The sequence below is a fragment of the Achromobacter sp. Bel genome (genome assembly GCF_012928505.1).
Taxonomy (GTDB): domain Bacteria; phylum Pseudomonadota; class Gammaproteobacteria; order Burkholderiales; family Burkholderiaceae_B; genus Achromobacter.
The window spans coordinates 1-57,350 of the sequence record NZ_JABBJN010000023.1; the positions used below are offsets into that span (position 1 = coordinate 1).

Annotated in this window: 53 protein-coding genes (1 of these 53 running past the window's edge); 37 read left to right on the forward strand and 16 right to left on the reverse strand. The window is 65.3% G+C overall.

Features of this window, described 5'->3' with window-relative positions:
• The coding region (locus tag HG262_RS15675; protein ID WP_169271886.1) for a bifunctional (p)ppGpp synthetase/guanosine-3',5'-bis(diphosphate) 3'-pyrophosphohydrolase at positions 1-1,988 on the forward strand (1,988 nt) is incomplete at its 5' end.
• A gap of 42 nt (positions 1,989-2,030) precedes the next feature.
• Here HG262_RS15675 and HG262_RS15680 read toward each other — a convergent pair.
• Positions 2,031-3,344 (reverse strand): MFS transporter, encoded by a 1,314-nt coding sequence (locus tag HG262_RS15680; protein WP_006223807.1) that lies wholly within the window; start codon positions 3,342-3,344, stop codon positions 2,031-2,033.
• Positions 3,345-3,477: 133 nt separating this feature from the next.
• Between HG262_RS15680 and argE the strand changes: the two genes are divergently transcribed.
• The 5 genes from argE to HG262_RS15705 all read left to right on the forward strand — a co-directional run bounded on the left by argE (position 3,478) and on the right by HG262_RS15705 (position 8,544).
• Positions 3,478-4,629, forward strand: coding sequence for an acetylornithine deacetylase (gene argE, locus HG262_RS15685; RefSeq protein WP_169271887.1), 1,152 nt, complete (start codon positions 3,478-3,480; stop codon positions 4,627-4,629).
• Between the two features lie 130 nt (positions 4,630-4,759).
• The gene (gene trpB, locus HG262_RS15690) at positions 4,760-5,959 is read left to right on the forward strand and encodes a tryptophan synthase subunit beta (RefSeq protein ID WP_169271888.1); all 1,200 of its coding nucleotides are present in this window, start codon (positions 4,760-4,762) and stop codon (positions 5,957-5,959) included.
• A gap of 3 nt (positions 5,960-5,962) precedes the next feature.
• Positions 5,963-6,826, forward strand: a complete 864-nt coding sequence (trpA, locus tag HG262_RS15695; RefSeq protein ID WP_169271889.1) for a tryptophan synthase subunit alpha — start codon at positions 5,963-5,965, stop codon at positions 6,824-6,826.
• A gap of 35 nt (positions 6,827-6,861) precedes the next feature.
• A complete protein-coding gene (accD, locus tag HG262_RS15700; protein WP_169271890.1) occupies positions 6,862-7,737 on the forward strand; it encodes an acetyl-CoA carboxylase, carboxyltransferase subunit beta in 876 nt (291 codons plus the stop codon).
• A gap of 258 nt (positions 7,738-7,995) precedes the next feature.
• Positions 7,996-8,544 (forward strand): acyloxyacyl hydrolase, encoded by a 549-nt coding sequence (locus HG262_RS15705; protein ID WP_169271891.1) that lies wholly within the window; start codon positions 7,996-7,998, stop codon positions 8,542-8,544.
• A 197-nt stretch (positions 8,545-8,741) separates the two neighbouring features.
• Here the strand turns inward: HG262_RS15705 and HG262_RS15710 are convergent, their stop codons facing one another.
• Positions 8,742-11,852: an Rne/Rng family ribonuclease gene (locus tag HG262_RS15710; RefSeq protein ID WP_169271892.1), complete on the reverse strand. Its 3,111-nt coding sequence runs from the start codon at positions 11,850-11,852 to the stop codon at positions 8,742-8,744.
• Positions 11,853-12,377: 525 nt separating this feature from the next.
• On the opposite strand from HG262_RS15710, the gene HG262_RS15715 reads away from it, so the two are divergent.
• From HG262_RS15715 to msrQ, 4 genes are all read left to right on the forward strand, one after another.
• Positions 12,378-13,340, forward strand: a complete 963-nt coding sequence (locus HG262_RS15715; RefSeq protein WP_211187380.1) for an RluA family pseudouridine synthase — start codon at positions 12,378-12,380, stop codon at positions 13,338-13,340.
• Between the two features lie 2 nt (positions 13,341-13,342).
• Positions 13,343-14,008 carry an HAD family hydrolase gene (locus tag HG262_RS15720; protein WP_169271894.1) on the forward strand — a complete coding sequence of 222 codons (666 nt, stop codon included), beginning with the start codon at positions 13,343-13,345 and terminating at the stop codon, positions 14,006-14,008.
• Positions 14,009-14,164: 156 nt separating this feature from the next.
• Positions 14,165-15,127: a protein-methionine-sulfoxide reductase catalytic subunit MsrP gene (gene msrP / locus HG262_RS15725; protein ID WP_169271895.1), complete on the forward strand. Its 963-nt coding sequence runs from the start codon at positions 14,165-14,167 to the stop codon at positions 15,125-15,127.
• A gap of 9 nt (positions 15,128-15,136) precedes the next feature.
• Positions 15,137-15,787, forward strand: a complete 651-nt coding sequence (msrQ, locus tag HG262_RS15730) for a protein-methionine-sulfoxide reductase heme-binding subunit MsrQ (RefSeq protein ID WP_169271896.1) — start codon at positions 15,137-15,139, stop codon at positions 15,785-15,787.
• 58 nt (positions 15,788-15,845) lie between these two features.
• On the opposite strand, the gene HG262_RS15735 is transcribed toward msrQ, so the two are convergent.
• The 3 genes from HG262_RS15735 to HG262_RS15745 are packed head-to-tail and all read right to left on the reverse strand — an operon-like array spanning position 15,846 to position 17,946.
• Positions 15,846-16,631 carry an N-acetylmuramoyl-L-alanine amidase gene (locus HG262_RS15735; protein WP_169271897.1) on the reverse strand — a complete coding sequence of 262 codons (786 nt, stop codon included), beginning with the start codon at positions 16,629-16,631 and terminating at the stop codon, positions 15,846-15,848.
• A gap of 5 nt (positions 16,632-16,636) precedes the next feature.
• On the reverse strand, positions 16,637-17,347 hold the full coding sequence (locus HG262_RS15740; protein ID WP_169271898.1) for an SAM-dependent methyltransferase: 711 nt from the start codon (positions 17,345-17,347) through the stop codon (positions 16,637-16,639).
• Complete coding sequence (locus tag HG262_RS15745; protein WP_169271899.1) at positions 17,344-17,946, reverse strand: Maf-like protein; 603 nt, start codon at positions 17,944-17,946, stop codon at positions 17,344-17,346. Before HG262_RS15745 ends, HG262_RS15740 begins: the two co-directional genes overlap by 4 nt.
• Positions 17,947-18,156: 210 nt before the next feature.
• Here HG262_RS15745 and HG262_RS15750 point away from each other — a divergent pair, with 210 nt between their 5' ends.
• The 18 genes from HG262_RS15750 to HG262_RS15835 all read left to right on the forward strand — a co-directional run bounded on the left by HG262_RS15750 (position 18,157) and on the right by HG262_RS15835 (position 35,067).
• Positions 18,157-18,753, forward strand: coding sequence for a DUF177 domain-containing protein (locus HG262_RS15750; RefSeq protein WP_169271900.1), 597 nt, complete (start codon positions 18,157-18,159; stop codon positions 18,751-18,753).
• A gap of 52 nt (positions 18,754-18,805) precedes the next feature.
• Complete coding sequence (gene rpmF, locus HG262_RS15755; protein WP_006218037.1) at positions 18,806-18,988, forward strand: 50S ribosomal protein L32; 183 nt, start codon at positions 18,806-18,808, stop codon at positions 18,986-18,988.
• Between the two features lie 59 nt (positions 18,989-19,047).
• On the forward strand, positions 19,048-20,115 hold the full coding sequence (plsX, locus tag HG262_RS15760; RefSeq protein ID WP_169271901.1) for a phosphate acyltransferase PlsX: 1,068 nt from the start codon (positions 19,048-19,050) through the stop codon (positions 20,113-20,115).
• The gene (locus tag HG262_RS15765; RefSeq protein WP_169271902.1) at positions 20,115-21,101 is read left to right on the forward strand and encodes a beta-ketoacyl-ACP synthase III; all 987 of its coding nucleotides are present in this window, start codon (positions 20,115-20,117) and stop codon (positions 21,099-21,101) included. The genes plsX and HG262_RS15765 overlap by 1 nt, the downstream gene beginning before the upstream one ends.
• A gap of 93 nt (positions 21,102-21,194) precedes the next feature.
• Entirely contained in the window at positions 21,195-22,130 is a 936-nt protein-coding gene (gene fabD, locus HG262_RS15770; RefSeq protein WP_169271903.1) for an ACP S-malonyltransferase, read from the forward strand.
• Between the two features lie 4 nt (positions 22,131-22,134).
• A complete protein-coding gene (fabG, locus tag HG262_RS15775) occupies positions 22,135-22,884 on the forward strand; it encodes a 3-oxoacyl-ACP reductase FabG (RefSeq protein WP_169271904.1) in 750 nt (249 codons plus the stop codon).
• A 214-nt stretch (positions 22,885-23,098) separates the two neighbouring features.
• Positions 23,099-23,338 (forward strand): acyl carrier protein, encoded by a 240-nt coding sequence (gene acpP, locus HG262_RS15780; protein WP_003813816.1) that lies wholly within the window; start codon positions 23,099-23,101, stop codon positions 23,336-23,338.
• Positions 23,339-23,523: 185 nt separating this feature from the next.
• Positions 23,524-24,753, forward strand: a complete 1,230-nt coding sequence (gene fabF, locus HG262_RS15785; protein WP_169271905.1) for a beta-ketoacyl-ACP synthase II — start codon at positions 23,524-23,526, stop codon at positions 24,751-24,753.
• Positions 24,754-25,245: 492 nt separating this feature from the next.
• Complete coding sequence (rpoE, locus tag HG262_RS15790) at positions 25,246-25,845, forward strand: RNA polymerase sigma factor RpoE (protein ID WP_006218045.1); 600 nt, start codon at positions 25,246-25,248, stop codon at positions 25,843-25,845.
• Positions 25,846-25,857: 12 nt separating this feature from the next.
• Positions 25,858-26,364, forward strand: coding sequence for a sigma-E factor negative regulatory protein (locus HG262_RS15795; RefSeq protein WP_169271906.1), 507 nt, complete (start codon positions 25,858-25,860; stop codon positions 26,362-26,364).
• Positions 26,364-27,443 (forward strand): MucB/RseB C-terminal domain-containing protein, encoded by a 1,080-nt coding sequence (locus HG262_RS15800; protein ID WP_169271907.1) that lies wholly within the window; start codon positions 26,364-26,366, stop codon positions 27,441-27,443. The genes HG262_RS15795 and HG262_RS15800 overlap by 1 nt, the downstream gene beginning before the upstream one ends.
• Positions 27,444-27,484: 41 nt before the next feature.
• Positions 27,485-28,966: a DegQ family serine endoprotease gene (locus HG262_RS15805; RefSeq protein WP_169271908.1), complete on the forward strand. Its 1,482-nt coding sequence runs from the start codon at positions 27,485-27,487 to the stop codon at positions 28,964-28,966.
• 241 nt (positions 28,967-29,207) lie between these two features.
• Positions 29,208-31,001 (forward strand): translation elongation factor 4, encoded by a 1,794-nt coding sequence (gene lepA, locus HG262_RS15810; RefSeq protein ID WP_057284786.1) that lies wholly within the window; start codon positions 29,208-29,210, stop codon positions 30,999-31,001.
• A gap of 23 nt (positions 31,002-31,024) precedes the next feature.
• Complete coding sequence (lepB, locus tag HG262_RS15815; RefSeq protein WP_169271909.1) at positions 31,025-31,909, forward strand: signal peptidase I; 885 nt, start codon at positions 31,025-31,027, stop codon at positions 31,907-31,909.
• Positions 31,910-31,911: 2 nt separating this feature from the next.
• Positions 31,912-32,673, forward strand: a complete 762-nt coding sequence (rnc, locus tag HG262_RS15820; protein ID WP_169271910.1) for a ribonuclease III — start codon at positions 31,912-31,914, stop codon at positions 32,671-32,673.
• A complete protein-coding gene (era, locus tag HG262_RS15825) occupies positions 32,670-33,560 on the forward strand; it encodes a GTPase Era (RefSeq protein ID WP_169271911.1) in 891 nt (296 codons plus the stop codon). Before rnc ends, era begins: the two co-directional genes overlap by 4 nt.
• On the forward strand, positions 33,553-34,140 hold the full coding sequence (gene recO / locus HG262_RS15830; protein WP_169271912.1) for a DNA repair protein RecO: 588 nt from the start codon (positions 33,553-33,555) through the stop codon (positions 34,138-34,140). Before era ends, recO begins: the two co-directional genes overlap by 8 nt.
• A gap of 18 nt (positions 34,141-34,158) precedes the next feature.
• Positions 34,159-35,067, forward strand: coding sequence for a LysR substrate-binding domain-containing protein (locus tag HG262_RS15835; protein WP_169271913.1), 909 nt, complete (start codon positions 34,159-34,161; stop codon positions 35,065-35,067).
• A gap of 18 nt (positions 35,068-35,085) precedes the next feature.
• On the opposite strand, the gene HG262_RS15840 is transcribed toward HG262_RS15835, so the two are convergent.
• From HG262_RS15840 to HG262_RS15880, 9 genes are all read right to left on the reverse strand, one after another.
• On the reverse strand, positions 35,086-36,192 hold the full coding sequence (locus tag HG262_RS15840; protein ID WP_169271914.1) for a pyridoxal-phosphate dependent enzyme: 1,107 nt from the start codon (positions 36,190-36,192) through the stop codon (positions 35,086-35,088).
• A gap of 3 nt (positions 36,193-36,195) precedes the next feature.
• On the reverse strand, positions 36,196-37,176 hold the full coding sequence (locus HG262_RS15845) for a succinylglutamate desuccinylase/aspartoacylase family protein (RefSeq protein WP_169271915.1): 981 nt from the start codon (positions 37,174-37,176) through the stop codon (positions 36,196-36,198).
• A 31-nt stretch (positions 37,177-37,207) separates the two neighbouring features.
• A complete protein-coding gene (locus tag HG262_RS15850) occupies positions 37,208-38,164 on the reverse strand; it encodes a tripartite tricarboxylate transporter substrate binding protein (protein WP_169271916.1) in 957 nt (318 codons plus the stop codon).
• A gap of 90 nt (positions 38,165-38,254) precedes the next feature.
• Positions 38,255-39,541, reverse strand: a complete 1,287-nt coding sequence (locus HG262_RS15855; RefSeq protein ID WP_169271917.1) for an MFS transporter — start codon at positions 39,539-39,541, stop codon at positions 38,255-38,257.
• Positions 39,542-39,545: 4 nt separating this feature from the next.
• A complete protein-coding gene (locus tag HG262_RS15860) occupies positions 39,546-40,463 on the reverse strand; it encodes an aldo/keto reductase (protein WP_169271918.1) in 918 nt (305 codons plus the stop codon).
• A 70-nt stretch (positions 40,464-40,533) separates the two neighbouring features.
• Entirely contained in the window at positions 40,534-41,244 is a 711-nt protein-coding gene (locus tag HG262_RS15865; RefSeq protein WP_169271919.1) for a Bax inhibitor-1/YccA family protein, read from the reverse strand.
• 132 nt (positions 41,245-41,376) lie between these two features.
• Positions 41,377-41,769 (reverse strand): hypothetical protein, encoded by a 393-nt coding sequence (locus HG262_RS15870; RefSeq protein ID WP_169271920.1) that lies wholly within the window; start codon positions 41,767-41,769, stop codon positions 41,377-41,379.
• A gap of 63 nt (positions 41,770-41,832) precedes the next feature.
• Positions 41,833-42,303: a DNA polymerase III subunit chi gene (locus HG262_RS15875; protein ID WP_169271921.1), complete on the reverse strand. Its 471-nt coding sequence runs from the start codon at positions 42,301-42,303 to the stop codon at positions 41,833-41,835.
• Between the two features lie 22 nt (positions 42,304-42,325).
• On the reverse strand, positions 42,326-43,837 hold the full coding sequence (locus tag HG262_RS15880; protein ID WP_169271922.1) for a leucyl aminopeptidase: 1,512 nt from the start codon (positions 43,835-43,837) through the stop codon (positions 42,326-42,328).
• 57 nt (positions 43,838-43,894) lie between these two features.
• Here HG262_RS15880 and lptF point away from each other — a divergent pair, with 57 nt between their 5' ends.
• The gene (gene lptF, locus HG262_RS15885; RefSeq protein ID WP_169271923.1) at positions 43,895-45,004 is read left to right on the forward strand and encodes an LPS export ABC transporter permease LptF; all 1,110 of its coding nucleotides are present in this window, start codon (positions 43,895-43,897) and stop codon (positions 45,002-45,004) included.
• Between the two features lie 46 nt (positions 45,005-45,050).
• On the opposite strand, the gene HG262_RS15890 is transcribed toward lptF, so the two are convergent.
• Positions 45,051-45,971, reverse strand: a complete 921-nt coding sequence (locus tag HG262_RS15890) for a LysR family transcriptional regulator (protein ID WP_169271924.1) — start codon at positions 45,969-45,971, stop codon at positions 45,051-45,053.
• Positions 45,972-46,185: 214 nt separating this feature from the next.
• Between HG262_RS15890 and HG262_RS15895 the strand changes: the two genes are divergently transcribed.
• The 4 genes from HG262_RS15895 to HG262_RS15910 all read left to right on the forward strand — a co-directional run bounded on the left by HG262_RS15895 (position 46,186) and on the right by HG262_RS15910 (position 50,608).
• Positions 46,186-47,403 (forward strand): ABC transporter substrate-binding protein, encoded by a 1,218-nt coding sequence (locus HG262_RS15895; protein ID WP_169271925.1) that lies wholly within the window; start codon positions 46,186-46,188, stop codon positions 47,401-47,403.
• 98 nt (positions 47,404-47,501) lie between these two features.
• Entirely contained in the window at positions 47,502-48,995 is a 1,494-nt protein-coding gene (locus HG262_RS15900) for a CoA-acylating methylmalonate-semialdehyde dehydrogenase (RefSeq protein WP_169271926.1), read from the forward strand.
• A 95-nt stretch (positions 48,996-49,090) separates the two neighbouring features.
• Positions 49,091-50,035, forward strand: coding sequence for a CysB family HTH-type transcriptional regulator (locus tag HG262_RS15905; protein ID WP_169271927.1), 945 nt, complete (start codon positions 49,091-49,093; stop codon positions 50,033-50,035).
• A 249-nt stretch (positions 50,036-50,284) separates the two neighbouring features.
• Positions 50,285-50,608: a DUF2325 domain-containing protein gene (locus HG262_RS15910; RefSeq protein WP_035212827.1), complete on the forward strand. Its 324-nt coding sequence runs from the start codon at positions 50,285-50,287 to the stop codon at positions 50,606-50,608.
• 181 nt (positions 50,609-50,789) lie between these two features.
• On the opposite strand, the gene HG262_RS15915 is transcribed toward HG262_RS15910, so the two are convergent.
• Positions 50,790-51,455 (reverse strand): C40 family peptidase, encoded by a 666-nt coding sequence (locus tag HG262_RS15915; RefSeq protein WP_169271928.1) that lies wholly within the window; start codon positions 51,453-51,455, stop codon positions 50,790-50,792.
• 284 nt (positions 51,456-51,739) lie between these two features.
• On the opposite strand from HG262_RS15915, the gene HG262_RS15920 reads away from it, so the two are divergent.
• The 4 genes from HG262_RS15920 to acs form a co-directional block, all read left to right on the forward strand.
• Positions 51,740-53,629: a propionate--CoA ligase gene (locus HG262_RS15920; protein ID WP_169271929.1), complete on the forward strand. Its 1,890-nt coding sequence runs from the start codon at positions 51,740-51,742 to the stop codon at positions 53,627-53,629.
• A complete protein-coding gene (locus HG262_RS15925) occupies positions 53,626-54,033 on the forward strand; it encodes a heme-binding protein (RefSeq protein WP_169271930.1) in 408 nt (135 codons plus the stop codon). Before HG262_RS15920 ends, HG262_RS15925 begins: the two co-directional genes overlap by 4 nt.
• Before the next feature lie 38 nt (positions 54,034-54,071).
• Positions 54,072-55,373, forward strand: a complete 1,302-nt coding sequence (locus HG262_RS15930) for an MFS transporter (protein ID WP_211187383.1) — start codon at positions 54,072-54,074, stop codon at positions 55,371-55,373.
• Between the two features lie 329 nt (positions 55,374-55,702).
• A protein-coding gene (acs, locus tag HG262_RS15935; protein ID WP_169271931.1) for an acetate--CoA ligase crosses the window boundary here: on the forward strand, positions 55,703-57,350 show its 5' portion. The gene runs 332 nt beyond the window's last position; 1,648 of the gene's 1,980 nt are visible here — the first part of the coding sequence; the start codon lies at positions 55,703-55,705; the stop codon falls past the right edge of the window.

Consider the following 57,350-nt stretch of genomic DNA (forward strand, 5'->3'; position numbering starts at 1 on the left):
CCTTTGGCGCCGAGGTCGCGCGGCTGGTCCAGGGCACCCGCGCACTGTTGCGCCTGGGCGTCGTGGCCCGGCAGGCCAGCGACGCCGAAGCGGAAAGCGGTTCGCAAAAGGAAATGCAGCGCAAGATGCTGTTGGCCATGGCGGCCGATTTGCGCATCGTGCTGATGCGGCTGGCCTCCCGGCTGCGCACCCTGCGTTGGCACGCCGAGAGCAAGGCCCCGTGCTCTATCGCCTTCGCGCGCGAAACGCTGGACCTGTACGCGCCGTTGGCGAACCGCCTGGGCATTTGGCAGATCAAATGGGAAATGGAAGACCTGGCCTTCCGCTTCCTGGAACCCGACCGATATAAACAGATCGCCCGCCTGCTGGAAGAAAAGCGCGTCGAGCGCGAAGCCTTCATCGCCGGCGCCATCGACCGCCTGCAGACCGCCTTGTCAAAATCCGGGATCGAGGCCGAGGTCAGCGGCCGGCCCAAGCACATCTACAGCATCTGGAACAAGATGCGGGTCAAGCGCCTGGACTTCACCCAGATGTACGACTTGCGCGCCTTGCGCATCATCGTCGACGACGTGCGCGCCTGTTATACGGCGTTGGGCCTGGTGCACGAAATGTGGACGCCGCTGTCCGACGAGTTCGACGACTACATCTCGCGGCCCAAGCCCAACGGCTACCGTTCGCTGCATACGGTCGTGGCCGACGACGACGGCCGGCCGTTCGAAGTACAGATCCGCACGCGCGAGATGCACCAGTTCGCCGAGTACGGCATGGCCGCGCACTGGCGCTACAAGGAAGCCGGCGCCAAAGGCGGCCAGGTAGCGGCCTCCAGCGAATATGACCGCCAATTGGCCTGGATGCGCCAGTTGCTGGCCTGGAACAGCGATGTCGAAGGCGGTGGCGAGCCGGGCGCGGACGCCGCCACGCCGGAAGCCGGCAAACCTGGCCCGGCCAAGTCGGGGCCGGGCAAGAGCCGCAATGCGGTCACGGCGCCCGCGCATACGGACGAACGCATCTACGTGCTGACGCCGCAGGCGCGGGTGATCGAACTGCCGGCTGGCGCCACGCCGGTGGATTTTGCGTATCACTTGCACACCGACCTGGGCCACCGCTGCCGCGGCGCGCGCGTCGATGGGCAGATGGTGCCGCTGCAGACGCGGCTGTCCACGGGGCAGACCGTCGAGATCATTTCCGCCAAGTCCGGCGGCCCGTCGCGCGACTGGCTCAACCCCCAATTGGGGTTCCTGGCCAGCCCGAGGGCGCGCGCCAAGGTGCGCATGTGGTTCAACGCCATCGAACTGCAGCAGCGCATCACCCAAGGGCAGGCACTGGTCGAAAAGGAATTGCAGCGGCTGGGCAAGACGGCGGTCAACCTGGAGCAACTGGCGCAGAACCTGGGCTTCGCCCGTGCGGACGACCTGTATGTGGCGGCCGCCAAGGAAGAGTTCAGCCTGCGCCAGATCGATAGCGTGTTCCAGCAACCCGGGCCGGCCGTTGAACCGCAACCGGCCGCGCTGCGCCACGCCAGCGCAGGCAGCGCCGAGAAAAGCGGCAAAAGCGGCGTGCTGGTGGTGGGGGTGGGGTCGCTGTTGACGCAGTTGGCCCGCTGCTGCCGTCCGGCGCCGCCGGACGCCATCGCGGGCTTCGTCACGCGAGGGCGCGGTGTGTCCATCCACCGCAGCGATTGCCACAGCTACCTGGCGCTGGCCGCCCGCGAGCCCGAACGCGTGATCGAAGTGGCCTGGGGCGAGACCTCCGACACGTTCTATCCGGTAGACATCAGCGTGCGCGCGCACGACCGGCCGGGCCTGTTGCGCGACCTGTCCGAAGTCTTCGCGCGGTTGCGGCTGAACGTGGTGGGCGTGAATACGCAGAGCAAGCAGTCGCTGGCCCATATGGTGTTCACGGTGGAAGTGCGCGGGGGCGAATCGCTCGCCCGCGCGCTGGACGCCTTGGCTGAAGTGGCCGGCGTGTCCTCGGCGACACGCCGTTAGGACGCAGCCCCCAGGGCCGGGCGGCCGTGGGGGGATCTGGCTTCAGTGGTCCAGGTTCTCGTGCGCGCGCTCACGCATGAAGAACGATGCGACCAGGCCCAGCGCCACGCCGAACATCACGTAGTAGGCAGGCGCCATCGGCGAACCGGTGGTCTTGATCAGCCACGTCACGATGAACTGCGCGAAGCCGCCGAAGATCATCACGGCCACGTTATAGGCCAGGGACAAGCCCACGGAGCGCACGCGCGCCGGGAACAGTTCCGCCATTACCGTGCTGAACACGCCGAAGAAGGCCGATACGAAGAAGCACACGACGATCTGCACCGTCAGGAGGCGGCCGATCGACGGCGCGTCCGACAGCCAGTAGTACAGCGGGTACAGCACGATCAGGTAGCCGATCAGCGAACCGATCACCAGCGGGCGGCGGCCGATGCGGTCCGACCAGGCGCCCATGAACGGGGTCATCAGCACCATCAGCGCCGCGCCGGCCATCTGCACCATGAAGGTGTCCTTCATCGGCAGCTTGAGGATTTGCGTGGAGTACGTCACCAGGTACGTGAAGGTGATGTAGATGGATACCGTGGCGGTCACGACCAGGCCCACGCCGATCATGGTTTCGCGCGTGTGGGTCTTGACCATCTGAACCAGGCTCAGGCGCTGCACTTCACCGCGCGCGGCAGCCTGGCGGTCTTCTTCCTGCATCTTCTTGAAGACTTCGGTTTCGTCGATGTTCTTGCGGATATAGATCGCGATGGGAACAATCACCAGGCCGAATGCGAACGGAATGCGCCATGCCCAGGCGGCGATCTGCTCTTGCGTGAAGAACTCGGTGATCAGCGTGCCGCACGCCGCGCCGATCAGCAGCGCCAGCATCTGGCCGGCCATCTGCCACGACCCGTAGAAGCCGCGCTTGCCGTTGGGGGCCATTTCGATCAGCAGCGCCGTCGACGTGCCGAATTCGCCGCCTGCCGAGAACCCTTGCAACAGGCGCGCGATCAGGATGAAGATCGGGGCCAGGATGCCGGCGGCATGGTAGGTCGGGGCGACCGTGATCAGCGCGATGGACACGGCCATCAGCGAGGTCACCATCACCATCGCGGCTTTACGGCCCTTCTTGTCGCCGTACATGCCCAGGATGATGCCGCCGACCGGACGCATGAAAAAGCCGACGCCGAAGATCGCCGTCGTCATCAGGATGGCGTTCAGTTCGCTGCCGGGCAGGTTGGGGTCAGTCGGGAAGAACAGTTTGGCGATGATCGGCGTCATGAACGCGAACACCAGGAAGTCATACCATTCGAGGGCGTTGCCTATCACTGCGGCCACGATGTTGCGTGTGGGGACTGCTTTGTGCTGCACGGTTTCTCCTTGGGGGTATTTTTGAATCCGGGCGCCATTCTAGGCGCTTAACCCGTGAACGGCGGTGGCCGCCGTCCAAGACGCGGGCGCTTCCTGGCTTTACACTTGGCGTTTTCCCCACAAGAGAAGTGACATGAACGCGCGCACCTGGCTGGAAACGCTGGTGGGTTTCGATACCACCAGCCGCAATTCCAATCTTGCCCTGATCGAAACCGTCCGCGATTGGCTCCGCGGCCAGGGCATCGATGCGTGGCTGGCGCACAACCCCGAGCGCACCAAGGCCAACCTCTTCGCCACGCTGCCGGCGCAAGACGGCAGCCAGCAGGGCGGCATCGTCCTGTCGGGCCACACCGACGTGGTGCCCGTGGATGGCCAGGACTGGAGCACGGACCCGTTCAAGCTCGTCGAGAAAGACGGGCTGCTCTATGGGCGAGGCAGTTGCGACATGAAGGGGTTCATCGCCGGATCGCTGGCGCTAGTGCCGGAATTCCTGGCCATGCCCCGCAAGAAGCCGATCCACCTGGCGTTTTCCTATGACGAGGAGGTCGGCTGCGCGGGCGCCCCGTACATGCTGGCCGACCTGCTTGAGCGCGGCATCCGCCCCGAGGGCTGCGTGGTGGGCGAACCCACCGGTATGCAGGTGGTCGTGGCCCACAAGGGCATCAATCTGTTTCGCTGCAAGGTGCACGGCAAGGCGGCGCATTCGTCCTTGACCCCGCGCGGCTGCAACGCCATCGAATACGCTGCCCGCCTGATCTGCCGCATCCGCGATCTGGCCGACAGCTTCAAGGCCAACGGCCCGTACGACCAGTTCTACGACGTGCCGTTCTCGACGATGACCACCAACCAGATCCGGGGCGGCATCGCGGTCAACACCATTCCCGAGTTGTGCGAATTCACCTACGAATTCCGCAACCTGCCGGGCATGCAGCCCGATGAGATCCAGGCAGAAGTCGAAAAATACGTGCGCGATGAGCTCTTGCCGCGCATGAAGGCCGAGTTCGACGGTGCCAGCATCGAAATTGAAACTGGCGCGGCTGCCCCCGCCCTCGAAGCCTCGGAAGAAGCCGCCATCACCCAGCTGGTGCGCGCGCTGACCGAAGACCGCACCACTCGCAAGGTGGCCTATGGCACCGAGGCCGGCCTGTTCCAGGGCATCGGCATCCCTACCGTTGTCTGCGGCCCCGGCCATATCGAACAGGCCCATAAGCCCGATGAATATGTGGCCCTGGACCAGTTGGCCTCGTGCGAGACCTTCCTGCGCCGCCTGGGCCAATCGCTCTAGGCGCCGTGCGGGCGCGGCCGGGGGGCAGGGGACTTCCCGCCCCGGCCGGGCCCGGGTCAGGTAAAATGACGGGTTGCAAACCGGATTTGCGGCCGGCAGTGGCCTGCCGCGATACCGGGGGAGATGCTTGGTGAAACCTTACGACTTTCCGGATGCCAAGGGCCATTTCGGCCCTTATGGCGGTGTTTTCGTGGCAGAAACGCTGATGCACGCGCTCGACGAGCTGCGTGCCGCCTATGACCATTACCGTGTCGACCCCGCCTTCCTGGAAGAGTTCAACTACGAACTCAAGCATTTCGTCGGCCGGCCCAGCCCGGTCTACCATGCCCGCCGCTGGTCGGAACTGCTGGGCGGCGCCCAGATCTGGTTCAAGCGCGAAGATCTGAATCACACCGGCGCGCACAAGGTCAACAACTGCATCGGTCAGGCCCTGCTGGCCAAGCGTATGGGCAAGCCCCGCGTCATCGCCGAAACCGGCGCCGGCCAGCACGGTGTGGCCACCGCCACGGTGGCGGCCCGCTACGGCATGGAATGCGTGGTCTACATGGGCAGCGAAGACATCCGCCGCCAGGCGTCGAACGTCTACCGCATGAAGCTGCTGGGCGCCACGGTAGTGCCGGTCACGTCGGGTTCGCGCACCCTGAAAGACGCGCTGAACGAAGCCATGCGCGACTGGGTCACCAACATCGAAAATACCTTCTACATCATCGGCACGGTAGCGGGTCCCGATCCCTATCCCCGCATGGTCCGCGATTTCCAGACCGTCATCGGTAACGAATGCCTGACGCAGATGCCCGAAGCCATCGGCCGCCAGCCCGACTACGTCGTGGCGGCGGTGGGCGGCGGCTCCAACGCCATGGGCATCTTCCATCCCTACATCCCCTACGAAAACGTTCGCCTCATCGGCGTCGAAGCGGCGGGCGAGGGCATGGACAGCGGCAAACACGCCGCATCGCTGGCCGCCGGCCAGGTGGGCGTGTTGCACGGCAACCGCACCTACGTCATGCAGGACGCCGATGGGCAGGTCCAGGAGACGCATTCCGTCTCCGCCGGCCTGGATTACCCCGGCGTCGGCCCCGAACATGCCTGGCTGAAAGACACCGGCCGCGCGGAATACGCGGGGATTACCGACGAAGAGGCCCTGAAGGCGTTCCACGACTGCTGCCGCATCGAAGGCATCATGCCCGCGCTGGAGTCCTCGCACGCCATCGCGCAAGCCGCGAAGATGGCCGCCACGCTCCCGCGCGACGCTGTCATCCTGGTCAACTTGTCGGGCCGTGGCGACAAAGACATGCATACCGTCGCCGAACGTGCCGGTATCGAGCTCTAAAACATGACAACTCGCACTGATCGCATCGCCGCCGCCTTTGCGCGCACCGCCGAATCCGGCCGTGCCGCGGCGCTGATCCCCTATATCGCGGCAGGCGACCCTTCGCCCGCCGCCACGGTTCCCCTGATGCACGCACTGGTCGAGGCCGGTGCCGACGTGATCGAGCTCGGCGTGCCGTTCTCGGATCCCATGGCCGACGGCCCGGTGATCCAGCGCGCGGCCGACCGCGCCATCGCGCAGGGCGTGGGCCTGGCCCGCGTGCTGGAACTGGTGGCTGAATTCCGTCAGCGCGACACGTCTACCCCCGTGGTGCTGATGGGTTACGCCAACCCGATCGAGCGCATGGGCCAGACCGCATTCGCCGTCAATGCCGAAAAGGCCGGCGTGGACGGCGTGCTGGTGGTGGACTATCCGCCTGAAGAAGTCATCGAGTTCGCTGCCACCCTGGGCGAGCACGGCATAGCCCCCATTTTCCTGTTGGCTCCCACCTCCACCGAGGCCCGGATCCAGGCCGTGGCGGAAGTCGCGCGCGGCTACGTATATTACGTATCGCTCAAGGGCGTCACGGGCGCGGGCTCACTGAACACCGACGACGTCGCCGAGCGCGTGGCCGTTATCCGCCGCCATGTGCGCGACATTCCGGTGGGCGTTGGATTCGGCATCCGCGATGCCGAAAGCGCCCAGCGCGTGGCCCGCGTTGCCGATGCGGTCGTCATCGGCAGCAAACTGATTGAAACGATGGAGCAGGCGGTGGCTGACGCCCCGGCTGCCCAGAAAACCGACGCCGCAGTCACCGCCGCCAGCGGCTGGCTGCGCACCATCCGGCAAGCGCTGGATCAAGTAAAACGAGAAAACGCGTCGGCCTGAGCGGCGGGCGCGACCTCACACGGGATGAAACATCAATGAGCTGGATCGAAAAACTCCTGCCTCCTCGCATCAATAAAACCAGCGACAGCGGCGCCCGCCGCGTTCCCGAAGGCCTTTGGGTGAAATGCCCGTCGTGCGAATCGGTGCTGTACAGCGAAGACTTGGCGGCCAATCTGCACGTGTGCCCGAAGTGCGACCACCACATGCGCATCGGCGCGCGGGCCCGCATCGATTCGCTGCTGGACATGGAAGGTCGGGTCGAAATCGGCCAGACCACGCGTTCCGTGGACACGCTGAAGTTCAAGGACACTCGCAAGTACCCCGAGCGCCTGCAAGAGGCCGTCAAGCAAACCGGTGAAACCGATGCGCTAGTGGTCATGAGCGGTTCGATCCGCGGCGTGCCGGCGACGCTCGCGTGCTTTGAATTCGAGTTCATGGGCGGATCGATGGGGTCGGTGGTGGGCGAGCGCTTTGCACGCGGCGCCCAGGCGGCCCTGGACAACAGGACGCCCTTCATATGTGTGGCGGCCTCTGGCGGCGCGCGCATGCAGGAAAGCCTGCTGTCGTTGATGCAGATGGCCAAGACCAACGCCATGCTCACCCGCCTGTCGGCGGCGGGCCTGCCTTTCATCAGCGTGCTCACCGACCCCACCATGGGTGGCGTGTCGGCCAGCTTCGCCTTCATGGGCGATGTGGTCATCGCCGAACCCAAGGCGCTGATCGGCTTTGCCGGTCCGCGCGTGATCGAACAGACCGTTCGCGAGAAGCTTCCCGAAGGCTTCCAGCGCGCCGAGTTCCTGTTGCAGAAGGGCGCTATCGACATGGTCATCGACCGTCGTCAGCTGCGCGAGGAAATCGCCCGTCTGCTGGCGTTGCTGACCAACCAGCCGGCGGACGTGGTGACCGCCTGATTTCAGGGCGGGCGCGCTTGGGCGCGCCGCACGGATCCTCAAAAAAAGCCGTCGTGGGCCTTGGGCCTGGGACGGCTTTTTCATGGGTTTGTCAGCGGGATTCGTATCGCGCCGGACCGGGGTTTGTATCGAGTGTGAGTGTGTTTTTCGGAACAGTGTTTTCCACTGCTAATTGTTGCCATATTGCGACAATCATCAAGCCATCCGGCCCGGATTTTGCTATGTTGCCGGTTAGACCAGAAATCCACGGAGTTACCTATGCTGTCGACCAAGAAGAAAATGCTTACGTGCCTTGTCGGTGTGGCGCTTGCCGGCGCAGCGACCTTTGCTAGTGCGCAATCGTCCGAGGGCACGCAAGGCGGCATCAGCATGCATTACGGTATTGGCGACCACTATCAGCGCATCACGCTGAACTACGAAACCCCGTCTGTCTGGACGTACCAGTTTGGCGGCAATTGGGGCCGCCTGGACCTGACGCCTGAACTTGGCGCGTCCTATTGGTGGGCGGACGGTTCGCGGTCGCCGGGCCATGTCTGGCAATTGAATGCCATCCCGATGTTCCGCTGGTGGACGGGCGAGCGCTTCTACCTCGAGGCCGGCATCGGCGCGACAGTGTTCTCCAGCACGCGCTTCGCCAACGAGAACATCAGCACGGCGTTCCAGTTCGGCGACCATGTCGGCATGGGCTTCCTGCTGACCCCGAACAACCGGATCGGCGTGCGCTATTCGCACTTCTCCAACGCCAGCATCAAGCGCCCGAATCCTGGCCTGGACGTGGTCCAGCTGACGTACACGTACCAGTTCTGACCACAAGCGGTCCGCAAGCTCAAAGCCCTCGATCTCGAGGGCTTTTTTGTGGGGGGGCGCTGGCCCGGAGTGGGCTGCATCGATATCGACGCTGTCCAGGAAACCCGAGCGTATCAATGTAAAAACCCCCGAAGGTTGGATCTCGTCCAACTTTCGGGGGTTCACTTTGCCCGGGGGCTTTTTGTCGCGCTAGCGGCTTAGGAGTGCGTTTCGACTTGAACCAGCGGTTCGTTCGAGACGGCGGCAACCGGCTTGCGCTCGCGGCCCAGGCGGGTCGGCGTATGCGCGGCGGCGATGCGCAACTGGGTCTGGGCGTGGCGGTCCGGATCGGTTTCCACCCACTTCAGGCCCGCGGCATTGACCACGTCGTGCAAGGCTTGCGCCTTGGCCGTGGGCGCCGTTGCCGGCACCACGATCGGCTGTTGCGCGACCACCGGAGCGGCGGGGGTGGCGGTTTCGACCACGGGCGCCGTCACGACGGGCTCCACGACAGCGGCTTCTACGGGCTCGGCCACCGGGGCGGCGGGCGCGGACACCTGGCTGGCCGGTTCCACTGCGACGGGTTGCGTCACTTGCGGGGGGGCTGCCTGCACGGGCTGAGCCACGACGGGTTCGCCGGTTTGCGCCGGTTCAGCCTGCGGGGCTTCGACCTGTTGGGCTTCGGCCGGCTGAGCGTCAGCCGATTGGGCAACCGGTTGGGTCGCTTCTTCGGCCGGGGCTTGCGCGGCTTGGGTCGGCGCGGCTTCGATCACCTGTGCTTCCGTTACCTTGGTCTCGACGGCTTGCGTCGGGGCCGGGGCAGCTTCAGCGGCGGTGGCCGGGACAGCTTCAGCGACTTGGGCAGGGGCGACCGGCGCCGAGGGAGCGGCTTGTGTCGCTACGCCTTCGGCTTGTTCGCCGGCGTCGTCGTCCGAACCGTCTTCCAGTTGCTCGTCGCTACCGGCCAGGCCGGCTTCGTCCGGGCTGCGGCGGCCACGGCGGCTGCGGCGGCGGCGGCGCTTGCGTTCCGGATCGGCTGCGCCTTCGGCGCCTTCCGCGGTCGGGATGCCATCGGCGGCCTGCTCGGCGGCGTCGGCGGCATCCAGCGAGGCTTCAGCGGCCGGCTTGGTGTCGGGCAGGGCCGTTGCCACGGTTTGCGCCAGTGCGGCCACCATGCTTTCCTGTTCGCTCATCGGCGCGTCGGATTGCCCCTCTTCGCGGCGGTTGCGGCCACGGCCGCGACGGCGGTTGCGGCCAGCGCCGGTGTCGTCGCCATTGGCCAGGTCGGCTTGATCGGGACGGTTCGAGGCCAGGGCCGACTGTGCGACTTGCTCGCCACGCGGCTCGTTGCGGTTGTTGCGATCGCCACGTTCCTGGCGCTCGCCGCGTTCGCCTTCAGGGCGGCGGTTGCCACGGACGTGATGACGACCGCCTTCGCTGCCTTCAGCACCTTCGCCACGCGATTCGCCGCGGCGGTTGCGGTTGCGGTCCGAGCCATGGCGTTCGCCACGGCGTTCCTGGCCGTCATGGCCGCTGCGGCCCTTGCCGCCACGTCCGGACGCCGCGCGCTTGGCGCTGTCTTCCTGGGCGGCGGGGGCGGGCTTGGCGGTGTCGGCATTGCCGGTCAGCCAGCCGACCAGGCGCTTGAACAGGCCGCCCAGGCCACCTGCGGCGGCGGGCGCGGCCGGTGCGGCGACCGGCGCTGCGGGCGTCGAAACGGGCGCGGGCTGCGAGGGCGTGATGCCCTTGACCAGCGCTTCCGGACGGGCCTTGATTTCGCTTTCGCGCGGCTGCCAGGGAGCGTTCGTGGCCGGCGCTTCAACCAGTTCGAAGCTGGTCTTCAGCTCTTCCAGGCGCGGATCGTCGTGGCGCAGGCGCTCGATGTGGTGGTGCGGCGTTTCCAGATGCTTGTTCGGGATCAGCATCAGGTTGACCTTCAGGCGGGCTTCCATCTTGGTGATGTCGGCGCGCTTTTCGTTCAGAAGGTAGGTGGCGACATCCACCGGCACCTGGGCGTGGACCGCCGCGGTGTTTTCCTTCATCGCTTCTTCTTGCAGCAGGCGCAGGACGTGCAGGGCGCTGGATTCGGCGTCGCGGATCACGCCGGTGCCGTTGCAGCGCGGGCAGGTGATGTGCGAGCCTTCGTTCAGGGCCGGACGCAGGCGCTGGCGCGACAGTTCCATCAGGCCGAAGCGCGAGATCTTGCCCATTTGCACGCGGGCGCGGTCGAAATGGAGAGCGTCACGCAGGCGCTGTTCGACGGCGCGCTGGTTCTTGCTGTCTTCCATGTCGATGAAGTCGATGACGATCAGGCCGCCCAAGTCGCGCAAGCGCAACTGGCGGGCCACTTCGTCGGCCGCTTCGGAGTTCGTGCGCAGCGCGGTTTCCTCGATGTCGGCGCCGCGCGTGGAGCGGGCCGAGTTCACGTCGACGGAAACCAGCGCCTCGGTGTGGTCGATCACGATGGCGCCGCCCGAGGGCAGCGTCACGGTGCGCGAATACGCCGTTTCGATCTGATGTTCGATCTGGAAGCGCGAGAACAGCGGGATGTCGTCGCGGTAGCGCTTGACGCGCTGGACGTTGTCCGGCATCACCACGCTCATGAAGGCGGTGGCCTGGTCGGCGATCTCGTCGGTATCGATCAGGATCTCGCCGATTTCGGGCGAGAAGTAATCGCGGATGGCCCGGATGACCAGGCTGGATTCCAGGTAGATCAGGATGGGGGCGGAGTTGTCGCGGGCAGCGCCGTCGATGGCGGTCCACAGTTGCAACAGGTAGGACAAGTCCCACTGGAGCTCTTCGACGTTGCGGCCGATGCCGGCCGTGCGCGCGATGATGCTCATGCCCTGGGGCAGCTCAAGCTGCTCCATCGTGTCGCGCAGTTCCTGACGGTCTTCGCCCTCGACGCGGCGCGAAACGCCACCGCCACGGGGGTTGTTGGGCATCAGGACCAGGTAGCGGCCCGCCAGCGAGATGAACGTGGTCAGGGCAGCGCCCTTGTTGCCGCGCTCTTCCTTTTCGACCTGAACGATCAGTTCCTGGCCTTCGCGCAACGCGTCCTGGATGCGGGCGCTACGGACATCTACACCTTCCTTGAAGAAGCTGCGGGCAACTTCCTTGAAAGGCAGAAAGCCGTGGCGGTCTTCACCGTAGTTGACGAAGCAAGCTTCCAGGCCGGGTTCGATCCGGGTAATGACACCTTTGTAGATGTTGCCTTTGCGTTGTTCGCGGCCGGCAGTCTCGATGTCGAGGTCGATGAGTTTTTGCCCATCAACGATTGCGACGCGTAATTCTTCCTGATGCGTCGCATTGAACAGCATGCGCTTCATGAGAGGGTTTCTCCGTTGTCATGACGCGCCGATATCGGCGCGTGACCTCGGGTCACTCGGGCTGCGGCTGAAGCGGGCAAGAAATGCGGACCGTACCTGGGCGGCGCCCAGGCGTATCCGCCGCGGGTCAGGCGGGCACGTCGTGCCGTGGGGCACGGGGTTCTGTCAGCAGGAGGGTCAGCTTCACTGAATGTGGTTTGACGGAAAAATTGCTGTGAACGGCAGTTGCGGTCGGATTGGTTGCCTACACGCAGCTGGTGCTTTAAATATGCGACGATTCTTGCAGTGCTTCAGAGCCGCTTGCGGCATGCAACGGACCTGCTGGGACAGCGGGCAAAGTGAATGCCACACCACTATCCGGCAGGGCGCGGTTGCGCCGGCGACCAAGAGACCCAGGGGTTGAATGAGCAGGCAGTACAATGGCGGCCCGCGCGCTCGACGGAGTTGCGTATTTAAATTGCATCTCTACGCCAGGCGGCTAGTTCAGCCCCTTAAGGCTGTCCCGATTATATGTCGCTTTCCGCAATGCGCAAAGAAACTTCCTCCCCCATATCCCCCTCTAAAGCCCCCCCCGCCGTCCGAATGGTGGAGGTCGATGCCGAGCATGCCGGCCAGCGTCTGGATAACTACCTGATGCGCCTGTGCAAGGGTGTCCCCAAAACGCATATCTACAAAGCCATCCGTGGCGGCGAAGTGCGCGTAAATAAGGGACGCATTTCGGTCGACTACCGCATCGTCGAAGGCGATATCGTGCGCATTCCGCCCCTGCGGCTGCCGGATCCGGGCAAACCCCGGCCGGTGCCGGGGGCCGAATTCCCGATCGTGTTTGAAGACGACGCGTTGCTGGTCGTGGACAAGCCCGCCGGCGTGGCGGTGCACGGCGGCAGCGGCGTGTCGTTCGGCGTCATCGAACAGCTACGCGCCGCGCGCCCCGAGGCCAAGTTCCTGGAGCTGGTACACCGGCTGGACCGCGAGACCTCCGGCCTGCTCATGGTTGCCAAAAAACGTAGCGCGCTGCTGGCCCTGCACGCCATGCTGCGGGAAGGCAAGGGCGACAAGCACTATCTGGCCCTGGTGGAGGGCGATTGGGTGAACGACCGCCAGCACATCAAGCTGGGCCTGTCCAAATGGACCACGCAGTCCGGCGAGCGCCGGGTCAAGGTGGACCCGGACGGGCAGACGGCGCACACGATCATCACGCTCAAGCAGCGCTTCGGCGGTTACAGCCTGGTCGATGCCGAACTGCGCACGGGGCGCACCCATCAGATCCGGGTGCACTTGGCCGCCAGCGGCTTTCCCATCGTGGGCGACGACAAATACGGCCATGACGACGTTCGGGCCGAATTCGCCCGGAAAGGCTTCGGCCGGATGTTCCTGCACGCGCACCAGCTGACCCTGGCGCATCCGACCACGGGCGAGCCCATGACCCTTACCGCCGAGCTGCCTCCTGCGTGTCGGCAACTACTGAAACAATTGGAGTCGGTCTGATTATGTCGTCGTATTCGCTGGTCGTTTTTGACTGGGATGGGACCTTGATGGATTCCACGCACAGCATCGTGGCCGCCATCCAGGGCGCTTGCCGCGATCTGGAGCTGGCGGTGCCGTCGGCATCCGAAGCCAGCTGGGTGATCGGTCTGTCGCTGGAAAGCGCCTTGCGCCGCGCCGTGCCGGAACTGACGCAGGCGATGATGCCGCGCTTTCTGGAACGCTACCGCACCCATTACCTGCTGCGTGACCCTGAATTGCGCCTTTTCGACGGCATCCCCGAATTGCTGGCCGAACTGGCGGGGCAGAATGTGCGCCTGGCGGTCGCGACGGGCAAGAGCCGGGTCGGCCTGACCCGCGCGCTGGCCGCGACCGGCCTGGGCCCGTTGTTCGACGCCACCCGCACCGCTGACGAAACCTTCAGCAAGCCGCATCCGGCGATGCTGCAGGAGCTGATGCAGGAATTGGACGTCGATGCCGGGCGGGTCGTGATGATCGGCGACACCTCGCACGACCTCCAGATGGCGGCGAATGCTGGTGTCCACGGGCTGGGCGTGACGTATGGCGCACATACCCTGAAGGAACTAGAGGGTTGCGCTCCGCAAGCGGTGCTGGACAGCGTGCCCCGGGTGCGCGAGTGGCTGCTGCCGCGCATCTCCGCAAACGCCTGATCCACTGGCTGGGCGGGAACGTCCGGCGTTGCGGCGGGTCAATCTGGAAGTTCCCAGCCGCGGCGGCGCCGCCGCGGAATATCATGGGATCGCGCAACGTCTATGGCTTGCGCAGGGCGCGCCCGTCACGGGCGGGACGCCACACCGGAGACCACGATGCTGATACGCAAGCCCGCCGATATTCTTCCGTCTGAAATCACCGACGAGACCGTTTGGCGCTCGCGGCGCGAACTCATGTTGCGCGCCGGGCTGGCCGCCGCCGCCGTCGGCTTGCCGGGTTGGGCGGCGCGCAGCGCCTTCGCCCAGGATGCCGGCGTCCTGACGGGCAAACCGAATGCGTCATTGAGCGTCATGGACAAGCAGACGTCGCTGTCCGATGTCACCTCCTACAACAATTACTACGAATTCGGCGTGGACAAGGGCGATCCCGCCGCCAACGCCGGCAAGTTGCAGACGCGTCCGTGGACGGTCAGCATCGAAGGCGAGGTTGCAAAGCCGCGTACTTTCACCATCGAGGAATTGCTCAAGCTGGCGCCGATGGAAGAGCGCGTCTACCGCTTGCGCTGCGTCGAGGGCTGGTCCATGGTGATTCCGTGGGTGGGCTATTCGGTATCCGAACTGTTGAAACAGGTCGAGCCCACCGGCAACGCGAAATATGTGGAGTTCGTGACGGCGGTGCAGCGCGAGAACATGCCGGGCGTGCGCGCCGCCATTCTCGAATGGCCCTATGTGGAGGGCTTGCGGATCGACGAGGCCATGAATCCGCTGGCAATGCTGGTGTTCGGCGTGTATGGCAAGGTCCTGCCCAACCAGAACGGCGCGCCGTTGCGCTTGGCGGTGCCGTGGAAGTACGGGTTCAAGTCCGCCAAGTCGCTAGTCAAGATCCGGTTGGTGGAAAAGCTGCCGGTGTCGTCCTGGATCAAGGCGGCGCCGCAGGAATACGGCTTCTACGCCAACGTGAACCCCAATGTCCCGCATCCCCGCTGGAGTCAGGCGACCGAGCGCCGCATCGGCGAGGACGGCCTGTTCAGTCCCAAGCGCAAGACCTTGATGTTCAACGGATATGGCGAGCAGGTGGCGTCGCTCTACCAAGGCATGGACCTGAAAGCGAACTACTGAGGCGCACTCATGCCTGAAGGCACTTCGCCGCCCACCGCGGCCGCTTCTCTGCGCAAGGCCCCGCTGTCCGCCCGTGCAGTGGGGCGCATCAAGCCCGTCCTGTTCCTGCTGGGCCTGACGCCGTTCCTGCGCTGGATCTGGCTGGGCTTCACCGGCGGCTTGACCGCCAATCCGGTCGAATTCCTGACGCGCTCGTCCGGCACCTGGACGTTGGTCTGCCTGCTGGTCACGTTGGCGATCACGCCGTTGCGCCGGATGACCGGGCAACCCGCGCTGGTTCGCGTCCGCCGGATGTGCGGGCTGTTCGCGTTCTTCTACGGGGCCATGCATTTCATGGCCTGGGTCTGGTGGGACCGTGGGTTGGATCCGGCCGGGATGCTGCAGGACATCGGCGAACGCCCCTTCATCACGGTGGGGTTCGCCGCGTTCGTGTTGATGACGGCGCTGGCGGCCACGTCAACGCAATGGGCCATGCGCCGGCTGGGCAAGCGCTGGCAACCGTTGCACCGCGCCGTCTACGCGATCGGCCTGCTGGCGGTGCTGCACTACTGGTGGCACAAGGCGGGCAAGAACGACCTGGCGCAGCCGCTCCTCTACGCTTCGGTGCTGGCCCTGCTGCTGGGTTGGCGGATCGTGGCGTGGTGGCGGCGCCGGGCCTGACGCCTGTGGCGGCATGTCCGGGCCAAGGCCTGGTCAAGGCGGCGTGCCCAGGGCTTGCCTAAGGCATCGCCAGCATGATCGCGGCGGTCTCCGCATCCGCCTGGCCGTCGTGCAGAGCGGGGCGGTAGTGCATCTGGAAGGCCGCCAGCGTGTTGATCGTCGCGCGGTCCAGGGCGCCGTCCTGCGGGCAGGCATAGCCCAACCGCAGCAACTGTTTCTGGAACCAGGCGACGTCCGGCACGCCTTCGGCTTGCAGGCGCGCCAAATGCGCGGCGGCGCCCGCTTCGTCGTACCAGCGGCCGATGCCCGCCGCGGCCAGCGCCTTCCAGGGGAACAGCGGGCCGGGATCCACTTTGCGCTGCGGGGCGATGTCGCTGTGGCCGACCACGTTTTCGGGCGCGATGCCGTGGCGCTGGATGATGTCCCGCAGCAGGATCGTCAGCGCGCGCACCTGGCGGTCGTCGTAGGCGTGCCAGGGCGGCTTGCCGTCCGGGCCTTCCGTCCAGCCGGGGTTGACGACCTCGACCCCGATGGACGTGCTGTTCATCGCGACGTTGCCATACCAGGAGCTAGCGCCGGCGTGCCATGCGGCACGGGTTTCATCGACCAGGCGGTAGGCGCGCCCGTCGTCGTTGATCAGGTAGTGCGCGCTGACCTTGCCCTTGGACAGCAGCTTCATCGAGGTGGCGTCGTCAACCGTCGTGTAGTGCAGGACGACGCTGCGGACGCGGCTGGCCTGGCTGACGGCAGTGATGGAGGTGTCCAGGTCCAGTCCGGCGGGGCCGCGCGTGGCGCAGCCGGCCAGGACTGCCGTGGCCAGCAGTGTGGTGATCAAGCGGAGCATACGGATCAGCGGGCCAGGTACAGGAATAGCGTCGGCAGCTTGTCCAGCTGGGGCGCGGGCAACTTTTTCCAGTCGGCCACGGTGTGCGTCGCGATCCATTCCTCGGCCGTCGTGACCGAGCGGGCCACGCATAGCCGGGTGTCGCTCTTCAGGCTGGTCAGCAGGGTGGCGAACATGGCGGCGTTGCGATACGGCGTTTCGATCAGCAGTTGGGTCTGGTCATGCTTGGCCGAATGCTGTTCCCAGGCCCGCAGCTGCTTGGCGCGCTCGGCCGGATCCACTGGCGCGTAGCCGTGAAAGGCGAAGCGCTGCCCATCCAGGCCGCTGGCCATCAGGCCCAGCAGGATGGATGAGGGGCCCACCCACGGCTTGACGGTCAGCCCCAGGCGGTGTGCCGCATCCACGACCTTGGCGCCCGGATCCGCCACGGCGGGGCAGCCGGCCTCGGAAACCAGACCGATTTCCGCGCCCTTTTTAATGGGGTCCAGCCACGCCTTGATCTGGCCGTCGTTGACCTTGTCGGTCAGCGTGTGGATAGTGATTTCCTGCAGCGGCCGGATGGTGCCGATCAGCTTTAAGAAGGCGCGCGCCGTCTTGGCGTTCTCGGCGATATAGGTGTCCAGCCGTCCGGCCAGCGCGCGCACGTCGGCGGGCAGCCAGCGCTCGGGCGGGGCCTCGCCCAGGCCGACGGGGATCAGGTGCAGCGCGCCGCTCACGCGGGGGCTCCCGGCGCGTCCAGCGGATCCAGCCCGAACCGCGTCAGCATGCGCGTCAGTTCGATCAGGGGCAGGCCGATGATGGCCGTCGGGTCGTCGCTCTGGATGCTTTCCATCAAGGCAATGCCCAGGCTTTCCGCCTTGGCGCTGCCTGCGGTATCGTAGGGTTCCTCGGCGCGCAGGTAGGCTTCGATGGCGGGGTCCGACAGTTGGCGGAAACGGCATCGCGTGATGATGTCGGCTTTTTCCACCCGTTGGCCATCCGTCACCGCCAATGCGCTGTGGAATTCCACGATTTGCCCCGACAGGGCGCGTAATTGGGCCTGCGCGCGCAGGAAATCCCCCGGCTTGCCGATGGGCTGCCCGTCGACAGTGGCCACTTGGTCCGATCCAATGACGAGGCTGCCGGGGTGCTTGTCCGCCACGGCCATGGCCTTGGCGACAGACAGGCGCAGAGCCAGCGCCGCCGGCGTTTCACCCGGGTGTGGCGTTTCGTCTACATCGGGGGAAATGACCGTAAAGGGCAGGCGCAGGCGCGACAGCAGTTCTTTGCGGTAACGCGAGCTGGACGCGAGGATCAGGCTAGGCTTGGAAGGCATGCGATATTTGACGTTAAGGCGTAAGTCGCAGTATTATCTAACGTTTTGCGGGATTTTTGCAGTGCTTGTGGCTGGGTGCTTGTGTCTGGGTGCATGTGTCTGGTGCTTGTCGAAAGATCAGGTCCGGGGCAGTGCCAAGCCAATGCCAACCCAATGCCAAGCCAATTTGGCAAAGCGTGAGCAATCGCAAAGACCCGTGAATGCAAAGGATTGATCATTAAGCGCATCGATGCATTCGCATTTGCCCATAGCGGCAAGGAAGCGCATGGCACCATACCTCTTGTGCGGTTTTCGCGCGCGGTTGAAGGGTTACCCGAACAACCGCTGGGCGACGCCGGGCTTGTGACGTGGTCTGTGCGCGGTGAGGTGGGCAAGTCTGGTCTGTTGCTTGGCCGGCCCCTCTTGCACGTTCACGTGCAGGCGAACCCGGTGCTGGTGTGCCAGCGGTGCAATGCGCCGTTCGTGTATCCGGTCGATAGCGAAGTCCTCTTGCAGCTGGTCAAGTCCGAAGCCGATCTCGATGATGGCAATACCAACGGCGATTATTCCGATGGTCATGCCGGCGAGGACGATGAAGACGAAGAAGGAAATGGTTTTGTGTCCAACCAGCCTGAAAAGGTGGTCGGTTCGCATCATTTCGATCTGCTGGCCCAGATCGAAGATGAGCTCATTCTGAGCGTTCCGTATGTGCCCAAGCATGAAGTATGCCCGGGCGCGCAGGCCAAAGTCAGCGAAGTTCTTGAAGAGCCCGCTGTCAAGCGTCCGTCGCCGTTTGCGGTGCTGGAACAACTGAAGCACAAAGATTGAGATCAACATCGGGCCGCATCGCGTACAATGCGCCCCGTTTCTAGGAGTCATCATGGCCGTTCAACAAAACAAGAAGTCCCCCTCCAAGCGCGGTATGCACCGTTCGCACGATTTTCTGGTTGCCCCGTCGACCGCCATCGAGCCGAACACCGGCGAAACGCACCTGCGTCACCACATCAGCCCCAACGGCTTTTACCGTGGCCGCAAGGTCCTGAAGACCAAGGCCGACGAATAAGGCCCCCGGGCCGAACTCGTACTCGGACCAATTCGGCTGCGCGCTGATACCTGGCACCCGTGATACGCATCGCCATAGACTGTATGGGCGGAGACTTCGGTCTGCCCGTCACGATTCCGGCTGCGATCGAGTTCGCCCGGCAATTTCCGGATACCCGGCTATTGCTGGTCGGGCTTCCCGACGCTATCGAAGCGGCGCTCTCAGAGCACCGCGGCGTGGCGCGCGATCGCATGGAAATCGTGGCGGCATCCGAGGTCGTCACCATGGACGACCCGGTCGAGGTCGCCTTGCGCCGCAAAAAAGACTCCTCCATGCGCCTGGCCGCCCAGTCCGTCAAGGACGGGCGCGCTGACGCCTGCGTTTCCGCCGGCAACACGGGCGCATGGATGGCCATTTCACGCTACGTGCTCAAGACGCTGGACGGTATCGACCGCCCCGCGATCGCCACTTCCATTCCGAACCAGACGGGCCGCGCCACCACGGTGCTGGACCTGGGTGCGAACGTGGATTGCTCGGCCGAGCACCTACTGCAATTCGCCATCATGGGCGCCGCGCTGTCGCAGGCGGTGGACCATCGTGAGAACCCCTCCGTGGGCTTGCTCAACATCGGCGAAGAAGTCATCAAGGGCAACGAAGTCGTCAAGGAAGCTGCAGAGCTTCTGCGCGGCAGCCCGTTGAATTTCTACGGCAACGTGGAAGGCAATGACATCTTCAAGGGTACGGTCGACGTCGTCGTGTGCGACGGTTTCGTCGGCAACGTCGTGCTCAAGTCCGTCGAGGGGCTGGCGAAGATGCTGTCCAGCATCATTCGCGAAGAGTTCAAACGCAACATCATCACCCTGTTGGCCGGCGCGATCGCCCAGCCGGTGCTCAACCGTCTGCGCAACCGCGTCGACAACCGTCGCTATAACGGCGCCGCGTTGCTGGGCTTGCGCGGCGTGGTCATCAAGAGCCATGGTTCCGCAGATGTCTACGCCTACGGTTTTGCGTTGCAACGAGCTCGCGAAGCCGTAGTGAGTAAACTGCTGGAGCGCACCGCTCAGACGGTCGCGCAGATTACCAAGCGCGTTCAATCGGGCGAGGGCGCCGCAACGCCCTCGCGGAACGTCGCTGGGGACACCGCTTGATGGATACCGCAATGAAATATTCCGCAATCGCGGGCACCGGCAGCTTCTTGCCGGAACGCGTGGTTTCGAATGACGAATTGGCAGCGGAGCTGGCGACGCGCGATATCGCCACGTCCGACGAGTGGATCGTTGAGCGCACGGGCATCCGTCAGCGCCATCTCGCCGAACGCGGCGTCACGACCAGCCAGCTTGCCACCGAGGCTTCGCGCCGCGCGCTGGCCGATGCCGGCGTCGACGCATCCGAGGTTGATTTGATCATCGTGGCCACGTCCACGCCCGATTTCGTGTTTCCGAGCACGGCATGCCTGGTGCAGGCCAACCTCGGCGCCAAGGGATCGGCGGCGTTCGACGTGCAGGCCGTGTGCAGCGGCTTCGTCTACGCCGTGACCACCGCCGACAGCTTCATCCGCGCGGGCCGTGCCCGTTGCGCGCTGGTGATCGGCGCGGAAGTGTTTTCGCGCATCCTGGACTGGAATGACCGCAGCACGTGCGTGCTGTTTGGCGACGGCGCCGGCGCCGTGGTGCTGAAGGCGTCCGACGAGCCGGGCATCCTGGCCGCGCAGTTGCATGCCGATGGCAGCCAGATGAAGATCCTTAGCGCCGCAGGCAACGTGGCCTATGGCGACGTGACGGGCGATCCGTTCCTGCGCATGGACGGCCAGGCCGTGTTCAAGCAGGCCGTGACTGTGCTGGACCGCTCGGCGCGCGACACCTGCGCGGAAGCCGGCATCGAACTCGCCGACGTCGATTGGCTGATCCCGCATCAGGCGAACGTCCGCATCCTGAATTTCCTGGCGCGCAAGCTTGCCGTGCCGGTCGAAAAAGTCGTCATCACCGTTGATAGCCACGCCAACACTTCTGCGGCCAGCGTGCCGCTGGCACTGGATGCCGCGCGCCGCGATGGCCGCGTCAAGCCGGGTCAGCTCATTCTGATGCAAGGCGTGGGCGGCGGATTCACCTGGGGCTCGGTACTCGCCCGCATGTAAGGGTGTGCCCCGGCCAGGGCGGCGCATGCGTCGTCGCCCGCGGGGCGTGCCTGACATCCCACACAGACACTGAATCAATCCAACCGGTCAACCATGAAAATCGCATTTGTCTTCCCTGGCCAAGGTTCGCAAGCTGTCGGCATGCTGGATGCCTGGTCGGGCGTGGCCGCCGTCACGGACACCGTGGCGCAGGCTTCGCAAGCCCTGGGGCAGGATCTGGGCGCGCTGATCGCCCAAGGCCCGGTGGAGCAGCTCAACCTGACCACCAACACTCAACCGGCGATGCTGACTGCAGGCGTGGCGTTCTACGCCGCCTGGCGCGCCGCCGGCGGCCGCAAGCCCGACGTCGTGGCCGGTCATAGCCTGGGCGAATACGCCGCGCTGACCGCCGCCGGTTCGCTCGCTTTGGAAGATGCCGTGCGCCTGGTGCGCGTGCGCGCCGACGCGATGCAGGCCGCCGTGCCGGTCGGTACGGGCGCCATGGCCGCCATCCTGGGCCTGGACGACGATGCCGTGCGCGCCGCCTGCGCGCAGGCTGCTCAAGGCGAAATCGTCGAAGCCGTGAATTTCAATGCGCCCGCTCAGGTCGTGATCGCGGGGCACAAAGCCGCCGTCGAGCGCGCCTGCGAACTGGCCAAGGCTGCGGGCGCCAAGCGTGCGCTGCTGCTGCCGGTGTCCGCCCCGTTCCACTCCAGCCTGCTCAAACCCGCCGCCGACGTGCTGGCCAGCGCATTGGCTGGCGTCACGGTCTCGGCGCCGCAGATCCCGGTCATCAACAACGTTGATGTCGCCTCGCCCGTGGAACCCGGGGCAATCCGGGATGCGCTGGTGCGTCAGGCATGGCATCCTGTGCGCTGGGTCGAAACCCTGCGCGCGATGAAGGCGCAAGGCGTCACCCACATCATCGAGTGCGGCCCCGGCAAGGTGCTGGCGGGCCTGACCAAGCGCATCGACCCCGAACTTACCGGCATGGCCATTACCGATCCCGCTTCGCTTGAAGCCGCGTTGGCCGCCGTTAACGGAAATTAAAGACATGGACTCTTCGATCGAACTGCAGGGCAAGATCGCCCTGGTGACCGGCGCCACGCGCGGCATCGGCCGCGCCATCGCCCAGGAGCTGGCTGCACGCGGCGCGACCGTCGTGGGCACCGCGACATCCGAATCGGGCGCGGCCGCCATCACCGAAGCCCTGGCGCCGTCCGGCGGCCGCGGCGTGGTGCTGAACGTGACCGACGCCGAAGCGTGCGACGCGTTGATCGACGCGCTGGGCAAGGAAGGCGGCGGTCCGCACATCCTCGTCAATAACGCCGGCATCACCCGCGATACGCTGGCGATGCGCATGAAGGACGACGACTGGTCCGCGGTCCTGGACACGAACCTGACGTCCGTGTTCCGCCTGTCGCGCGCCGTGTTGCGCAACATGATGAAGGCCCGTTGGGGACGCATCATCAACGTCACGTCCGTCGTGGGGTCCAGCGGCAACGCCGGCCAGGCCAATTACGCCGCCGCCAAGGCGGGCGTGTCGGGCATGTCGCGCGCCCTGGCTCGCGAGTTGGGCAGCCGCAACATCACCGTGAACTGTGTCGCGCCCGGTTTCATCGATACCGACATGACGCGTGCGCTGGCTGAAAGCCAGACCACGGCGCTGTTGCAGCAGATTCCGCTGGGCCGTTTGGGCTCACCCGAAGACATCGCCCATGCGGTGGCCTTTTTGTCCGGGCCGCAAGCGGGTTACATTACCGGCACCACCCTGCACGTAAACGGCGGGATGTACATGCAATAAATCACGAATTGCGCGTGGGTGGCCAAGGCCGCCACGCCGCCGCCGGGCAACCGGCGAGGCCGCGCGCAGTTCATCCGGAAACGCCGCATACCGGTATTCCTGTGCCCTTCCGGGCGACAGAACAAGTGCGCGGTGTTATTTTTGTCACGGCCAGGCGTTGCTTTCCTCTACGCTTGGCTATAATTCGCGGGATTTTTCCCAATTGGAGATCTGCATGGAAAGCATCGAACAGCGCGTCAAGAAGATCGTCGCTGAACAACTTGGCGTGAACGAAGCCGAGATCAAGAACGAATCCTCCTTCCTTGACGACCTCGGTGCCGATTCGCTCGACATGGTCGAACTGGTCATGGCGCTCGAAGACGAATTCGAGACCGAGATCCCCGACGAAGAGGCCGAAAAGATCACGACCGTGCAACAAGCGATTGACTACATCAATTCGCACGGTAAGCAGTAAGCTCAGCCTATATCCTTCCGGTTGCCCGACTTTCGGGGCCAACCGGGAAACGGGGCGGTTTCAGGAATTTGCCGTGTGGTCCGCATGCGGGAAGGGCATAGTCATGCCCGACCCGCTTTCGCGTGGGCCACACGTGCAGCGCATCCCGAAAGCCGCCTTTCTTTTGTCTGTTTGAGGAGTCATCCGTGAAGCGACGTGTCGTCATCACCGGCCTTGGTATCGTTTCTCCTGTAGGAAACGACCTGACCACCGCTTGGGACAATATCGTCAACGGACGTTCTGGCATCAGCCGCATCACCCGTTTCGATCCCTCGGCCATCACTACGCACATTGCTGGCGAAGTCAAAGACTTCGACATCAGCACCTATGTCTCGTCCAAGGAAGCCCGCCAGATGGATACGTTTATCCATTACGGCCTGGCTGCCGGGATGCAGGCATGGCGCGATTGCGGCCTGGAAGTCACCGAAGCCAATGCCGAGCGCATCGGCGTGATCGTGGGCTCCGGTATCGGCGGTTTGCCGCGCATCGAAGAAACCCAGGTCGAGTACCTGGCCAAGGGTCCGCGACGGATCTCCCCGTTCTTCGTGCCGGGTTCGCTGATCAACCTGATCTCCGGTCATTTGTCCATTGCCTATGGCATGAAGGGTCCGAGCTATGCCGTCGTCTCGGCCTGCACCACCGGGCTGCATTGCATCGGCGACGCAGCGCGCCTGATCGAGTACGGCGATGCGGACGTCATGGTGGCGGGCGGCGCCGAATCGACCGTGTCCCCGCTGGGCATCGGCGGTTTCGCCGCGATGCGCGCCCTGTCGACCCGCAACGATGACCCTCAGACGGCCTCGCGCCCCTGGGACCGCGACCGCGACGGCTTCGTGCTGGGCGAGGGCGCCGGTGTTCTCGTGCTGGAAGAATACGAGCATGCCAAGAAGCGCGGCGCGCGCATCTATGGCGAGCTCGCGGGCTACGGCATGAGCTCGGACGCGCACCACATCACGGCCCCCGACAAGGACGGCCCGCGCCGCGGCGTGCTCAACGCGCTGCGCAACGGCGGCCTGAACGCGGATGACATCCAGTATGTCAATGCCCACGGCACGTCCACGCCGCTTGGCGACAAGAACGAAACCGATGCGCTGAAGCTGGCGTTCGGCGATCACGCCAAGAAGCTGGTGGTCAACTCGACCAAATCCATGACCGGGCACTTGCTCGGCGCGGCAGGCGGCATCGAGGCCGTGTTCACCACGCTGGCCGTGTACAACCAGGTATCGCCTCCCACGATCAACATCTTCAATCAAGATCCGGAATGCGATCTGGATTACTGCGCGAACGAAGCGCGGCAGATGAAGATCGAGGTCGGCCTGTCCAACTCGTTCGGCTTCGGCGGCACCAACGGCTCCATGGCCGTTCGCCGGGTCTGATTTGGCAGGCTCGGACGCAGGGCGCTGGTCGTTTCAGGTGCCTGCCGGGCAGCCGCCTGGCGTCCGTGCGCTTGGCGGCCTGGCGATCGCCGTGGCTGCGGCCTGTGCGCTGACGGCGGCTTCCTGGAGCGGCCTGGCATGGGCAGCGAGCGCGGTGATCGCGCTGCTGCTTGTGCTGGCCGGGCTGTTACACTCGGCACGGAGCAGCCTGTCCCCGGTATCGGCATTACGCACGGCGACCGGGGCTGGGCGCTGGCAGGTCTGCCTGCCGCAAGGCTGGCAAGACGCGGTGCTGCTGAATCAGCAGCGCGGCCCGCGCTGGCTCACGCTCACTTTGCAGCCCTTGCCCACCGGGAGTACGGCCTTTACAAATAGCATAATCACCCTCACCGTCTGGCAGCGGACGTTGCGACCGGAGTCCTGGCGGCGCCTTTGCCTGCTGACGGGCACGGCGCGGCGCGCACAGCCGGCGGCACGCCCGCAGGAGGCGTCATGAGCGAGCGCGAAGTCGACGCCGAGCTTGTCGCGCGCGTTCAACGGGGCGACAAGAAGGCCTTTGATCTGCTGGTGCTGAAGTACCAGCGCAAGATCCTGCGCCTGCTGGCCCGGATGATCCGCGATCCCTCTGAAATCGAGGACGTGGCCCAGGAAGCCTTCATCAAGGCCTATCGGGCCTTGCCCCAGTTCCGGGGTGACAGCGCGTTCTATACCTGGTTGTATCGTATCGCCATCAATACGGCGCGCAATTGGCTGGCCTCGCAGGGCCGGCGGCCCAGCGCGCCAAATGCGATAGAAACGGAAGACGGTGAAACTTTTAACGAAACCGACAACCTAACCGATATAAGCACGCCGGAGTCCATGGTTGCCAGCCGCGAAATCGCCGAGACGGTGAACGCGGCCATCGAGGAATTGCCCGAAGAGTTGCGCACCGCAATTGTCCTGCGTGAAATCGAAGGTATGAGTTACGAAGACATCGCCCAGAGCATGGATTGCCCGATCGGTACGGTGCGCTCCCGCATTTTTCGTGCGCGCGAGGCCATCGCGACCAAATTGCGTCCATTGCTTGGCACCGATGCCGAGCGTCGCTGGTAAGGAGTGGCAGTCATGCAAACCGCAGCCAAGTCCGTTGAAATCGCCGAATCCTCCTGGGAGGAATCGGTTTCCGCCTGGATGGACGGAGAAGATTCCGACGATATTCTTCCCAGTCTGTTGTCCAAGGAAGGACGTCAGACCTGGGACACCTATCATTTGATCGGTGATTCCCTCCGTAATGCCGACCTGGCATTGACGCCCAGCGCGGCGTTCCAGTCCCGGCTGGCGCGGGCGCTGGATGCCGAACTGCCGATCGTGGCGGCGCCCCGGCGCCGTTCGCCGTTGCGCTATGGCCTGTCCGGCCTGGCGGTGGCCGCCGCTGTGGCGACCGTCGCCTGGGTGGCTCAGCCCTATCTGACGGGCACGCCGGCCACCGAAGTGCGCGTGCTGGCCGACGCCAGCGGCACGCCTGCCTCCGCGGAGGATGCGGGCCTGCGCGACTACCTGGAGGCCCATCGCCAGATGGCCGGCCCCAGCGCGGTGCGTCAAGTCTCGTTCGACGTCGGGGCGGGGCGTTGATGGCGCTGGTGTTACCGACACGTTGGCCGCGCGCAGCCTCCTGGCACGCGCACCGCGCTGGCTGGTTCGCCGCCACGCTTCTGACCGCTTTCCTGGCCGCGCATGAACCCGCGCGCGCCGCCGACGCCGCACCGGCGACCGATGACGTCGTCCAGTTGCTGTCGCGCATCCAGCAGGCCGCGCGCAAGCAGGACTACGCCGGCGTCTTCATGTATCAACAGGGCGAAATGATCCAGTCTTCGCGCCTGGTGCATGTCCTGGACGGCACCGGTGAGCGCGAACGCCTGGAAATCCTGGATGGGCAGCCACGCGAATACCTGCGGCACAACGAGGACGTGCAGTGCCTGATCCCCGAGCGCAAGACCGTGCTGGTCGAGCGCCGCCGAGGCGACCGCTTTCCCGGCCTGCTGCTGGGCGACCCTGCCAATCTGGCCGAACACTACAAGATCAGCACCGAACCCAAGCTGCACCGGGTGGCGGGCCGCGAGTGTCGGCTGATCACGATCGAGCCGCTGGACAAGCTGCGTTACGGCTACCGCCTGTGCGCCGATGTCGAAACCAATCTGCTATTGAAGGCCCAGACCCTGAACGCCGCGCGCGGCGTGGTCGAGCAGGTGTCGTTCACGTCGTTGCGCCTGGGGTCGGAAGTCGATCCCCAATTGCTGACGTCGCGCTGGAGTACCCGCGACTGGAAGGTGCTGGAGCCGTCGATGGCGCCCGTCGATCTGTCGGCTCAGGGCTGGCGCATCCCGGCGCCCAAGGGCTTCAAGGTGGTCATGCAGGTGGCGCGCTCGATGGGGCGCGGCGCGACCGTCAACCAGATGGTTCTATCCGACGGCCTGGCGGCCATTTCGGTCTTCATCGAGCCCTATGATAGCCAACGCGGCCACCATCCTCCCCATGGCGCCGCGCAGCGCGGGTCGATCACCGTTTACGGAACGCGCATTGCGGACTTCTGGCTGACGGCCGTGGGCGAAGTGCCCGTGGCGACGCTGGAACAGTTGGCGGAAGCGACAGAGTATGTGCCCGCCGCACCTGCGGCGGCGGCGCCGGCAACCGGGACGGCCGGGTCCAAGTGATCCGAGCCCCGGGGCGGCTAGCAGCAATTTCGGAGTAACTTATGAAAGCAATGACGGTGTCGAACGCTTTTTTCCGGCGCTTTCTGGTGGTTGTGGCGGCAAGCGTGGCGATGTCCGCCGCGTATGTCCCCGCTTCGGTGGCGCAGACGCCCACCGTGGCGTTGCCCGACTTTACGGGCATTGTTGAAAAGGCCGACCCCGCAGTCGTGAACATCCGCACCACGGCCACCGTGCCGGTGCGCGGCCCCGGCCCCGGCGGCGGCGGCGACCCCTACGAGTTGTTCCGCTGGTTCTTCGGCCCCGACTTCCAACAGCCGGGTCCGGGTGGCCAGTCCCCGATGCCGCGTCAGCGCCCCCAGCCTTCGCAGCCTGAAGAGCGGACTGTGCCGCGTGGCGTGGGCTCGGGTTTCTTCATTTCCGAAGACGGCTACATCCTGACCAACAACCACGTGGTGGTTGATGCGACGGACATCTACGTCACGCTCACCGACGGCCGCGAATTCAAGGCCAAGGTCATCGGCACTGACGAGCGCACCGATGTCGCGCTGATCAAGATCGAAACCAAGGATATGGTCCCGCTGGTCATCGGTGACCCCAAGAAGCTGAAGAAAGGGCAGTGGGTGCTGGCCATCGGTTCGCCGTTCGGCCTGGATTCCACCGTGACCTCCGGCATCGTCAGCGCGATTGGCCGCGATACCGGCGAATACCTGCCGTTCATCCAGACCGACGTGGCCGTGAACCCCGGCAATTCGGGTGGCCCGCTGATCAACCTGGACGGCGAAGTCGTGGGCATCAATTCCCAGATCATTTCGCGCAGCGGCGGCTTCATGGGCATCTCGCTGGCCATCCCGATCGACGAAGCGATGCGGGTCGTCGACCAGTTGCGCGCCACGGGCAAGGTGACGCGCGGCCGGGTCGGCGTGCAGATCGGTGAAGTCGGCAAGGACGTGGCCGAAGCCATCGGCCTGCCCAAGGCCGAAGGCGCGCTGGTCAGCAGCGTGGAAGCCGAAGGCCCCGCCGAAGAGGCGGGCGTGCAGCCGGGCGACGTGATCCTGAAGTTCAACAACGAGCCGATCAAGCGCTGGTCGGACCTGCCGCGCATCGTGGGCGAAACCAAGCCGGGCACGCGCGCCGACATGGAAGTGTGGCGCAAGGGCAAGAGCATGACTCTGTCGGTCAAGGTCGGCGAAATCCCGACCGAGAAGGCCGCGGCGGCGGGCAAGAAGCCGGCGCCGGCACCCGAAGTCACGAACGCGTTGGGCCTGGGTGTCGTGGACGTGCCTGCCGACGTGCAGAAGAAGCTGCGCATCAAGGGCGGCGTCCAAGTGAAGGTCGCCGAAGGCGCGGCCGCCAAGGCCGGCTTGCAGGAAGGCGATATTGTGTTGGCCTTGAACGACACTGACGTCACCGGCGCCAAGCAATTCGCCACGCTCGTGGGCAAGCTGGACAAGTCCCGGGCCGCGGGTTTGCTGGTGCGCCGCGGCGATCAGACGCAATGGGTGGCGGTTCCGGCCTCGAAGTAAGGGCTAAAGACCGTCGCTTTTTGCCCCGGGGCGGCCCGGCGGCAGAAAAAAAACCCCAAGACCAGCTAAAATGGCTGGTTGCCGCAAGAGGGGGCGCTTGGCGCCCCCTCGTTTTTGCCCGGGTCTGCCCATCAGCGACCCACCAGCGGCCCGCAGCGTCCCCCTAACGTCAGCCGTGCGTACTCCGGCGGCGGTGTCTTCCGGCCATGTGCCGAGTGTTCCGTCCCTTATAATTTCAAGCATGCAGCATATTCGCAACTTCTCCATCATTGCCCACATCGATCACGGTAAATCGACCCTGGCCGATCGCCTGATCCAGCGCTGCGGCGGATTGGCGGATCGCGAAATGTCGGCGCAGGTGCTCGATTCCATGGAAATCGAACGCGAGCGCGGCATCACCATCAAGGCCCAGACCGCCGCCCTGCATTACAAAGCGAAGGACGGCAAGACCTACAACCTGAACTTGATCGACACCCCGGGGCACGTGGACTTCTCGTATGAAGTCAGCCGCTCGCTGTCGGCATGCGAAGGCGCGCTCCTGGTGGTCGACGCGTCCCAGGGCGTGGAGGCCCAGACGGTCGCCAACTGCTACACCGCCATCGAGCTGGGTGTGGAAGTGGTGCCGGTCTTGAACAAGATGGATCTGCCGCAGGCCGATCCCGAAGGCGCGCGCCAGGAAGTCGAAGACGTGATCGGCATCGATGCGTCCGAGGCCGTGCTGGCCAGCGCCAAGACGGGCATGGGCATCGACGAGATCCTGGAGACCATCGTGGCCCGCGTGCCGGCGCCCAAGGGCGATCCCGACGCGCCGCTGCAAGCACTGGTCATCGACTCGTGGTTCGACAACTACGTGGGCGTCGTCATGCTGGTGCGCATCATCAATGGCGTGCTCAAGCCCAAGGACAAGATCCTGCTGATGGCCTCCGGCGCCACCCACCTGTGCGAGCAGACCGGCGTGTTCACGCCGAAGTCGCAGCAGCGTCCGCACCTGTCGGCGGGCGAAGTGGGCTTCATTATCGCCGGCATCAAGCAATTGGAAGACGCCAAGGTGGGCGACACGGTCACGCTGGCCAATAAGCCTGCCGCCAGTGCGCTGCCCGGCTTCAAGGAAGTCAAGCCGCAGGTGTTCGCCGGCCTGTACCCGGTGGAAAGCTCCGAATACGACCAGTTGCGCGATTCGCTCGACAAGCTGAAGCTGAACGACGCCGCGCTGATGTTCGAGCCGGAAGTCTCGCAGGCGCTGGGCTTCGGCTTTCGCTGCGGCTTTCTGGGCCTCTTGCACATGGAAATCGTGCAGGAACGCCTGGAGCGCGAATTCGACATGGACATCATTACCACCGCGCCGTCGGTGGTGTACGAGGTCGAACAGCGCGACGGCTCGGTGATCACTGTGGAAAGCCCGTCCCGCATGCCGGAAGTGGGCAAGATCCAGGACATCCGCGAACCCATTGTGAAAGTCACGCTGTTCATGCCGCAGGACTACGTCGGTCCGGTCATGACGCTGTGCAACAACAAGCGCGGTTCGCAGGTCAACATGAGCTATCACGGCCGCCAGGTCCATCTGGTGTACGAGATCCCGCTGGCCGAGATCGTGCTGGACTTCTTCGACAAGCTGAAGTCGGTGTCGCGCGGCTATGCCTCGATGGACTACGAATTCCTGGAATACCGCTCGGCCGACGTGGTGCGCGTGGACCTGCTGATCAATAACGACCGCGTGGACGCGCTGGCCGTGATTGTCCACCGCAGCAACGCGCGTCACCGCGCCCGCGACGTCGTGACCCGCATGCGCGGCCTGATCCCGCGCCAGATGTTCGACGTGGTCATCCAGGCCGCCATCGGCGCGGAGATCATTGCGCGTGAAAACGTGAAGGCGCTGCGCAAGAACGTGCTGGCCAAGTGCTACGGCGGCGACATCTCGCGCAAGAAGAAGCTGCTGGAAAAGCAGAAGGCCGGCAAGAAGCGCATGAAGCAGGTGGGTAGCGTGGAAATTCCGCAGGAGGCGTTCCTGGCCATCCTGCAAGTGGAAGACAAGTAGAACCAAAAGAAGGCGGTTAGCTGATGAGTTGGAACTTTGCCCTGATCCTGTTTGTTCTGCTGGTCCTGACCGGCATTATCTGGGTGCTTGATCTGGCGGTGCTGCGACGTGGTCGCGAAGCACGCGCCCAAGCAGCGATGGCGCAGTACGACGCGGCCCTGGTCGGAGACGCTCAGGAAGCCGAGCGCCTGCGCCGCGAAGCCGGCGATGCCGCGCGGCGCGTGCCCTGGTGGATCGAGTACGCCGTCAGCTTCTTTCCCGTCATCCTGTTCGTCTTCATGCTGCGTTCGTTCGTCGTGGAGCCGTTCCGGATTCCTTCGGGTTCGATGCTGCCCACGCTGCAGTCGGGTGACCTGATCCTGGTGAACAAGTTCAGCTACGGCTTGCGCCTGCCCGTGATCGACAAGAAGGTCGTGGAGATCGGCAAGCCCGCTCGCGGCGACGTGTTTGTGTTCCGCTACCCCGTGGATCCGGATGTGGACTACATCAAGCGCGTGGTCGGCCTGCCGGGCGACGAAATCGCCTACCTGGACAAAAAACTGTACATAAATGGCGAATTGGTGCCGCATGTGCGCGACGGCGACTACTTCGAGCCGGATCGTGTCTCCTATATCGCACAATATAAAGAGAAGTTGGGCGATGTTGAGCACAAAATCCTGCTCGATGAGAACAAGCCGCAAGATTATTCGCCGATGTGGCAATTTCCCAACCGGGAAAACTGCCAATACAGCCGCAATGGGGTACGCTGCAAAGTACCTGAAGGCAGTTATTTCGCCATGGGCGATAATCGGGACAACAGCGCGGACAGCCGGTACTGGGGCTTCGTACCTGAATCCAATATCGTCGGACGCGCGTTCTTCATCTGGATGAATTTCAGCGATCTCAGCCGCATCGGCCGGTTCAACTGATTATGTCGCTAGCCACGCTAGAAAACCGCCTGGATCACCACTTCGGTGATGCAGCCTTGTTGGAACAGGCACTGACGCATCGCAGTCACGGTGCGCGCCACAACGAGCGATTGGAATTCCTTGGGGATTCCGTTTTGAACTTCGTCGTGGCAGCCATGCTGTTCGAGCGTTATTCCAAAATCGACGAAGGCGATCTGTCGCGGCTGCGGGCCAACCTGGTCAAGCAGGCGTCGCTGGCGGATATCGCGCAGCGCCTGGAACTGTCGCAGTACCTGCGCCTGGGCGAAGGCGAATTGAAGAGCGGCGGGTTCCGCCGGCCGTCCATTCTTGCGGATACGGTCGAGGCGCTGTTCGGCGCCGTCTTCCTGGACGCCGGATTCGACGCCGCGCGCCGCGTGATCGTGCGCCAGTACCAGCCGGTGCTGGCCTCGGTCGACCCCAAAACGCTGGGCAAGGACGCCAAGACCTTGCTGCAGGAATTCCTGCAAGGCCGCAAGCTGGCGCTGCCGTTGTATACGGTGGTGGCCACGCATGGCGCGGCCCACAGCCAGCAGTTCGAAGTCGAGTGCGCCATCCCGGCGCTCGAGATCAAGGTTATGGCGCCCGGCGCCAGCCGCCGCGCCGCCGAGCAATCGGCGGCCAAGCTGGCGTTGGAGGCCGCGTTGGCCATCAGCCCGGCGACCAAGGCTGCCCGCAAGTCGGGCAAGGCGCGCAAAACCGCGCAATTGTCGCTGCCCGTGGCAGTGGCTCAAGAGACTAAATGAGCGATACCCCTTTTCGTACTGGCTTCGTTGCCATTGTTGGCCGTCCCAATGTGGGCAAGTCCACGCTGACGAACGCCCTGATCGGTTCCAAGATCTCCATCGTGTCGCGCAAGGCGCAGACCACGCGCCACCGCATCCATGGCGTGCTGACGCGCGAGCACGAGCAGTTCGTGTTTGTCGACACCCCGGGATTCCAGACGCGCCATGGCGGCGCGATGAACCGCATGATGAACCGCGTCGTGACGCAGGCGCTGGCCGACGTCGACGTGGTGGTGCATGTGGTGGAAGCCGGCAAATGGTCTGAAGGCGACGCCAAGCTGCTGCCGCTGTTGCCCAACCCCGAGCGCACGATCCTGGTCGTGTCCAAGATCGACGCGCTGAAGAACCGCGACGACCTGTTCGCCTTCGTCTCCAAGATCATGGCGCTGCATCCGTTCGGCGCCGTGGTGCCCGTCAGCGCCACCAAGAACCAGCAACTGGACCAGCTGCTGCAAGAAATCGCGAGCCGCCTGCCGGAAGGCGAGGCGATGTTCGAAGAAGACACGCTGACCGACCGCCCCATGCGCTTCATCGCCGCCGAACTGGTGCGCGAGAAGATCTTCCGCCTGGTGGGCGACGAGCTGCCCTACGGCTGCACCGTCGTCATCGAACAATGGGAAGAGACCAGCAAGGGCGCCAGCATCAATGCCTGCGTGGTGGTCGAACGCGACAGCCACAAGCCCATCTTGCTGGGCACGGGCGGCATGCACATGAAGCGTATTGCCACGGAGGCGCGGCAGGACATCGCCAAGCTGCTGGACAAGCCGGTTCACCTTGAGGTGTACATCAAGGTGCGCAAGGGCTGGTCCGACCGCGAGAGTGCGCTCCGCGACCTGGGCTATGAGTAGACGGGCGCCCCGCGTCCAGGATCGCCCGGGGTTTATGCTGCACGCCACCGCGTGGCGTGAGACTTCCCTTATTGTTCAGACGTTTTCCCGCGATCATGGCTGCGTGGCCATGGTCGCCAAGGGCGCCAAGCGCCCTTATTCCGTCCTGCGTCCCGTGTTGTCGGCCTTTCAGCCCTTGCTGCTGTCCTGGACCGGCAACGGCGAGGTCAAGACCCTGACCCGTGCCGAGATCGCCGGCATCCGCCCGCTGACGGGCACCGCCCTGATGTCGGCCTGGTACATGAACGAGCTGCTCTTGCGCCTGTTGCCGCGCGAGGATGCCCACCCCCTGCTGTTCGACGCCTACGACATGGCCCTGCAGCAACTGTCCAACGGCACCCGCGCCGCTGGCGCGCTGCGCCGCTTCGAATGGACCTTGCTGACAGAGACCGGCTACGGCGTCGATGAAGACGCCCCTGATTTCGAAGACCCGGTGATCGAACCGGCGCTGCGCCGCGACCTGCGGGAACGCCTGGCTGAGATCCTGGCCGGCCGGCCGCTGTCCACCCGGCGCGTGCTGATGGATCTGCAACGCATCTGAGCGCGCCGCGCGCCGCCCATGACCTTCACGCTAAAACAGGTCGAGACCTTCCGCACCGTCTACGAGACGGAAAGCGTGACTGCCGCCGCCCGGCGGCTGGACGTGTCGCCCGCGACCGTCAGCGCCACGTTGGCTGCGCTGGAGGCCAGCATCGAACTGCGCCTGTTCGAGCGTGTGCGCCAGCGCATGCAGCGCACGCCCGAGGCTACGCTGTTGTATGAAGAAATCCGCCGCTTGAATGTCGGCCTGGAAAGCCTGGGCCGCAAGATCCGCGCGATCCGCGGCGCGGCCCAGCCGCGCCTGCGCATCGGTTGCATCCATGCCTACAGCGGCGCAGTCGTCAGCGACGCGATCTCGCGTTTCCGCGCGCGCTATCCGGATACGCCCTTGTACCTGCAGATCCGCGATTCCAATACTTTGCGCGACATGGTGGTGTCGGGCGAGCTGGACCTGGCCGTGGTGGCCGATGAATCCGAGCTGGAAGGGCTGCGCGGCCATCGCCTGGCCAGCTTGCGGGCGGTGGCCGTCTTTCCGGCAGGGCATGGGCTGGCGCGTCTGGCGTGCGTGGATTTTACGCATCTGGCCGGTCTGGACGTGATCGCCTTGAATGCCGAGGACGGGTCGCGCAAGCGGCTGGATTCGCTGCTGCGCCAGGCAGGACAGAGCCTGAGGGTGGCGATCGAAACGCCATACTCGAACACGGTGTGCCAATTGGCCCTGGCCGGGCATGGCGTCGGCATCGCCAACCCGGCGACAGCGGTGGGCATGGAGGCCGCGGGTCTGTGCTACCGCCCGTTGACGGCCTCGGTGCATTTCGAGTGCCACATGATCCTGCATGGCAGCCGGCCGCTGTCGGAGGCCGGCAAGTTCTGGGCGACCTGCCTGCGCGGTGCACTGGCTCCGCTGGTGGACCGCTTCGGGGTCTAGGCGGCGCAGCGCCGGAGATCAACCTCGGCGGCCGTCCGACGTCACCATCAGCACTACCGAGGATTCGGCATCCAGCACCCCGGAACGTCTGAGCCGGGACACGGCAGCCAACGCGGCGGCCGAAGACAGTTCGGTTGTGACCCCTCTGCGTTCAAGCCGCTGCTGTGCCTGGGCCGCAGCGGCGTCGGAGACTTCTACCGGCGTCCCGCCCGAACGTGACATGGCTTCCAGCGATTGCAGCGTGCAGGTGCCGCCCGCGATGGAGTACTGGTCCGTGATCCCTTCCCACAGGCCGCGCGCGTCGCCCGCCGCACGGGCCCGCGACAAGCGGGCGTACGGCTCGACCGCGTGCAGGCGGGGCAGGCGCGCGATGCGTCCGCTTTGCAGCAGGTGCTGCCAGCCCAGGAAAATCCCCCACAGCAGATCGCCGCGCGCCGTCGGCACGATGATGTCGGTGGGGGGGCCGCAGGTGTCCAGGATTTCCTGGGCGATGGGCTTGTAGCCTTCCACGCCGTAGGGATGCGTGCCGACCGGCGGATTCAGATAGTTGGTGCCGGCGAACGCGCCGTGGTTGCGGCACAGGTCCGCCACGTAAGGCCAGCGGGCCAGGCTGTCCTCGAAGGCGCTGAGCTTGGCGCCGAAGCGCTGCATGGCCTCGCGCTGCCGCGGCGGGCAATTGCGGGTGATGGCGATGTCGGCCTGCAGGCCGGCGGCTGCGCAATAGGCCGCCAGCGAGACGCCGGCATTGCCGCTGGAGGCCGCCGCCACGCGGGTCGCGCCAGCCAGGCAGGCGCGCGACACCAGTTGCGCCGCCATGCGGTCCTTGTGGCTGCCCGTGGGATTGGCGCTTTCGCACTTGAGCCAAAGCTGGCCGATGCCCTCGGCACGCGCGAGATCCGCGGCTTCCAGGTTGGGCGTGGCCCCTTCGCCCAGCGTCAAGGGTGCCAGCACCGGCATGGGGATGGTGTCGTCCACGTCTGTGTCCGGGCCGTCGTAGCCGCATTCCAGGCTGGCGGGGTGGCCCGCCGCGAGGCAGCTTGGGCAGCCTTCAGGATAGTCGTCGGGCAGCCACAGGCTCGTGCAACGGATGCAGCGCAGGCCGGACAATCTAGGGTTCATCTGCATGGGTCAATACTTGGATGCAAGGGAGTCCAGGGGAAGGGCGGGAGCGACCTGCAGCAGGCAGTCGCCGTCGTCGCTGCGGGCGATGGCACGCAGGCAGACGACCGTGCCGGCCTGGGGGCTGAGCAGGTTGCGCAGGGGCATGTCGGGGCGGACGGGTTCGATCAGGCGGCCGATGCGCTGGCCCGCCGTGACCGATTGCCCCAGTTCCACGCTGGGCACGAATACCCCGGCTTCGCGCGCACGCAGGGTGGCGGCGGGCGCGTCCAGGTCATGGAGCCGGATTTTCGGGTGGCGGGGCAGGGGCAGGTCCGACAGCAGGCCCAGTTCGCCCAGGCATCCCAGCAAGCCGTCGCGGCAGCGGTCGGCAAGGCTGCTGCTGGTTTCCCTGCCGCCGCCGATTTCAGCGCTCAAGCGCAGTACGCCGTGGCGGCTGGCCGCGGCAGGCAAGGAGCCCGCTTCAGTGCCGCGGAAGAACACGCAATGCGGCATGCCGAAGGCCCGCGCCAAGGCGGGCAGGCGTTCGTCGTAGGCGTCCTCGCCGTAGCGGGTGATCACCGATGAGGGCAGGTAGCGCAGCGATGCGCCGCCGCTGTGGACGTCGACCATGGCCTGTACGCGGGGCAGCAGCCGCGCCTCGAGCGCGGCCGCCACGCTTTCGGTGTAGCCGCGCGCGGGCCCGCCCAGGAAGGCGCGGTTCAGGTTGCCGCCGTCGGCGGGCGACAGCCGCGTGCCCGCCAGCGAAGCTTCCGCGTTGACGGCGGGCAGCAGATAGACCGTGCCGCGTTGCAGGATGGCCGGCAGGTGGTGCCACAAGTCCAGGATGGCCGCCTGGCCTTCCCATTCGTCGCCGTGCACGCCGGCGATCAGGGCAACGGCAGGGCCGGGCCCCGCGTCGATCCGCAGCATGGGAACCGTGACGCGGCGATACGCCGATTCATTGGTGGCGGCGGCAACGGAGAAATCCTCCCGGCTCACGCGGACCATGCGGCGGCTCCCCTCGGTGCGTGCGCCCGCTTCAATCCAGCGTGGCGGCCTTGATGATGCGCTCCCATTTGGGCAGCTCCTTGCGAATCTGGGTCTGTACGTCCTGGGGCGTCCCGCCCAGGGGCTCCTGGGAACGGCTGCGCAGTTCCTTCTCGACAGTCTCCGAACGTAGCGCCTGGTTCAACGCGGCGTTCAGGCGGGCGACGGCGGCGGGCGGCGTGCCGGCCGGCGCGATCAGCGCGCTCCAGGCCGACTGTTCGTAATCGGGATAGCCTTGTTCGGCCACCGTGGGTACGTCCGGGTTGGAGGCGGCGCGGGATTTGGTCGTGACGGCGAGCGCGCGCAGGCGCCCGTCCTTCAAGTTCCCGATCAGGGGCGGCAGGTTCTCCATCATGGCGTCGACATGTCCGCCCAGCAGGTCCGACAACTGCGCGGCGGTCGCTTTATAGGGAATCTGGCGCACGGCGGCGCCGGTCTGGGCGATGAAGAGCTTCACGCCGACTTCGCTGGTCGTGCCGGGATCCGCCGAGGTCATGGTCAGGCGATCGGGCTGGGCACGGCTTGCTTCAATGAAGCTCTTGAGGTCACGGTAGGGCGAGGCGGCGTTGACCACGATGACGTTCGGGGTTTCGGCCACCAAACCGATGGGCGTCACGTCGCGGTCCAGGTCATAGAGCTGCTGCTTGAACAGGAAGCGGTGCAGCACCAGTGTGCCAACATGGGCATAGCCGATGGTGTAGCCGTCGGCCGGGGCGCGCACCACGGCCTGCGTGCCGATGCGGCCGCCCGCACCGACCCGGTTTTCGACGACCACGGGCTGGCCGAGCTGGCGGCTCATTTCCTGGCCGATCAGGCGCGCGGTGATGTCCGCGTTGCCGCCCGCGGCGGCGGGCACGATCAGCGTGATGGCGCGCGTCGGATAGTCGGCTTGGGCGGATCCCGCGGCAAGGCAAAACGACAGGGCGGCAAGGCAGGCAGTGCGTTTCATGACGAATCCCGAGACGTTAAGAGCTGCGCCATTGTGCGGTCGCGGCCTCGAGAATCCGTTTGTCTTGCACAGATGGATGTTCGGAAAAACCTAATGGTTTGCGGTCTTGCGCGCGTCGGCTTGCTTTCCCAGGCCGTAGCCCACGGCGGCCGCGCCCAGGGCGACCACCGCGCCCAACAGCGCGATCAGCGCCGCGCCGTGCCCAAGCATGTCGACGCCTGCCTTGACCCAGCCGCTGGCCGCGTCGCCTCCGCGGTAGACCACAGTGTCGATGACGCTCTTGGTCTTGTACTTGTCTTCGGGCGGGACGGCCGTGAACAGCATCTCGCGCCCCGGCCGGATCAGGGCGTATTCGCCGGCCCGCCGCAGGATCATCGCGGCGGCCAGCACGCCGAAGACGGGAAACGCGGCCAGTGCCAGGAAGGACAGCCCTACGGCCAGCGGCACCGCCGTCAACAGAAAGCGCAGGCCCAACCGGGCGGCGACCCGGCCCGTGATGAAGACCTGCGACAACAACGCCAGCGTCTGGACGGTGAAGTCCAGCGCGCTGAAGACGCGAATGCGCTGGGCCGTGTCGGGGAACGTGTCGGCCACCAGCCGCGCCTGCTCCATGTACAGAAAGGTGTTCAGGGTGGCCAGCAGCACGACCAGGAGCGAAATGCCTAGCAGGTAGCGCGAGCGGAAGATGCGCGAGATGCCGGCCAGGACCGTGCCCTCGATGGGGCGCTGCATGTCTTCCGGGCCGGTTTCCGTGCGCGTGGCGGCACGCCATCGCAATAGCCACTGTTTGAGCGGGAGCGTGGCCGTCAGCAGCAGGGCCGACAGCAGCAGCAGCCCGGCGGGGCCCAGCGCACCTGCCAGCAGGGCGCCCAGCAGCGGGCCGCACAGGCCGCCCGCGCTGGCCCCGGCGGCGATCAACGCGAACAGGCGCTTGGCCGATTCCATGCGAAACACGTCGGCCATCAGGCTCCAGGCGATGGACACCACGAACAGGTTGAACACCGACAGCCACACGTAGAATGCGCGGGCCGCCCAGACGCTGTCGGGCCGCAGGTGGAGCAGGGCGGCGAATCCCGCCATGGTCAGCGCAAACAGGCTGTAGACCCAGGTGAGCAGGGTGGCGCGCGGCACGCGGGCCGACAGCCAGCCGAACAATGGCACCACGGCCAGCGTCGCGACGAACGTGGCGGTGAACAGCCACTGCAGCTGATTCACGCCCGCCTGGATGCCCAGGGTTTCGCGTATCGGGCGCAACATGAAATAGCCGCAGAACAGAAAGAAGAAAAAGGCGAAACCGCAGGCGGCGGGCGCGATTTCCTCGTCGTGGATGCCCAGCGCCCGTGCCGCGCGTCCACGCAGGGAGGTGGCGGCGGCCATGGGGCTATGCCAGCAAGGCGGCGATGCGTTCGCGCAGGGCCGCGTCCGGCTGTCGCCCGAATCCGGCCTGCGCGTTGTCGGCCATGTTGGCGGGTTTGGAGGTGGCGGGAATGACGGCGGTGACGGCCGGATGGCCGATGATGAACTTTAGGAAAACCTGCGCCCAGCTCGTGCAGCCGATCTCGGCGGCAAGTTCCGGAAGGGCACGGCCTTTGACCTGGCGGAACAAGGCCCCGTCCTGGAACGGGCGGTTGATCAGCACCGCGACGCCATTGGCCTGGCAAGCGGGCAACAGCCGTTTTTCCGCGTTGCGCGCGCCGACGGACAGATTGATCTGGAGGAAGTCGGGCTTCTCGCGTTCGACCAGTTCGGTCAGCTCGTCGTGCGCCGAGTCGGTGTAGTGCGTGATGCCGATATAGCGGGTGACGCCTTGTTGCTTCAGTTCGCGCAGCAGCGCCAGTTGGTTGCGGGTGTCGATCAGGTTGTGGATCTGGATCAGGTCGAGCTTGTCGCGGCCCAGGCGCTTCTGCGATTGCCGGATCTGGTCCATGGCGGATTCGCGGCCATGGGCGCCGATCTTGGTCGCCAGGAAATACCCGTCGCGGCGGGTGCCCTGGCGGGCCAGCAGCGCACCCACGACCGCTTCGGCCTGGCCGTAGCTGGGCGCGGTGTCGATCAGATATCCGCCTTCCTGGGTGAAGATGTCCAGCACCCGACCCAGTGGGGCCATGGCCGCGGCGTCGTCGGGCGACGCGTTGAAGGTGTCGGCCGTGCCCAGGCCGATGACGGGCATCTGTTCTTTCGACGACGGAATGCTTCGGTTCAGCATGGCGGGCTTGACGCTGAGCGCGCGCGCGGCGCCGGCGGATCCCAGCAGCGCGGCACAAGCGGTGGTCTGGAGGAAACGGCGGCGGTCGGGCATGGGGGATGCTCCAAAGAAAAAAGGCCTACACGCGAATGTAGGCCTTTTGCAGGGGTCGTTCGACCGGTGCTTACTCGCGATTGCCGCCGAAGATGCCCAGCAGCATCAGCAGGTTCGAGAAGACGTTGTAGACGTCCAGGTAAATGGCCAGCGTGGCGGACACGTAGTTGGTTTCGCCGCCGTTGACCACGCGTTGCAGGTCAACCAGCATGAAGGCCGAGAAGACCAGGATGGCCATGACCGAGATGGTCAGCATCAGCGCGGGCATCTGCAGGAAGATGTTGGCCAGGGCCGCCACCAGGATCACCACGGCGCCGATGAACAGGAACTTCTGCATCCCGGACAGATCGCGCTTGATGGTCGTGGCCAGCGTGGCCATCGTGCCGAACACGATCGCCGTGCCGCCGAAGGCCGTCATGACCAGCTGCGAGCCGTTGCTGAAGCCCATGACGAAACCGAGCAGGCGCGACAGCATCACGCCCATGAAGAACGTGAAGGCCAGTAGCAGCACGACGCCCAGTGAGTTGTTCTTGTTTTTCTCGATGGCGAACATCAGGCCAAAGGCGCCCACCAGGAACACGATGGCGGACAGGCCCGGGCTTGCGCCCATGACGCGGTTGATGCCGGTGTAGAGGCCGACCGCGGCGCCCAGGACCGTGGGGATCAGCGACAGCGCCAAGAGCCAATAGGTATTGCGCAGGACCTGGTTGCGAGCGACCTCGCCCGGCGCGCCGGCGACCGAGCCGGAACGGTTAAAAGGGGACGGACGATATTCGTTCATGGAGAACTCCTGTGTACGGCAAATATAGTGATTGCCTAGAAGGCTTAGATGGGAAGGATACCTTACAGTTCCCTGAAGAATCCAGTTTTTGGAAGATTTAGACCGGTCGCCGGACACCCGCCGCCGGCAGGTTCAACCCGGGCGGACATCCTTCTGCACACGGGCAACGATACCCGGTAATTCGGCATCCATGCGGGTTTGGATCAGCGCAATGGCCTCGGCCAGCGCCTGGCGCATCAATTGCTCGACTTCGGCCTGCAGGCGGGCAGTCAACACGGTGGCGTCGGGCAGGGCGGCATGGGCGGCTTCGGCTTGCGCCTCGGCGTCGGCTTCCGCTTCCTGCTCGTGGGCGACCTCGGTCAGCAGCGGAAACGCATCGTCGTCAAACACCGGCCCGGCGCCATCGTCGTCGGCGCGCTCCGTCAGCAGGGGGGCATCCGCCTCGTCGGCGGGCGGCGCGTAGAAAGAGGGCTCGGCCCGTTGGGTCAGGGTGGGGATGCCGGGATCGTTGGGTCGAGGTGGCATGGAGGTCTTCCGAAAATATCGATGGGCTGGCGGCAGGGCGGCCGCCGGGGCCCATTGGGGCGGTCAGTCGCCGGACGGCTGGCGGCTGAGGTCGTGGCTGACCGGCGTATGGCCGGCGTTCTGGTAGAGGCGCCAGCGTTGGCGCGCGGCCTGCTTGTCGTCGGGGTCGTCCGACACGATTTCAAGCAGGCGCTCGAAGGCGTCGAATCCCGGCGGGCACTCGTTGTCCAGATTCAGCAGCCACAGCGGGGGGGCCTCGACGCCGGCTGCCGGCTGGGCCGCCTGCGCAGCCTGCTGCGGGTCGCCCGCCGTCAGTACTACCGGCGTCTCGGAGGCCAGGGGGTCGTTGGCCAGCACATGCGGCACGAACGACGTGTCGTCGAACGCCCACAGCATGCGGTCGAACGCCGCCAGGCGGGAGCCATCCCTACAGTACACCACCAGCCGCTGGCCTGCCAGGAAGCGCTTGCGCACGACCTGGCAGGCCATGCGCAGGCGGTCGGGCGCGCCGAAGGCGAAGTCGATCCGCGTCATGCCCGGTTCCGTTGCCGCCGATTCAAACCTGGTCCAGCAGGTATTGCATCAGCAGGGGGACGGGGCGGCCGGTGGCGCCCTTGTCCTTGCCGCCGCGCCAGGCGGTGCCGGCGATGTCCAGGTGGGCCCAGGGATAGGCCTTCGCGAAGCGCGACAGGAAGCAGGCCGCGGTGACCGCGCCGGCCGGGGGGCCGCCGATGTTGGCCAGGTCAGCGAAGTTGGACTTCAGCTGTTCCTGGTAGGCGTCGTCCATCGGCATGCGCCATGCGGTGTCCAGCGACTGGCGGCCGGCCGCGGCCAGCGCGTCGGCCAGGGCGTCGTCCTTGGAGAACAGGCCGCTGTTGACGTTGCCCAGCGCCACGACGCAAGCGCCGGTCAGCGTGGCGATGTCGATGACGGCGGACGGTTTGAAGCGCTCGGCGTAGGTCAGGGCGTCGCACAGGACCAGGCGGCCCTCGGCGTCGGTGTTCAGGATCTCGATGGTCAGGCCGGCCATGCTGGTGACGACGTCGCCGGGTTTGTTGGCCGTGCCGCTGGGCAGGTTCTCGCAAGCCGGGATCAGCCCGACGACGTCCAGCGGCAGCTCCAGCTCGGCCAGGGCGCGGAACGAACCCAGCACGCTGGCGGCGCCGCACATGTCGTACTTCATCTCGTCCATGGTGGCGGCGGGCTTGAGCGAGATGCCGCCCGCGTCGAACGTGATGCCCTTGCCGACCAGCACGATGGGGCCCTGGGCGGACTTGGCGCCCTTTTTGGCCGCGGTCTTGGCGCCGGCGTGGCGCAGCACGATGAAGCGCAGCGCTTCCGCCGAGCCGCGGGCCACGGACAGGAACGAGCCCATGCCCAGGGCCTCGACCTGCTTCTTGTCCAGCACTTCCACCTTCAGCGACTTGAATTCGCGAGCCAGGCGCTTGGCGGTGTCGCCCAGGTAGGTGGGGGTGCAGAGGTTGCCGGGCAGGTTGCCCAGCGTGCGGGTCAGGTCCATGCCGTTGGCGATGGCGCCGCCTTCGCGCAAGCCCTTCTGGGCCTGGGCGGCGTCGGCGCGCTCGACGATCTGGACGATCTTCTTCAGTTTGGGGCGGGCGTCGCGGTCGGGTTTGCCGAAGCTGGCGTCGTAGTGATAGGTGGCGTTGCCGGCCGCGATGGCGGCGCTGCGGGCGCGGGCGATGACGGCGACGTCCGTGACCGGGTTGGCGACCAGGGTCGACACGCCTTCAGCCAGTTGGGCGGCGACGCAGACCGAGGCGAATGCCTGTTCGGCCGACGCGTGGGCGCGGGCCGAGTATTCGTCCTGTTTGCCCAGGCCGACCAGCACCACGCGCTGCGCGGTCACGCCAGGCAGCGCGCGCAAGGTCAGCGTGGAACCGGCGCGTCCGCGGAATTCGGTCTTGACCACCGCGCGCACGGCGCCATTGGAGGCGCGGTCGATGATGTCGGCGGCGGGGCTCAACACGCCATCCGCGTAGACGCCGACAGCCAGGGCGGCGGTTTTGACTTGGTGCAGGGAAGCAGTGGTCTGTGTGCTAAATTCCATGAGGGTTTCCCGTGTACGTCTGTGTATGATGCGGTCGATTATCCCGCATATTCTCCCATGTCTCTATTTAAACGCTCTGTCGTCAGCGAGATCACCAGTCACGCTGGCGTTGTCTTTTCCACGTTGCTCGTCGTGTGGCTCAGCGTGCTTCTCGTGCGCCTGCTCGGTGAAGCCGCGGGCGGCAACATCGGAGCGGACGTCGTGCTGGTGCTGGCCGCGCTGTCGACCATCACCGCCTTGCCGACCATTCTTGCCGTCTCCGTGTTCATCGCGGTGCTGACGACGGTCACGCGCAACTACCGCGAATCCGAAATGGTCGTGTGGTTCGCCAGCGGCCTGTCGCTGGCCGACTGGTTGCGGCCCGTGCTGCGGGTCGCCATTCCCATCGCGTTGGCGGTGGCGGGCCTGACATTGGTGGCCGCGCCCTGGGCGTACCGCCAGATCGGCGAATACCACGAACGCTTCGAGCAGCGCTCCGACCTGTCCAAGGTCACGGCGGGACAATTCGCGGAATCTTCCGGCGGCAACCGCGTGTTCTTTTCGGAAGACCCCGTCACGCCATCCGATGAACTGGGCAACGTGTTCGCGCGTGAAATCGGGCCAGAGTGGCTGAGCGTGCTGACCGCAAGCAGCGCGCACAGCGAAACGCTGCCCAACGGCGACCGTTTCCTGGTGCTGGGCGAAGGCCATCGCTATGACCTGAAACCGGGCACGCCCGAGATCCGGCTGGTGCACTTCGACAAATACGGCCTGCGCCTGGAAAGCAAGGCCGGCGGCGACCCCATCGGCGAAGCCCGGGCCGCCGCCGAACGGTCGGCCAAGGCCCGCACCACGATGCAACTGATGGCGGATAACACCGACAGCAGCTGGTCGCAGGTGATGTGGCGGGTGTCGCTGCCGCTTGCCGCGCTGAACCTGGCGCTGCTGGCCATTCCGCTGGGGGCGGTGAACCCGCGCCTGGGCCGTTCGGGCGACTTGCTGATCGCGGGCCTGGTCGGACTGCTGTATATGAACCTGATCAACCTGTCGCGCGCCTGGATTTCCAATGGCAAGCTCAGCTTCGGCGTCGGGGTGTGGGCTATCCACGGGGCCGTGGCGCTACTCACCGTGTTCCTCCTCATGCGCCGCCTGCGGGTGAAGGCGCCCAAGAACACCGTCCAGGCGTAACCGCCTGAGGGAGGGCCTGCGCGGCCCTCCGTTCATCTTGCGCGAGTCAGGACAGGTACTTCATCGTGCCGCGCTTGCCGGCCAAGAGGTCGGCGTTCTTCAGCACCGACTTGCGGATGAATTCCCATAGCACCGTCACGCGCTTGAGTTTGCGCAGGTCTTCGTGGCAGTACATCCAGAACGAACGGGTGATCTCCACCTCGTTCTCCAGCACCGCTTTCAACCGCGGATCCTGCGCGGCGATGAAACAAGGCAGGATCGCCAGCGACTGGCCCTGCAGCGCCGCGTGGTACTGCGCGACCACGCTGGTGCTGCGCAACACCACGTTGCTGGCCGGCAGCAGATCCTCCAGATAGCGCAGGCGTTCACTGAACAGCAGTTCGTCCACATAGCCGATGAAGGTATGGTCGGCCAGGTCTGCGCGGCTGGCGATCGGCGCGTGCCGCGCCAGGTAGCCGGGGGTGCCGTACAGCCGCAGGGTGTAGTCGCAGAGCTTGCTGCAGACGTAGGGGCCGCGCTGCGGGCGTTCAATGGTGATGGCCAGGTCGGCCTCGCGCTTGGACAGGCTGACAAAGCGCGGTACCGGCAGGATATCCAGGGTGATGTGCGGGTAGCGGCGCTGGAAGTCGGCCGCCAGCGGCGTCAGCACATAGCTGCCGAAGCCTTCCGTGGCGCCGATGCGCAGATGGCCCGACAAGGCCTGGCCGATGCCGGACAGGTTTTCACGGGCGGTGTGCACCGTGCTTTCCATCTGTTCGGCGTGTACGAACAGGCGCTGGCCGTCGTCGGTCAGCATAAAGCCCGCGCTGCGCGATTTTTCGAACAGCAGGGTATCCAGTTCGGTTTCCAGCGCCCGGATGCGGCGCGACACCGTGGTGTGCTCCACCCCGAGCTTGCGCGCGGCCGCGCTGACCCGCTGCGTCCGGGCCACTTCCAGGAAATATCGCAGGCTGTCCCAATCAAGCACTTTCGGCGCTCCCAGGCCCCTGGCGCCAAGGGCGCCGGGCTCAAAATCTGATTGTGCATCAATGCACAAGGAATGTGCATTTCTAGTGTTGCTTGTTGATTTTCACACATCTACACTGGGCTGGCAGGCCTCGGGGCATTGCCCTGGGAGTCGCAGGCCGCAAAGACGGCGCACAACGCTAAAAATCAGCGCATAACACTCAGGAGACAAATCCATGAAATTGCACGCACGCGGGCTGGCCGCAGGCTTGTGTCTGGGCGCATTGTTGGTGAGCCAGGCGCAAGCGGCGGATAAGCCGCCAGTGAAGATCGGCATTCTGACGGACATGTCCGGCACCTATGCCGGCATGGGGGGCGCGGGGTCGGTGGCGGCGGCGCAGTTGGCCATCGACGACTGCCTGGCGGCGGAATGCAAGGGCATGAAGATCGAACTGGTGTCCGCCGACAACCAGAACAAGGCGGACGTGGGCGCGGCGAAGGCGCGCGAATGGTTCGACCGCGACGGCGTGACGGCGATTGCCGACCTGACGAATTCCGCCGTGGCGCTGGCTGTGCAAGGTATCGCCCGCGAAAAGAACAAGGTCGTGATGTTTTCCGGCCCGGCCACGACGGCGCTGACCAACAAGGAATGCTCGCCCGTCGGTTTCCACTGGATGTTCGACACGTACTCGCAGTCCGCAGGGGGCGCCAAGGCCACCGTGCGGGCGGGCGGCAAGTCCTGGTACTTCATCACCGTGGATTACGCCTTCGGCCACTCGCTGGAAGCGGACACGGCCAAGGCGGTGAAGGCCCTGGGCGGAACCGTGGCCGGTAATGTGCGCCACCCGCTGAACGCGCCCGATTTCGCGTCTTATCTGTTGCAGGCGCAAAGCTCCAAGGCGCAGGTCGTGGCGCTGGCCAACGGCGGCCAGGACACAGTCAATGCGGTCAAGCAGGCCCGCGAGTTCGGCATCGTGGCCGGCGGCCAGCGCCTGGTGTCGCTCTTGATCTTCCTGTCGGACCTGCGCGCACTGGGGCTGGAAAGCGCCCAGGGCCTGTCGTATGTGGACGGCTTCTACTGGGATTACGACGACGCGTCGCGCCAATGGTCGTCGCGCTTCGAGAAAGCCTTCCGCGGGCTGAAGCCCACGATGACGCAGGCCGGCGTGTATTCCAGCGTGCTGCACTACCTGCGTGCGACGGCAGCCGCCGGCAGCACCGACGGCAAGGTGGTGGCGGACAAGATGCGTGAACTGCCCATCAAGGACCCGATTATGCGCAACGCGTCGATCCGTCCTGACGGCCGCGTCATCCACGACATGTACCTGTATGAAGTGAAGAAGCCTGCGGAATCCAAGGGCGGTTGGGACTATTCCAAGCTGGTGGCCACCATTCCGGCCGCCGAAGCATTCCAGCCCCTGGCCGATTCGACCTGCTCGCTGGTGAAGAAATAACCCCGGGCGCGCCGGCCGGGCGGTTGCCCGGCGGCGCGCGGCAAGATCCATGAACGCGGATTCCATCCGCATCGACTACGCAGTGTGAGGAGCATCAAATGAGTGAAGTCCCCCGCGTTCCGCTATTGATCGGCGGCAAGCTTGTGCAGTCCAAAACCACCGAATGGCGAGACGTGATCAACCCCGCCACCCAGGAGGTCGTGGCCAAGGTGCCCTTCGCAACGCGCGAAGAACTGGACCTGGCTGTCTCCAACGCCAAGGAAGCTTTCAAGACCTGGCGCAACAGCGGGCAGGGCACGCGGATGCGCGTCATGCTGAAGTTCCAGGAACTGCTGCGTGCCAACACCGGCAAGCTGGCCGAGATGATCACCCGCGAACACGGCAAGACCCTGCCGGACGCCGAGGGCGAAATCGGGCGCGGCCTGGAAGTGGTCGAGCATGCCTGCTCAATCGCCAACCTGCAATTGGGCGAGTACGCCGAGAATGCCGCCTCCGGCATCGACGTCTACACCCTGATCCAGCCGCTGGGCGTGTGCGCGGGCATCACCGCGTTCAACTTCCCGGTAATGCTGCCGTGCTTCATGTTCCCGATCGCCGTGGCCTGCGGCAACAGTTTCGTGCTCAAGCCCTCTGAGCAGGACCCGACCGCATCGCTGTTCCTGGCCCAGCTGGCGCTGGAAGCCGGTCTGCCGCCGGGCGTGCTGAACGTGGTGCATGGCGGTCCGGATACCGCCAACGGCCTGTGCGAACACCCCGACATCAAGGCGGTGTCGTTCATCGGTTCGACCCGCGTGGGCACCGAGATCTACAACCGCGCATCGGCGGCCGGCAAGCGCTGCCAGTCGATGATGGGCGCCAAGAACCACTGCGTGATCCTGCCGGACGCCGATCCGGAAGTCGCACTGAACCAGTTGGTCGGCGCCGCCTTTGGCGCCGCGGGCCAGCGTTGCATGGCGTCCTCCGTCGCCGTGCTGGTCGGCGATGCCCGCAACTGGCTGCCCGACTTCGTCGAGCGCTCGAAGAAGCTGAAGGTCAATTCCGGCACCGACCGCGAAGCTGACCTGGGCCCGCTGGTTTCGCCCAACGCCAAGAAGCGCGTGGAAAGCCTGATCCAGAAGGGGGTGGACGAGGGCGCCAAGCTGCTGCTGGACGGCCGCAACCTGAAGGTATCGGGTTTCGAGCAAGGCAACTTCGTGGGCCCGACGATTTTCGACGGCGTGAACGAAGACATGACCATCTACACCGAGGAAATCTTCGGGCCGGTCCTGTGCTGCGTCGGCGTGGAAACGCTGGAAGACGCGGTGGCGTTCATCAATCGCAACCCCAACGGCAATGGCGTGGCGCTGTTCACCCAGGACGGCGGCGCGGCGCGCTACTTCCAGAACAACATCGACGTCGGCCAGGTGGGCATCAACGTGCCGATCCCCGTGCCGGTGGCGTGGTTCAGCTTCACGGGTTCGCGTGGCTCCAAGCTGGGTGACCTGGGCCCCAACGGCAAGCAGGCGGTCCAGTTCTGGACGCAGACCAAGACGGTCACCGCCCGCTGGTCGGCCCACGCCAAGACCGTGAACACCACCATCTCGATGCGCTGAAACAGGGACACCTTGCTCCTAAGCTTATATAAATAAGTTATATAACAAGGTGTCCTTATTACTTATAATTGGCCCATCTATCAGGGGCCAATTGAATGAACCTCCAGCAATTTCGTTTCGTGCGTGAAACCATCCGGCGCGACTTCAATCTGACCGAAGCCGCCCGGATGCTCTATACCTCGCAGCCTGGAGTTTCCAAGGCCATCATCGAGTTCGAGGATGAGCTCGGCATCAAGATCTTCGAACGCCACGGCAAGCGCATCAAGGGGCTGACCAAGCCCGGGCTGGCGGTCTCGCAGGTGATCGACCGCATCATGCGCGAAGTCGACAACCTGAAGAAGGTCAGCGACGAGTTCGCGCGTCGGGACGAAGGCGGTCTGGTGATTGCGTGCACGCACACCCAGGCACGCTATCTGCTGCCGCGCGTGATCCCCGCGTTCCGCAAGCAATTCCCCAAAGTGCATTTGTCCCTGGCTGAAGGCAGCCCCGCGCAGTTGGCCGAGATGGTGCTGCACGAGCAGGCCGACCTGGCGCTGGCGACGGAATCCCTGGCCCTGACCCCGGGTCTGGCCACGTTGCCGGTGTACGCCTGGGAGCACACCGTCGTGGTGCGCCCCGACCATCCACTGGCGGAACTGACTTCCAGCGCCGCCAAGCGCCTCTCGCTGCAGCAGTTGGCGGAGTACCCCATCGTCACCTATGACCGCGCATTCACGGGCCGCAGCACGATCGACGAAGTCTTCGCCAACCAGGGCATCCATCCGGACATCGTGCTGGAAGCCATCGACGCGGACGTGATCAAGACCTATGTAGACGTTGGCCTGGGCATCGGCATCATCGCTGGCGTGGCCTATGACCCGCGGCGCGATTCCAGCCTGGTTGGATTGCCCGTCGGCCACTTGTTCGGCACGCACACGACCCGAGTGGGCGTGAAGTCGGGCGTGTTCCTGCGCGACTACGTCTACACGTTCCTGGAAATGCTGGCGCCGTCGCTGACCCGCGCGGTCGTGACCGAAGCGGTGCAGGGCGCGCCGAAGTAGGGCGCCCGAACGGCCTTCGGCCTACAGCAGGAAAAAGCGCGGCATTCTTGGAATGCCGCGCTTTTTTCTTGGATGCCTGGGGGCGCTGACTCGCCGGAAACCCGCGAGTTCCTTGGCCGATAGCAAATCTCGCTATCCCCTTCGATAAGGTCATTAATATTATTAAATAAGAACCGATCTCATTTGAGTTGACTAAAAAATAGGAATCATTATCATTACATCCAGGCTCAACGACCAGTGAGGTTCATCATGACGGCAGGACTCAGTGCAGTAGTGGTTGGCGCAGATCGACTGGGCAACATCCCGGATCTGCTGAAAGGACACAATATTTCGATCACGCACCACATCAGTGGCCGCGATCCCTCGCATCAGAAAAAGACGCTTCAACTTCCGTCCGGCACCCAATTGGTCATTCTGCTGACCGACTTCCTGGGGCACAACGTCATGAAGACCTTCCGCAACGCCGCGCAGCGCGGTGGCATCCGGGTCGTGGCTTGTCGCCGTTCGGTATGCAGCATGCAGCAGGCGCTGCAGCAATGCGGCCTGTGCCCGCGTGCAGGCACCGTTCACTGATTTCGCCGTTTGCCGATGGAACACAAAAACTGGGGAGGCCGAAACGGCCTGCGGCGTGGGGATTGAGTCCCGGACCGCGAAGAGCAATGAAAAACGCCGTCAGACAACAAGTCTGGCGGCGTTTTGCTTTTTTGGAGTGGCGCGTGGCGGTCCGCTTATGCGAGGATGCCGGTAGCGGGATTCAATTCGCGGCGCGGGCGGACGCCATCAGGCTGTTGTCCAGGCGGCGGGCGCCGTTGTAGCGCTTGGTCCAGTAGGCCATGGTCATGCTTTCGACACGGACGACGCCACCGGCGCTGGGCGAGTGCACGAAGCGGTCGTCGCCCAGGTAAATGCCAACGTGGGAATAGCGGCGACCCATCGTATTGAAGAAGACCAGGTCGCCGGCCTTGAGTTCGTTCTTGGCGACGGAGATGCCCTGCTGGGCCATTTCCGCGGCATTGCGGGGCAGCTTCAGGCCCAGCGAGCGCTCGGCCGAGTAAGTGACCAGGCCGCTGCAATCGAATCCGGTATCGGGGGAGCTGCCGCCGAAGCGGTAGCGGATGCCCAGGTAGTTCAGGGCTTCGCTGACCATGGCGTTGTCGCTGCCGGCGCCGGTGTTGGCGCGGTTCTGTTGGCGCTCGCGCTTGAATTTTTGGCTTACCAGCAAGCCGATGGGATCATCGGAGGTGGCAACCCATTCCATTTCGTACGGATCAATCTCGGACGTATGGGCGGTTGACTTCTGGCCAGTGCCAGCACAACCTGCCAAACCCGCCACACATGCCATCAACGCGAGCGTACACAGACCCCGGTACGCTTGGCCAGTGGATGAATTGAATCGCGCGAGTATGGAGTGTCGATGCATTCGCCTGGGATGACTTGCCGGATGACAGCAAAAACCACGGAATTAGCCGTGGATCGAGCTGAAATGTCAGCAAAATCAACAATTATCTACAACTTCGCGGGCATTCTACCAAACTTTCAAGACCGGTCGGTGACAGATCGGCTATTTATCCATGACGCGTGGATATTTGGCGGAACATTTTGACTTGTGGCAAGCCTCGTGCAAGGTTCGCCTACCAGAATGACCAAATGATTCGAAAGAAATCAATCAGCCTTAAGGCGTACGAACGATAACAGGAGACATAAATGCAAAAAACCCGGGATTTCCATTACAGATCATTGCATGACCGAGATGGCTTCTGGCGCGAAGAGGCCGGCCGCATCCACTGGGAGACGCCGTTCGAGTCTGTCCTGGATTTCTCGCGGCCGCCATTCGCCAAGTGGTTCGTGGGCGGGCAGACCAATCTTTGCTACAACGCCGTCGACCGGTGGCTGCCGACGCAGGCCGACAAGCCGGCGCTGATCTGGGTGTCCACCGAAGTGGACCGCGAGCGCGTCTACACCCGCCAGGACGTCTACGAAGAGGTCAACGCGGCCGCCGCCATGCTCAAGGAGCTGGGGGTGGGGCGCGGCGACCGGGTGCTGCTGTACATGCCGATGGTGCCGGAGGCGGTGTTCACGATGCTGGCCTGCGCCCGCATCGGCGCGGTGCATTCGGTGGTGTTTGGCGGGTTCGCGTCGGTCAACCTGGCCCAGCGCATCGACGACGCGGCGCCGAAGGTGGTGGTCTGCACCGACGGCGGGTCGCGCGGGGGCAAGGTCGTGCCCTATAAGCCTTTGCTGGACCGGGCGTTGAGCTTGGCCAAGACGCCGCCAGCCTCGGTGGTGGTGTTCGACCGCGGCCTGGCGCCATTCGAGCCCGTGGCCGGGCGCGACCTGGACTACGCGACGCTGCGCGACCGCCACCGCGGCGCGCGCGTGCCGGTGCAATGGCTGGAATCGTCCGAACCCAGCTACATCCTTTATACGTCCGGCACCACCGGCAAGCCCAAGGGCGTACAGCGTGACACCGGCGGCTATGCCGTGGCGCTGGCCTCCTCGATGGAATACCTGTTCAACGGGCGCGCGGGCGACACGTTTTTCTGCACCAGCGACATCGGCTGGGTGGTGGGGCATTCCTACATCATCTACGGCCCCCTGATCGGCGGCCAGGCGACGGTGTTGTACGAGGGCACGCCCGTGCGTCCCGACGGCGCGATCCTGTGGAAGCTGGTCGAGCAGTTCGGCGTGAACACGCTGTTTTCGGCGCCGACGGCGGTGCGTGTCCTGAAGCGCCAGGACCCGGCGCTGTTGACGCGCCATGACCTGTCCAGCCTGCGCGCCGTCTATCTGGCGGGCGAGCCGCTGGACGAACCCACTGCCCAATGGATATCCGAAGGCCTGGGCAAGCCCATCATCGACAACTATTGGCAGACCGAATCCGGCTGGCCCATCCTGTCCGCCCAACCGGGGGTGGAGCGCGTGCCGACCCGTTTCGGCAGCCCGTCCTTCCCGGTATACGGGTTCGATGCGCGCATCGTCAGCGAATCCACGGGCGAAGACCTGGGGCCGGACGAGAAAGGGGTGGTGGCCATTGTGCCGCCGCTGCCGCCGGGCGCGATGTCCACGATCTGGGGCGACGACGCGCGCTTCGTGCAAACCTACTTCACCTCGATCCCCGGCCGGCAGGTGTATTCGACCTTCGATTGGGGGCGGGTGGACGCCGACGGCTATTGGTTCATCCTGGGCCGCACCGACGACGTGATCAATGTGGCGGGCCACCGCCTGGGTACGCGCGAGATCGAGGAATCCGTCAACAGCCACAGCGGAATCGCGGAATGCGCGGTGGTCGGCGTCGCCGACGCCCTGAAGGGGCAGGTGGCCATGGCCTTCGCGGTATTGAAGAATCCTGCCAGTGCCGAGACGCCGGAAGGGGCAAAGCAACTGGAAGGCGATATCATGCGGCTGGTGGAAGATCAGCTGGGAGCGGTGGCCAGGCCCGCCCGGATCCGGTTTGTGGGCGCGTTGCCCAAGACCCGGTCCGGCAAGGTGCTGCGCCGTGCGATCGTCGCGGTATGCGAAGGACGCGACCCCGGAGACCTGACGACCATTGAAGATCCCAATGCCCTGGAACAGATCAAGGAGTCGCTGCAATGAATACCAAACCCGTGCTGAGCGCCGAAGACGTCAAGAAGATCCTCGCCGCGGCCGAAGCACACGCCGTGCAGAACAAGTGGGCCGTGACCATTTCGGTGGTCGATGACGGCGGCCATCTGCTGGGCATGCTGCGCCTGGACGGCGCGGCCCCGATCTCGGCGCACATCTCGCCCTCGAAGGCCAAGACCGCCGCGCTGGGCCGCCGCGAATCGCGCGTCTACGAAGAGATGATCAACACCGGCCGCGTGTCGTTCCTGTCGGCGCCGCTGATCGACGGCATGCTGGAAGGCGGCGTGCCGATCACCGTCGACGGCCACGTGGTGGGCGCGGTCGGCGTGTCGGGCGTGAAGTCGACCGAAGACGTGCTGATCGCACAGGCTGGCATCGCCGCGCTGGGCCTGTGAGCCAGCCGCAACAGCCGGGACCGACTGCGGACGGTTCCATGCCGGACGCCGGAGCAGGGAGCGCAAGCCCCCTGAATCCCGGCGTGGCCAAACGCGAAGTCTGGGCCTGGGCCATGTACGACTTCGCGAATTCCGGCTATACCACCGTGATCCTTACGGCGGTGTTCAGCACCTATTTCGTCGGCGTGGTCGGTGGGCGCGCCCCATGGGCCACGCTGGCCTGGACGGCGGCGCTGTCGCTGTCCTATCTGCTCATCATGTTGACGATGCCCACGCTGGGCGCCCGCGCGGACGTGAGCGGCAGCAAGCGCCGCCTGCTCTACACCAGCACCATCGGCTGCGTGGCTGCGACCCTGGTGCTGACACAGGCCGGGCCGGGCGACGTCTGGCTGGCGCTGGCCGCCATTGTCGTGTCCAACTACTGCTACTGCGTGGGCGAGTCCGTGGTGGCGGCGTTCCTGCCCGAACTGGCCAAACCCGCGGCGCTGGGCCGCGTGTCGGGCTGGGGCTGGAGCTTCGGTTATTGCGGCGGCATGCTCACGCTGGGCTTGTCGCTGGTGGTCGTGACGCTGGCCGAAGGGCGCGGCATGACGGCGGAACACTTCGTGCCATGGGTCATCGTCGTCACCTGCGCGGTGTTCGCGCTGGCGGCGCTGCCGTCCTTCTTCCTCTTGAAAGAGCGTGCGCGCCCCCAGGCGGACAAGCCGCAGGCGCTGCACATGCTCAAGCGTCTGGCCTACGCCTGGCGCGAGACGGGCCAGCATTTCCCCGAATTCCGCCGGCTGCTGATGTGCATTGCCTGCTATCAGGCGGGCATTTCGGTGGTCATCACGCTGGCGGCCGTGTATGCGTCCGAGGTCATGGGCTTTACCACGCCCCAGATCATGCTGCTGGTGTTCACGGTGAACATCGGCGCGGCGCTGGGCGCGTTCTCGTTCGGCTACGTGCAGGACCGCATCGGCCATAAGCCGGCCCTGGCCATCACGCTGTGCGGCTGGATCGTGATGGTGCTGGTCGCGTATGTGGCCACGACGGCGCCGGTGTTCTGGGTGGCCGCCACGCTGGCCGGCCTGTGCATGGGCACGACCCAAAGCGCCGGCCGCGCGATGACGGGCGCGCTGGCCCCCGCCGGCCGTCTGGCCGAGTTCTTCTCGCTGTGGACCTTCGCCGTGCAACTGGCCGCCGTGATCGGCCCGCTGACCTACGGCCTGGTGACCTGGGCCACGCACGGCGACCACCGCCTGGCCATCCTCGTGACCGGCCTGTTCTTCGTGGGCGGCCTGGGCCTGCTGTCGCGCGTGGACATGAAGCGCGGCCTGGCGCGCCGTCCCGCCGTCTGAAAGAACGCCACCCCGCAGGCTGCCGCGGCTGCGGCCGGGCTGCTATCCTTATGCACTGCCTTTGATGCGTCGCGTGCCACGCGACGCATCAAGCGGATTGCTTTGCACTGCTATGCAGGTGCGTTGTCAGCTTGTTCGTGCCGCTGGGGGCGATGCCGTCCCGGTGTTTCCCGCCCTGAGCCGGCGCTGTCAGGTCTCTGCGTTTCCATGCACATGCGGGCTCCGGCCCGCATTTTGCGTAAGGTGCCCGTAAGAGCGCGGCGATACGGTGGCGGGTGGGTAATAAAACAGCAGCACAAACAACAGAATCACCGATTGGAGACAAAATCATGTCGAATGCCATTGAGTCCGTACTGGTAGAAACCCGCGTCTTTCCGCCGCCCGAGCGTGCGGCGCAGGGCGCGGCGATTCCCAGCATGGACGCCTATAACGCGTTGTGCGCCCAGGTCGAAAACGATTTCGACGGTTTCTGGGCCGGCCAGGCCCGCGACAACCTGACGTGGACAAAGCCGTTCACGCAGGTGCTGGACGAATCCGACGCCCCGTTCTACCGCTGGTTCGGCGACGGCGAACTGAACGTCTCGGCCAACTGCCTGGACGTGCACCTGACCAACGGCAACGCCGACAAGACGGCCATCATTTTCGAGGGCGACGACGGCACGGTGAATAAGGTCACCTACCGCGAACTGCTGGCGCGCGTGTGCCGCTTCGCCAACGGCCTGGCCGGGCTGGGATACAAGAAGGGCGACCGCGCCATCATCTACATGCCCATGTCGATCGAAGCCGTGGTGGCCATGCAGGCCTGCGCGCGCCTGGGCGTGACGCATTCGGTGGTGTTCGGCGGCTTCTCGGCCAAGAGCCTGCAAGAGCGCATCGTGGACGTGGGCGCGTCGCTGGTCATCACCGCCGACGAGCAGGTGCGCGGCGGCAAGACCATTCCGCTGAAAGTCGCGGTGGAAGACGCCATCGCGATGGGCGGCTGCGAAGCCATTTCCAAGATCATCGTGTACCGCCGCACCGGCGGCAAGGTGCAATGGACCGAAGGCCGCGACCTGTGGATGCACGAGGTCGAGGCCGGCCAGCCCGACACCTGCGAGCCCGTGCCGGTCAATGCCGAGCACCCGCTGTTCATCCTCTACACGTCCGGTTCCACGGGCAAGCCCAAGGGCGTGCAGCATTCGTCGGCGGGCTACCTGCTGTGGGCGCTGCTGACCGTGAAGTGGACGTTCGACGCCCGCAAGGACGACGTCTACTGGTGCACGGCCGACGTGGGCTGGGTCACGGGCCACACTTACATCACCTACGGCCCGCTGGCCGCCGGCCTGACGCAGGTCGTGTTCGAAGGCGTGCCGACCTACCCGAACGCCGGCCGCTTCTGGGACATGATCGCGCGCCATAAGGTCACCACGTTCTACACGGCGCCCACCGCCATCCGTTCGCTGATCAAGGCGTCCGAGGCGACGCCCGAGGCGCATCCGAAAAACTACGATCTGGACAGCCTGCGCATCATCGGCACGGTGGGCGAGCCCATCAACCCCGAAGCCTGGATCTGGTATCACAAGAACGTCGGCCGCGAACGCTGCCCGATCGTGGACACGTGGTGGCAGACCGAAACCGGCGGCCACATGATCACCCCGCTGCCGGGCGCCACGCCGACCAAGCCGGGCTCGTGCACGCTACCGCTGCCCGGTATCGCGGCGGCCATCGTCGATGAAACCGGCGGCGACGTCGAAAAGGGCAATGGCGGCTTCCTGGTCATCAAGCGTCCGTGGCCCGCGATGATCCGCAACATCTGGGGCGATCCGGAACGCTTCAAGAAAAGCTACTTCCCGTCCGAACTGCGCGGCTATTACCTGGCCGGCGACGGCGCGCAGCGCGACGCGGACGGCTACTTCTGGATCATGGGCCGGATCGACGACGTGCTGAACGTGTCGGGCCACCGCCTGGGCACGATGGAGGTCGAATCGGCGCTGGTGG

Coding starts and splice junctions, on each gene's coding strand:
- argE (WP_169271887.1), top strand. CDS start 3,478: ATGAACGCGCGCACCTGGCTGGAAACGCTGGTGGGTTTCGATACCACC.
- trpA (WP_169271889.1), top strand. CDS start 5,963: ATGACAACTCGCACTGATCGCATCGCCGCCGCCTTTGCGCGCACCGCC.
- accD (WP_169271890.1), top strand. CDS start 6,862: ATGAGCTGGATCGAAAAACTCCTGCCTCCTCGCATCAATAAAACCAGC.
- HG262_RS15705 (WP_169271891.1), top strand. CDS start 7,996: ATGCTGTCGACCAAGAAGAAAATGCTTACGTGCCTTGTCGGTGTGGCG.
- HG262_RS15710 (WP_169271892.1), bottom strand. CDS start 11,852: ATGAAGCGCATGCTGTTCAATGCGACGCATCAGGAAGAATTACGCGTC.
- HG262_RS15715 (WP_211187380.1), top strand. CDS start 12,378: ATGCGCAAAGAAACTTCCTCCCCCATATCCCCCTCTAAAGCCCCCCCC.
- HG262_RS15720 (WP_169271894.1), top strand. CDS start 13,343: ATGTCGTCGTATTCGCTGGTCGTTTTTGACTGGGATGGGACCTTGATG.
- msrP (WP_169271895.1), top strand. CDS start 14,165: ATGCTGATACGCAAGCCCGCCGATATTCTTCCGTCTGAAATCACCGAC.
- msrQ (WP_169271896.1), top strand. CDS start 15,137: ATGCCTGAAGGCACTTCGCCGCCCACCGCGGCCGCTTCTCTGCGCAAG.
- HG262_RS15735 (WP_169271897.1), bottom strand. CDS start 16,631: ATGCTCCGCTTGATCACCACACTGCTGGCCACGGCAGTCCTGGCCGGC.
- HG262_RS15745 (WP_169271899.1), bottom strand. CDS start 17,946: ATGCCTTCCAAGCCTAGCCTGATCCTCGCGTCCAGCTCGCGTTACCGC.
- rpmF (WP_006218037.1), top strand. CDS start 18,806: ATGGCCGTTCAACAAAACAAGAAGTCCCCCTCCAAGCGCGGTATGCAC.
- HG262_RS15765 (WP_169271902.1), top strand. CDS start 20,115: ATGGATACCGCAATGAAATATTCCGCAATCGCGGGCACCGGCAGCTTC.
- fabD (WP_169271903.1), top strand. CDS start 21,195: ATGAAAATCGCATTTGTCTTCCCTGGCCAAGGTTCGCAAGCTGTCGGC.
- fabG (WP_169271904.1), top strand. CDS start 22,135: ATGGACTCTTCGATCGAACTGCAGGGCAAGATCGCCCTGGTGACCGGC.
- acpP (WP_003813816.1), top strand. CDS start 23,099: ATGGAAAGCATCGAACAGCGCGTCAAGAAGATCGTCGCTGAACAACTT.
- rpoE (WP_006218045.1), top strand. CDS start 25,246: ATGAGCGAGCGCGAAGTCGACGCCGAGCTTGTCGCGCGCGTTCAACGG.
- HG262_RS15795 (WP_169271906.1), top strand. CDS start 25,858: ATGCAAACCGCAGCCAAGTCCGTTGAAATCGCCGAATCCTCCTGGGAG.
- HG262_RS15800 (WP_169271907.1), top strand. CDS start 26,364: ATGGCGCTGGTGTTACCGACACGTTGGCCGCGCGCAGCCTCCTGGCAC.
- HG262_RS15805 (WP_169271908.1), top strand. CDS start 27,485: ATGAAAGCAATGACGGTGTCGAACGCTTTTTTCCGGCGCTTTCTGGTG.
- lepA (WP_057284786.1), top strand. CDS start 29,208: ATGCAGCATATTCGCAACTTCTCCATCATTGCCCACATCGATCACGGT.
- lepB (WP_169271909.1), top strand. CDS start 31,025: ATGAGTTGGAACTTTGCCCTGATCCTGTTTGTTCTGCTGGTCCTGACC.
- rnc (WP_169271910.1), top strand. CDS start 31,912: ATGTCGCTAGCCACGCTAGAAAACCGCCTGGATCACCACTTCGGTGAT.
- era (WP_169271911.1), top strand. CDS start 32,670: ATGAGCGATACCCCTTTTCGTACTGGCTTCGTTGCCATTGTTGGCCGT.
- recO (WP_169271912.1), top strand. CDS start 33,553: ATGAGTAGACGGGCGCCCCGCGTCCAGGATCGCCCGGGGTTTATGCTG.
- HG262_RS15835 (WP_169271913.1), top strand. CDS start 34,159: ATGACCTTCACGCTAAAACAGGTCGAGACCTTCCGCACCGTCTACGAG.
- HG262_RS15840 (WP_169271914.1), bottom strand. CDS start 36,192: ATGCAGATGAACCCTAGATTGTCCGGCCTGCGCTGCATCCGTTGCACG.
- HG262_RS15845 (WP_169271915.1), bottom strand. CDS start 37,176: ATGGTCCGCGTGAGCCGGGAGGATTTCTCCGTTGCCGCCGCCACCAAT.
- HG262_RS15850 (WP_169271916.1), bottom strand. CDS start 38,164: ATGAAACGCACTGCCTGCCTTGCCGCCCTGTCGTTTTGCCTTGCCGCG.
- HG262_RS15855 (WP_169271917.1), bottom strand. CDS start 39,541: ATGGCCGCCGCCACCTCCCTGCGTGGACGCGCGGCACGGGCGCTGGGC.
- HG262_RS15860 (WP_169271918.1), bottom strand. CDS start 40,463: ATGCCCGACCGCCGCCGTTTCCTCCAGACCACCGCTTGTGCCGCGCTG.
- HG262_RS15865 (WP_169271919.1), bottom strand. CDS start 41,244: ATGAACGAATATCGTCCGTCCCCTTTTAACCGTTCCGGCTCGGTCGCC.
- HG262_RS15870 (WP_169271920.1), bottom strand. CDS start 41,769: ATGCCACCTCGACCCAACGATCCCGGCATCCCCACCCTGACCCAACGG.
- HG262_RS15875 (WP_169271921.1), bottom strand. CDS start 42,303: ATGACGCGGATCGACTTCGCCTTCGGCGCGCCCGACCGCCTGCGCATG.
- HG262_RS15880 (WP_169271922.1), bottom strand. CDS start 43,837: ATGGAATTTAGCACACAGACCACTGCTTCCCTGCACCAAGTCAAAACC.
- lptF (WP_169271923.1), top strand. CDS start 43,895: ATGTCTCTATTTAAACGCTCTGTCGTCAGCGAGATCACCAGTCACGCT.
- HG262_RS15895 (WP_169271925.1), top strand. CDS start 46,186: ATGAAATTGCACGCACGCGGGCTGGCCGCAGGCTTGTGTCTGGGCGCA.
- HG262_RS15900 (WP_169271926.1), top strand. CDS start 47,502: ATGAGTGAAGTCCCCCGCGTTCCGCTATTGATCGGCGGCAAGCTTGTG.
- HG262_RS15905 (WP_169271927.1), top strand. CDS start 49,091: ATGAACCTCCAGCAATTTCGTTTCGTGCGTGAAACCATCCGGCGCGAC.
- HG262_RS15910 (WP_035212827.1), top strand. CDS start 50,285: ATGACGGCAGGACTCAGTGCAGTAGTGGTTGGCGCAGATCGACTGGGC.
- HG262_RS15915 (WP_169271928.1), bottom strand. CDS start 51,455: ATGCATCGACACTCCATACTCGCGCGATTCAATTCATCCACTGGCCAA.
- HG262_RS15920 (WP_169271929.1), top strand. CDS start 51,740: ATGCAAAAAACCCGGGATTTCCATTACAGATCATTGCATGACCGAGAT.
- HG262_RS15925 (WP_169271930.1), top strand. CDS start 53,626: ATGAATACCAAACCCGTGCTGAGCGCCGAAGACGTCAAGAAGATCCTC.
- HG262_RS15930 (WP_211187383.1), top strand. CDS start 54,072: ATGCCGGACGCCGGAGCAGGGAGCGCAAGCCCCCTGAATCCCGGCGTG.